The organism is Paraburkholderia sp. AV2 (assembly GCF_054968425.1).
Map to the genome: position 1 here is coordinate 1 of NZ_JBANLK010000013.1, position 56601 is coordinate 56601.

The following is a 56601-nucleotide window of genomic DNA, read 5'->3' on the forward strand; positions in this document are numbered from 1 at the left end:
CCCCCCCGCCCCCCCGCCCCGGCCCCCCCCCCCCCCCCCCCCCCCCCCCCCCCCGCGGGGGGGGGGGGGGGGCGCCCCCGGCGGGGGGGGGGGGGGGGGGCGCCCCCGGCGGGTTCAAGGTCAGGATAACTACATGGTCGAAGCCGTCTGGATCGACAGGCTCGGGCAGTAGTGCGTGGCGCTGAGATAGGACGCCTGCTGCGACCGGGTACCGCCGGCGCTCGAGGTCGGAGGATCGATGAAGATGGAGGCGTTATTCGATCCCACCGGCGCGGTGAAGGTCATGGTGATCTTCCACCAGTTCCCCGCTTTCACCGCCGACAGCGAAGTGGCCTGGCCCGCGCCCCACGTTCCGCGAACGATACTGCCCGTATTCGTGTTGAGGACCCAGGCGAACTCGGTGCCGTTCGAGTCGTCGGTCTGGATCGATCCGCCGGGAAATACCGTTGCGTTCGTCGTCGCCAGCACATAGTCGGTGAAGCTGTACGTCTGCCCGCCCTGGACCCGGATGACTTCATGAATGTTCGCCACCGCGGAGCCATTCGTGGCCGTGACCAGCGCGGCGCGCTGGCTGGTGCCGTAGATGTCGGGAGCAGGCTGCGCGGTTCCGCCGTTGCTCTGGCTCCACGCATCGGGAATCGCAAGGCTCAAGGGTGAATTGACCAGATTGCCCGCGTAGCAAGCGGCGAGTTCCTTGTCCTTCGGCGGGCCATAGAATTCGGCGATGCTGCCCTGGATGGCGTTGTCCGTCGTGTCGGTGGTCGCCTTCGTGAGGACCGCGCCTTCGAAGAACTGGATCGGCGCCGAGCTGCCGTCCCCGCCTTCGCCAAGTGAAAGGCCGCCCTGCCATTGGCCGTTGAAGGCATGGCCCGCGTCGTTACTGAAGTTGTAGGCTTCCGGCGGCGCTGCATCGTAGACGGCAGTGAGCACCCCCTGTGACGCCGCCCCACCCTTCACCGCGAATATATTGGACGCCGTGTTGGGCGAATACTTCGCGAGCACCGTGACGAACTTCTCCTTGGGAGGCTGCTGAGGTCCGTAGAGATAAACGCCCGCTTCCGCGTCGACACCGGGCCAGTTGACGTCGAGCCCGTTGCACACCGGGTCTTTCACGGTCGGCGCCTGACCCGAATCGCCGTCGCAGTAGCCGAATACCGCGGCCGCGCCGTCCGAGAACGCCAGCGCGAACATCTCCCCTTCGACTTCCCCATGCGCATAGGTGCTGGAATTCGCGCTGCTCTCCATGTTGCCGTAGGTCCCGCAACACGTCGAAGACTGGTCGTAGTGCGCGCCCGCCACCATGTATTCGGCGATATCGGTATCGCCGATCGACTGGTTCACGGTCCCGAAGCGGTTCCGGTACGCCTGCCCAGCCAGCGTCGACAACGCCGGGATCGTCCCGCCGTTGAGCGGTACCAGCGCAAGCTTCGCTGCTGAGCCCGTCAGCGCCGGCAGATCGTTGCCGACGGTCAACTGAAGGGTGGGCGATTGCGTCGTCAAGGCAACCGGCGGCTGCGACAACTGAACCGTCAGGGTTCCTGAGCTTCCGGGCAGCGTGATCGTCGCGAAGCCGTTGAGGACCGGCACCGTGACCGGGCTTTGCGAACCAGGACCGCTGCTCGGCAACGTCAGCGACTCGCCACCGTTCTGATTCAGCGTGAGCGTTGCGGGGACATTGCCGTACGCACCGCCTTTGAGCGCCGCGACACGGTCGATCTGATCGTAGAGATACGACACCGAGCACGTGGTGTTGTTGCAGAAGGCATTCACACTGCCGAGGTTGGTCGTTCCGACCAACTCACGGCGAGCACCGCCTGGAAGCGTGGCCGACGTGTAGGGATAGATATCCTTCGTGGTGTTATCCGAGGCGCGCAAGATCTGGAACAACGGCCCCGTATAGGTCTTTGTCAGCAAACGAGTCACGCTGTGGGCCGCCGAGCACGGCGTGCCCGCGGCGGCAGCGGCGTCGCACGGCAGCGGTGTCGACGTCCCGACTTCCGCGGACGCCGCCGCATTCGTCTGCGCCGCGGCGCTCGTTGGTGCAACGCTCGAATTCGCCACACCGGCGACCTGGGATCCGGACGACGAATCGCCATTACACGCCGACAGCGCGAGGGCTGCCGACAACAACAGAGAAACCAGTCCAACTGTTCTACACGCCATGATTCCCTCCAATAAGCCAGCGTTGCTTTACGCGCTTATAACGCAGGATTACTAAACGATTCACGAGTAACAGTTACCGACGACGCACGACTGATCAGCATGAATTACGCGAAAACAGGAGCGCGCGATGAGACGCCTGCAATGCGTCGATCGCGGCCCTTGGCGCAAAACTCCCCTTCGCCATCCGCGCGGGTTAGCGCCGGATTTCGGATAGGGATTTCAGGTGGGAACGGTGCGCTCTGGGTGGCGCACCTCACGGTGTCACGAAGCCGCCGCGCTAATAATATTACTCATTATTATTAAATATTGCCCTGGTAGATTCCCGTAGGTTTTGCAAACACCTTCGATATGCACATGGCATGCGAACTACGCCATGGAGGCGGCAGATATTATTACTAATATCGATCGAACATCCGGGGTCGCAGCCGCCGAAGTCAGATGGCGCGATGACGCTGCGTCCACATCGCTTCGTAGGCGGCTTCGATATCGCGCGCGAAGCGCGCGCCGTCCATCAACGGCGAACCTGTCATGCGCGCGCGCAGACAGGAACGCAGCGCCGCAAGGCGCGGCAGATCGTTCGCGAGATCGACCGCGGTTTCGGCGAAAGTCTCGTCCGAATCGGCGGCGAGCGCTTCGAGGCCCAGGTTGACAAGCTGGCTCAAGCCCGCGCGCCCCGCCACCGTCGGGCCGATACGCGTGACTACCGGCACGCCCATCCATAGCGCGTCGAGCGTCGTGGTATGTCCGTTGTACGGCAGCGAATCGAGGCCTATGTCGATCTCGTGATAGCCGCGCAGATAGGCATCGCGTGCCCTGAACGGAACGAAGCGCGCACGGACCGGATCGATTCCCGCCTGAGCCAGCCTCGCGCAGATCCGTCGTCTCGCATCGCCCTCCGGTGCCATGAGCACGAGGTGTGCTGACGGCAAGCGTGCGAACACGCGCGCCCATAGCCGCAGCGTTGCCGGCGTGAGCTTGCAGGGGTTGTTCAGGCTGCCGAACGTAACGTGTCCCGCGCTGGCGGCCGGCAACGGATTCACTTCGGGCTCCATGGCAAGCGGGTCATAGCACCAGAACGTATGCGGCAGGCGCCAGGACTGCTCGCTGTAGTGAGCATCGTGCGCGGGCGGGTCGAGATGCGGATCGGTGATCCGCCAGTCGATCGCTCCGATACCCGTGGTGCCGGGATACGCGAGCCATGCCACCTGCACCGGCGCCGGCTTGCGCGCGAACAGCAAAGGCCGGCCATTGCCCATGTGCATGGTGAGATCGATCAGGATGTCGATGCCGTCCGCGCGTATCTTCGCCGCCAGCGCCGCGTCGTCCAGCGTGCGCACGTCGTGCCAGGCCTCCACGCAGGCGGCTAGCCGCGCGGTCGTCGCATCGGGGCGCGCGACGCTCGAATAGGCGTGAATCTCGAAGCGCGTCCGGTCGTGATGCGCGAAGAGCGGCGTTGTGAATAATGCCTGGCAATGCTCACGAAAATCCGCCGATACGTAGCCAACGCGCAGGCGGCGCTCTCCGGAGGGCTCGATAGCCGCAAGCACAGGCATCGGCACGACTGGCGCGGCGTGCCGTGCGGCCCACCCGCGCGCCGCTTCGAGTATCGCGCCCGAGTCGAACGACTGGAACGACAGCGCGTAGACAAGGTTGCTGTGCGCGATCAGATTGCCCGGATCGCTTGCAATGGCCCGGCGAAAGCACGCGATACCCTCGTCGAGGTCCCCGCTGTCCTTGAACACATTGCCGAGATTGTTGAGCGCGGACGAATGCGCCGGATCGAGTTCGAGCGCGCGGCGCAATAGCGCGTGCGCGTCGTCGAGTCGGCCTAGCGTGCGCAACAGATTGGCCGCGTTGCTGTACGGGTCGACGAAATCCGGGCGCACACGCATCGCCGTTTCGAAAGCGTCCAGCGCCGCGCGATGATCGCCAAGCTCGCGGTACACGTTGCCGAGGTTGTTCGCAGCCTCGGCATGGGCCGGATCGAGCGCGAGCGCGCGAAGATACTGCGCTTGCGCATCGCGAAGGCGACCGAGAGCATGAAGCGCATTACCGTAGTTATAAGCCGCCTGCGCGAAATCCGGATCGCGTGCCACGGCGCGCGCGAGCACATCGGCTGCCTCGTCGGGGCGCCCAAGCCGGGTCAGCAGCACGCCGAGATTGACCATCGCCGTTGGCGCATCCGGCGCGGCCGCCAACGCGGCCTGCAGCAAGCCGAGCGCCTCGTCATGGCGTCCCTGCGCCTGCAGAAGCGTGCCGAGATTCGTGAGTGCGTTCGCATCGTCGGGCCGCACGGCCAACGCATGCCGATACGCCGCCTGCGCCCCATCAGCGTCACCCGACAGCCGAAGGCAGTTCCCCAGATTGTTCGAGGCGTCGGCCGACCGGGGATCGCATTGCGCCACCCTTCGCCACGCATCGGCCGCTTCGATCAAGGCGCCCTGCGCCTGCAGCGTCGTGCCGAGCGCAAACCACCATTCGGCCGAGGTGCCATCCTCTGCAAGCAGGCCGCGGAGAAGCTCGGCCGCTTGCGCGTGTTGCCCGCCCATTGCGCAGGCTTGCGCGAGCGCCTCGCGATAGCGCCGATATCCGGGTCGAAGCTCCAGCAAGCGCTGCAGCCGGACGCGTGCGGCGGACGGCTGGCTTTCCTGCAGATCCAGCACGGCCAGCCGGAACATCGCGTCGGCATGCGCGGCGTCACGCTCCAGCTGCGCCATGTACAACTTGCGCGCGGCAAGCAGATCGCCTGCGAGATGGGCCTCGCTGGCGCGCTCGAAGAGGGGATCGTTGGGCATCCGGTTTGTGCGGGTCGGGTCGCGTTCGGTAGGACTACGGGGTGCGTGGCGCCACGCGCCAGCCGCAGCGCGAGCATAGCCGCCAACCCGTTTCCTTCGTTTACCAACCCTTACCACAAATTACGGAGGACATGTAACCCGATCCGCCGATACCCTGTACCGCAGCCAATGAATCAGCCGACCTTGTAGCGCTCGAGCCAGTGCGCGTAGGGCGCGGGCAAGGTCCAGGCGGCGCGCTCGACACCGAGTTCGCGCGCAGCATGGTAAGGCCAATGCGGATTCGCGAGATGCGCACGGCCCACCATCACGAGGTCGAGCTGCTCGCTCGCCACCGAACGCTCGGCCAGCGCCGGCGTATCGATGCCCCATGCCGAAGCGACCGGCAATCCGGTGGCGCGGCGCACTTTCTGCGCGATCGGCGCGAGGAACGCGGGAGCCCATGGAATCTGCGCAGTCGGCGTGGAAAAGCCCACGCTCACGCTCAACATGTCGAGCCCTTCGCGCCGGAAACCCTTCGCGAGCTCGATCGACTCGGCCAGCGTTTCGTCGTCGCGGCCGTCGTATTCGATCACGCCGAAACGCGCGGTCAGCGGCAGGTGCTCCGGCCAGACCTTGCGCACGGCCGCCAGCGTTTCCAGAAGGAAACGGCTGCGGTTTTCGAGGCTGCCGCCGTAGGCGTCGTCACGCTGGTTCGAGTGTGTCGAGAAAAAGCTCTGGCCAAGGTAGCCATGGGCGAAGTGCAGTTCGAGCCACTCGAAGCCGGCCGCGAGCGCGCGCCTCGCCGCCGCGACGAAATCCTCGCGCACGCGGGCGATGTCGTCGAGCGTCATCGCCTTCGGCACCTTCGGTAGATGAGCGCCGAACGGAATCGCGGACGGCGCGATGGTTTGCCAGCCGCGCGCGTCGCCCTCGGGAATGTGGTCGTCGCCTTCCCAGGGACGGTTCGCGCTGGCCTTGCGGCCCGCGTGCGCGATCTGGATGCCGGGCACCGCGCCGGCAGACTTGATCGCGGCAACGGTCGGTGCAAAAGCTTGTGCCTGTGCATCGTTCCACAAGCCCGTACAGCCCGGGGTGATACGCCCTTCGGGCGATACGGCGGTGGCTTCGACGATCACGAGGCCCGCGCCGCCGCGCGCGATCTGCGCAAGATGCGCACGATGCCAGTCGTTGATCACGCCGTCGACGGCCGTGTACTGGCACATGGGCGGCACCGCGATGCGGTTGCGCAGGGATACGTCCTTGAGCTTGAACGGTTCGAACAATGCGGACATCTACTGCTCTCCAGATGGACGCAGGCCGTGGGCAGCACGGCGCCTGCGCCAGGTTGAAAGATCGGGTATTTCGTATCGGCAACGCCGCCCGGCTTTACGCGCGGCGCAACGCCTGGAGCAGCGCCTCGGCCACCGGCTCCGAGGAAGCCGGATTCTGGCCCGTGATCAGAAGCCCATCGACGGCGACATGAGGCTGCCAGTCGGCGGCCTTCGTGTAGTGGCCGCCGCTGCCCTTGAGCATGTCCTCGACGAGGAATGGCACGACCTCGGTCAGGCCCACCGCCGCCTCTTCGGTATTCGAGAAGCCGGTCACCGACTTGCCGGCCACGAGCGGCTTGCCGTCCGCGCCCTTCACGTGCCGCAGCACACCCGGCGCATGGCATACGGCGGCCACCGGCTTGCCTGCGGCAAGCGTCCTTTCGATCAAGGCGATCGAGGCGGGATCCTCCGCGAGATCCCACAGCGGACCATGCCCGCCCGGATAGAACACGGCATCGAACGCGTTCACATCCACATCCGCAAGCCGCTTCGTACTGGCAAGCTCCGCTCGGGCGGCCGCGTCGGCGTCGAAACGGCGCGTCGCCTCGGTCTGCGCGGACGGATCGCTGCTCTTCGGATCGAGCGGCGGCTGGCCACCCTTCGGCGAGGCCAGCGTCAACTGTGCGCCGGCATCGCGCAGCGCGTAGTACGGCGCCGCGAACTCCTCTAGCCAGAAGCCGGTCTTCTTGCCCGTGTTGCCGAGGTCCTCGTGCGAGGTCAAAACGATCAGTACCTTCATCGGAATTCCTTTCTCGATGGCATCCCGGCGCTCTCGCGCCGTTGTGGAAACCGGTCCGTCATCAGTCAGTCAGCAGACTATTAGACCGGTCGTCTAGTCTATCGCGGCACGTCGAATCATGCGGCGCGGGTGCCCGCCCAGGCGGCGGCGCGCCCGCTCGCCGCCGGATTATCCGGCGGGCGGCAGGCCCAGCATGCGGCGCGTCGTCACCATGGCTGCATCGAGGGGCCGCCCGTCACGCCGGATCTTTCCCAGCAGCGTCGCCCCTAGCCACAGTTCATAGAGCGATGACGCCGTCACGGCTGCGTCGCTCACGCTCGCGAGCGTCCCGTCCTCGCGTCCTGCCTCGATGCACGCGGCGAGCCGCGCCACGATCTGCTCCGTGCCGCGCTGCAGGGCAAGGCGCATGGGCTCGGACAGATCGCAGACTTCGGCGCCCAGCTTGACCGTGAGGCATTTGCCCGCCGGGTCGTCGGCGCACTGCGTTGCGCGCCAGTCGTCCCAGTAGCGCATGAGCCGCTCGGCCGCCGTGCCCGGATGGCGCTCCAGCAGTTCGTCCAGGCGTTCGACATAATCGGCGAAGTAGGACGTCAGCAAAGCGACGCCAAACGCCTCCTTCGAACCGAAGTAGTGGTAGAACGACCCTTTGGGAACGCCGGCGGCCGCGAGGATCTCGCTGAGGCCGACCGCCGAGAAGCCCTTGCCCAGCAGGATGGGCATGGCGGTATCGAGGATGTATTGCCGCATTTCGACGGCGCTCTCTGCATTCATGGTGTGGCAGTCTACCGGCCCATTAGACCGGTCGTCTAGTCATCTCGCAGAATTCGTAGTGGCATGGCAGCGCCCGACGGACGCGATACGCGCTGTCGGGATTTCGCATCGGCAACTTATCCGCAAACGAGGAAACATATGGCGACCCGCACCCTGCTCTGTTACGGCGACTCCAACACGCACGGCACCAAGCCGCTCAACCTGCCCGGCGTGCTCGAACGCTTCGGCCCCGCCGACCGCTGGCCCGGTGTGCTGCGTGCGGCGCTGGGCGACGGCTGGAATGTCGTGGAGGAAGGCCTGCCTGCGCGCACCACCGTTCACGACGATCCCATCGAGGGCCGGCACAAGAACGGCCTCGCGTACTTGCGCCCCTGCCTCGAAAGCCAGTTGCCCGTCGACGTGGTCGTGCTCATGCTCGGCACCAACGACCTCAAGGCGCGCTTCTCCGTCACGCCCGCCGACATCGCGAACTCGGTCGACGTGCTGCTGGAGACGCTCGTGGCCTGCCGGGCCGGCCCGGGCGGCGCGACGCCGCACGTATTGCTGATGGCGCCCGCGCCGATCGAGGAAGTCGGCTTTCTCGGCGAAATCTTCACGGACGGCGCGGCCAAATCGCGCCTGCTCGCTCCGCTCTACGAGCGCGTGGCCGTGAAGTACGGCTCCGCGTTCCTCGACGCCGGCGACATCGTCAAGGTCAGCCCGACCGACGGCGTGCATTACGAGGCCGAGCAGCACCACCGCCTTGGCAAGGCCGTGGCCGAACTGGTCCGCCAGCGCTTCGGCGCCTGAGCGGCATCTGCGTCGCACCCGAAAGTTTTCTCGCTTTCCGAAGCGAAACCGCGAGCGCCAATGACAAACGCCGCCGGCTTTGAAGCCCGGCGGCGTTCGTCGTTCGTGCGCGCAGCGAAGCGTTGCGCACGATCCGACAATGATGCTCAGCGCGACATCATGTTCATGGCGACGTTGTGCATGACCCACAGCGTGCCGACGATCACGATCAGCACCGTCATCACCGTGAAGCCAAATGCTGTCACGTTCCAGCGCTGGCCCGACGACGTGTTCATGTGCAGGAAGAACACGAGGTGGACCACGATCTGCACCGCGGCCAGCACGGCAAGGCCAATCAGCGCGGTCTCATGCGGGAAGCCGCCATGCAGCACGAGCCAGAACGAAGCGGCCGTGAGCACCACCGCCAGGACGAAACCGGCCAGATAGCCGCCGAAGCTGCCGTGGCTTTCTTCTTCGTGGATAGGATGAGCACTCATTTAAATCACGCTCGCAAGATAAACAAAGGAGAACACGCAGATCCAGACGATGTCCAGAAAGTGCCAGAAGAGGCTCAGGCACGTCAGGCGGCGCACCGAGCGCTCGTCCAGTTCCGGGGCCTTCATCACCTGCACCATCAGGACGATCATCCAGATCATGCCGAACGTCACGTGGATACCGTGGGTGGCAACCAGCGTGAAGAACGACGAGAGGAACGCGCTGCGGCTCGGGCCCGCGCCTTCTTCGACGAGATGCGCGAACTCATGCAGTTCGAAATACAGGAAGGTCGCGCCCAGCAGGAACGTGACGGCCAGCCAGAACAGCACCTGGCCGGCGCGCTTCTTGTGCGCGCCGATCATCGCGAAACCGTACGTGATGGACGACAGCAGCAGCACCGCCGTTTCCATCGCCACGCCCGGAATGTCGAACAGGTCCTTGCCCGTCGGGCCGCCTGCGAACTGGTTCTGCATCACCGCGAACACGCCGAACAGCGTGCCGAACAGAATGCAGTCGGTCATCAGGTACAGCCAGAAGCCGAACACCGAATGCGCGGGCGGGTGATCGTGGTGATCGTGCTCCGCGAGTGCGGCCGCACTTGTCTTCGTCAACATCAGTTGGCCTCCAGTGCTTCTTCAACCTTGCCACCGCGCTGCTTGCCTGCAAACGCCTTGACCAGTGCGCGATTGCGCTCTTCTTCGTCGGCCCGGACCTTGGCGGCCGGGATGTAGTAACCCTCGTTCTTCTGGAAGCTGTAGCCGATGATCGTCGCGAGAATGCCGACGAAGCCGACGATCATCAGCCACCAGATGTGCCAGATGCCTGCGAAGCCGAGCACCAGCGCGAAGAAGCCGCTGAAGACACCTGCGCTCGTGTTGGACGGCATGTGGATGTCGGCGTACTTCGTGTTGATGACGTCCGGCGTTTCGCGGCCCGTTTCCTTCATGTGCTGGAACTCGTCGAGCTCGCTCACATGCGGGATGACGGCGAAGTTATACGACGGCGGCGGCGATGCGATCGCCCATTCCAGCGTACGGCCACTGCCCCACGCATCGCCCGTCAGGTCGCGGTTTTCCGGCAGGTTGCGGTCGCGGATCGAAACGTACAACTGCGCGAACTGATGCACGATGCCGATCAGCACGAGCACGGCGCCGAACCAGGCGATGATCATCCACGGATGCCATGCCGGGTTGTCGTAGTGGTTCAGACGGCGGGTGGCACCCATGAAGCCGAGCACGTACAGCGGCGTGAACGCGACATAGAAGCCCGAGAGCCAGAACCAGAACGCGCGCTTGCCGAGCTTTTCGTTGAGCTTGAAGCCGAACGCCTTCGGGAACCAGAAGTTGAAGCCGGCGAGGTAGCCGAACAGCACGCCGCCGATGATCACGTTGTGGAAGTGAGCAATCAGGAACAGCGAGTTGTGCAGCACGAAGTCCGCACCCGGGATCGCCATCATCACGCCGGTCATGCCGCCGATGGTGAAGGTGACCATGAAGCCGATCGTCCAGAGCACCGGCGAGGTGAATTCCAGACGGCCGCGGTAGATCGTGAACAGCCAGTTGAAGATCTTCACGCCCGTCGGGATCGCGATGATCATCGTCATGATGCCGAAGAACGCGTTGACGTCGGCGCCCGAACCCATCGTGAAGAAGTGGTGCAGCCACACGACGAACGAGAGCACCATGATCGCGCACGTTGCGTACACCATGGTCTTGTAGCCGAACAGCGGCTTCTTCGCGAACGCCGAGACGACTTCCGAGAACACGCCGAACGCCGGCAGGATCAGGATGTACACCTCGGGGTGGCCCCAGGCCCAGATCAGGTTCAGGTACAGCATGGCGTTGCCGCCGCCGTCGTTCGAGAAGAAATGCATGCCGAGGTAGCGATCGAGGCCGAGCAGCGCGAGCGTGACGGTCAGGATCGGGAACGCGGCCATGATCAGCACGTTCGTGCAGAGCGCCGTCCACGTGAACACCGGCATCTTCATCAGCGTCATGCCCGGGGCACGCATCTTGATGATCGTGACGAAGAAGTTCACGCCGGTCAGCAGCGTGCCCACGCCCGAGATCTGCAGCGCCCACAGGTAATAGTCGACGCCGACCCCTGGACTGTATGCAAGCTCCGAAAGCGGCGGATACGCGAGCCAGCCCGTCATCGCAAACTCACCCACGACGAGCGAGATCATCAGCAGGACCGCGCCGACGGTCGTCATCCAGAACGACAGCGAGTTCAGCATCGGGAACGCCACGTCGCGTGCGCCGATCTGCAGCGGCACGACGATGTTCATCAGGCCGACCATGAAGGCCATGGCCATGAAGAAGATCATGATGACGCCGTGCGCCGTGAAGATCTGGTCGTAGTGGTGCGGCGGCAGGTAGCCCGGCGCGTTGTACGCCAGCGCGAGCTGGGTACGCATCATGATGGCGTCGGCGAAGCCGCGCACGAGCATGACGAGGGCGAGCACGATGTACATCACGCCCAGACGCTTGTGGTCGACGCTCGTCAGCCACTCGGTCCAAAGGTACTTCCATTTGCCGAAGTACGTGACCACGCCTAACACGAAGGCGCCGATGACCGCCATGCCGATCATCGTGCCGAGAATGATCGGCTCGTGATACGGAATGGCATCCAGTGTAAGTTTTCCGAACATGCCTCGTTACCCCTTCGTACCGCACGACGCGTCATTGAAATCCGTGACGTGGCCGTTGTTGTACTTCGCGATGATGTTGTTGAAGAGCTTCGGGTCGACCGTCGAGAAGTACTGAACCGGTACCTTCTCGCTCGGCTGCGCGACCTGCGCGTACTTGTCCATCGAAAGCTGCGTCGAGGACGCCTTCACCTTCTGGACCCACGCGTCGAAGTCTTGCGGGTTCGATGCGATCGTGCGGAACTTCATGTCCGAGAAGCCCTTGCCGCTGAAGTTCGCCGAGAGGCCGTCGAAGTCGCCGGCGTGGTCGGCGATCAGGTGCAGGCGCGTTTGCATGCCTGCCATCGCGTAGATCTGGGTGCCGAGCTGCGGGATGAAGAACGAGTTCATCACCGAATCCGACGTGATGTTGAAATTCACGGGCGTGCCGACCGGCAGCGCCAGTTGGTTCACCGTCGCGATGCCCAGATCCGGATAGATGAAGAGCCACTTCCAGTCGAGTGCGACCACGTCGACGGTAATCGGCTTGACGTTCGATTCGAGCGGCTTGTACGGATCGAGCTCGTGCGAGGTGTTCCACGTCAGTACGCCAAGGAACAGGATGATCAGCGTGGGAACGGTCCAAACGACCACTTCGATGGCCGTGGAGTGCGACCATTTCGGCGCATAGGTGGCGCTGCGGTTCGTCGCGCGATAGCGGTACGCGAACCAGAGCGTCAGTACGATCACGGGGATCACCACGATGAGCATGGCCCAGGTGGAAGTGGCGATCAACTGCTTCTCGGCAACCCCAACGCTACCCTTGGGATCGAGGATTCCCGCGCTGCATCCGGAAAGACACGCGGCCAATCCGGCTCCGACGGGAAGCAATAACCTTTGCAAGGTTGTTCTTTTCATCACGTTTGCCTGAATTTCATTCATTGAGTGGTTCCGGACACATCCTCTGACATCGGACAAAGGAAGCGCGCCCGCATCATACAGCCGCTTTGATTTTTAACAAGCAATGAATGTGGAAAATGATCTTTGCCGAAACGAAACTGAGACACTTTGCCGCACACGTTCGCCGCGTGCTGTCGCACCCGGAGGCGAACGTCTACGTGTTTGCCCTGCGTCGTTTCGCCGCCGATCCCGCCGCGGCTTTTTTTCGAAACGCCCTGCTATTCGAAAACCTTCTTTCACACGTACACGCGCGCCGTGGCGCATCTCACGATGCGGCACGGCGCGCGTGTACGCGGTCAAACCTGAGTGATCACGTCGGGGAACGCTGCGCGTTGACTTCCGCGCCGGCGCGCACCGCTTCGGCAGACGCAGCACCGTCCGCCGGCTGCTTCGAGCGAAGCGCCTGCGTGACGAGATTCGCCGCCGACAGCTCGATCGCATCCGTCATGGGCTTCGGATAGAGGCCCACACCCAGCACCAGCGCCGAGAGCGAAACGAAGATCAGCAATTCGCGGCCGCCGATGTCGGCCAGCTTTGCCACGGTCCTGTTCGCAACAGCGCCGAAGATCACGCGCTTGTACATCCACAGGGTGTACGCAGCGCTCAGAATGACGGTCGTCGCGGTCAGCGCGCCGATCCAGAAGTTCACGCGGATCGCGCCCATGATGACCATGAACTCGCCCACGAAGCCCGAGGTGCCGGGCAGGCCCACGTTGGCCATGGCGAACAGCATGAAGAAGGCGGCGTAACGCGGCATCGTGTTGACCACGCCGCCGTAGGCCTCGATGGAGCGCGTCTTCGTGCGGTCGAACAGCATGCCGGCCGCGAGCAGCATGCCGCCCGCGACGAAACCGTACGAGATCATCTGCACGATCGCGCCTTCGGTGCTGAGCTGGTTGAAGAGGAACAGACCCAGCGTGACGAGACCCATGTGGGAGACCGTCGAGTACGCGAGCATCTTGGCCATGTCGGTCTGCGCGAGCGCGAGCAGGCTGCCCCACACCACGGCCACGAGCGAGAGCGCAATGATGACCGGCGCCAGGAAGTGCGCGGCGTCGGGAGTGACAGGCAGCGTGAAACGCAGGAAGCCGTAGGCGCCCAGCTTGAGCATCGCGAGCATCACGGCCGCGCCCGTCGGCGCTTCGAGGTTCACGTCGGGCAGCCAGGTATGCAGCGGCCACATCGGCACCTTCACGCCGAACGCGGCGAAGAAGCCGATGAAGACGAGGAGCTGCGGGACGAGGCCGAGCTGCAGGTTGTGCCATGCGGCCATGTCGAAGGTGTGCGCCTCGCTGTAGAGATACAGCATCGACACCAGCATCAGCAGCGAGCCGCCGAACGAGAAGAAGAAGAATTTCACGGCCGCGTGGATGCGGTGCGCGTTGCCCCACACGCCGATCAGGAGGTACAGCGGGATCAACTGGGCTTCGAAGAAGACGAAGAACAGCATGCCGTCCGTCGCCGCGAAGGTGCCGACCATCAGCCCCGAAAGGATCAGGAATGCGCCGAAGAACTGGGCGACGCGCATGCTGATCGACTGCCAGGAGGCGATCACGATCACGAGCGTCGTGAATGCGGTCAATACGACCATCCACAACGAAATGCCGTCGATCCCGAGGCGCCACGCCACGCCGAACTCGGGCAGCCAGTTGCGGAACACCACGAACTGCATGCCGGTGACGGTATTGTCGAAGCCAGCGATCAACGGCAGGGTCAGCAACAGGCCGACGACGGCGCCGACGAGCGCGACCCAGCGCGCGCGCTGCGGATGACCGGAACCCACACGCAGGACGACCACGCCGAACAGGATGGGAATCCAGATCGCCAGACTCAGGAACGGGACGGATTGCATTTCACAAGAGACCTTAAAAACGCCCGGCGCACAGCGCCACGTACGCGCCACAAGGCGCGAAAGCACATTGAAAGATTGCCGCGGGTAGAAATTCGGACCGGACCGACTGTAATGTTTTTGTTAGCGCCTCGGCAAAGAACGACACACGCTCAAGGGTTAACGAGGGTAATCAATCATCGCAGATTTTGCAGCGCAACAATACAAGCCGATTCAGAATTTGATATAAGTCTCTGTTTTAAAAAGATTTTCTATCGTCACAAAAAGTAACATCTGCGTGCTTCCATCGTTTTTTTGACCAGAACTCAGGGGGGACAGGCACCCTGCGAGCGGTTCCGCGACGCGGGCGTCCATTTGTCGCGGCCCGAATAATACCTTACTTGATTATTTCGTTTCAATTACTCACGCGACGAAGCCCCCGCGCGAGCCGGTGCGTGCGAGCACGAAAAAAAGCCCCGACCGGAAAGGATCGGGGCCAAGCTCTCACTATGCGCCAGGGACTTCGCAACGCATTGTTCGCCACTCTAGCCCCTTCCGCTGCCGCCATTAAGCATCGTATGCGGAAGAGTCCTTTCTACGGAACGCGGGATCCCATCCCGGTTGCAGCACGGCAGGTCAAGGACCTTTCCTGCGATCTGGGCCGCCCATACATAAATGAGAATCATTTGCATTTACAGCGAGAATGCCTCATCATGGAGCCCGTGCCGGCGAGCCCGGCGTTTGCTGGAGCTTCCATGCACCCCATCGCCCGTTTTCACCGCAACGACACGCTGCTGGAGGACTCGTTCGCCCAGCATCCGGACAGCGCGGAGCAAACCGTCCTGCGCGCGGTTCGCACCTGGCTGCGCCCGCACTGCGACGCCTACGGCAAGGAAGAGAGCTGGCGCGGAGTCCTCGTCGAAGCGGGGCTCGGCGCAGACGGAGTGGGCCATTTCGACCTGCTGATGGGCACGCTATGCCGCGCTTCCTGCCGTCCGCTCGATACACGCTGCCGGTGCGCCTCCGAACTCGCCACCGATGAGGCCTCGCTGCTGCGCACCCTCGCGCTGCTGCAATCGACGCGCAGCGAAGCGGCGGTTCAGTTGCTCAACGACTGGCTGCCCATGCCGAGCGTCTCCGGCATGCTCAAGTCGGCCCGCTGGTTCGCGATCGCCCTGCTCGACGCGGGCCTGCGCCTCTCCGAGCGGCCGCGCCGCGTCACCTACATGCACTGAAGCCGCGCCGGCCGAAGCACGGCGCGTTCGGTTGGTCGGCCTCGTCGATTGCCGCGGCGGGACCGGATCGCCGGAGACGCAGCATTGGCTCACCGTTTCGCGCCCCGCCCTCTCACGAATCGCAGCACCGCGCGCGCGATATGCGGATACTGCTCGCCGGGCACCGCGAAGAGCACGAGCGCGCAGAGCGCCAGCAAGCCGCAGAACAGGAACGTACCGCGATAGCCCAGCGCCTGCACGAGCAGCCCCGAAAGCACGCCGGAGAGGATCGAGCCAAGCCGCGCCGCGTTGAAGAAGAGCGCGGTGGCACGGCCCGGTGAATCCGGCATGAGATCCTGCACGTAAGTCATGCCGAGACACGACGTGACGGCCACCACGAAGGCATTGAGCATCTGCATGGGAATCAGCGCGTGCACGCCGGGCGCCGACGCCATCGCGACGAAGTAGACCGCATGCACGACCGCGCACGCCGCGAGCCAGCGTGGCTTGTTGAGCACCGAGGCGCGCGCGCCGAGCGCGAGCATCATGGGGATCTCCATGAGCGCGCCGAGACCCAGCATGATCGACACGTCGATCCGTGTCCCCTGCAGCCCGTGAACGATATAGAGCGGCAGCACGATCATCGTGGCATTGGCCGCGAGGCCGATCAGCGTCAGCGCCACGACGGCGCGCATGATGTCCTTTGAGGACACCTCGGGCGTCGACACCTGACGCCTCGCCGCCATGCGCGCGCCGGCGCGCCCGAGACTATGCCCCGGCTCGACTTCGGCCTGCGTGAGCGGCTGGCCCTCGTAGGGCAAGTCGTCCCGTTCTTCCTGTTCGCCCTGCCCGGCCGGCGGCGCCGTGGGGCGCGGCATCAAATGCTGCGTGGCGTGCTCGTCCACGCGCGGCTCGCGCATGCGCCAGACGATCGTTGCGCAGGCCGCAAAACTCGCGGCCGCAAACAGAAAGAGACCATAGAACCCGGCGGCCGCAAGCACGAGCGCGCCGACCGCCGGCCCGAACACCCAGGCCGCCGAAAGGATCGTGCGCAAGGTCGCGCTGGCAAACGTCCGCTCGGCGTCGTCGGCGGCGGGCAGCGCGGCACGGCTGAACGAGAACACGAGCGACAGCGCGCAGCCGCCCGCGCCGATGAACGCAATGCCGACGGCGAGCAGCATCCGGTAGTCGCGCACGATGCACAGGCTCAGATAACCCAGCGTCGCCGCGCACAGCGAAACCAGCAGCAGCAGCCGGTGCTTGCCGGTCGCGTCGCTGTAGCGGCCCGCGGCCGTGCTGGCGATCACGCCGCTCGTGGCGATGGCCGTCATGAAAATACCGAGCCTGAGCGGCGACATGCCGGCACGTTCGACGCCGAAGAGCGACAGATAGGGGGCGGTGAAAGACATGGCCACGCCGAGCATGAGCGTGGCGCCGGCGAGCGGCAGGAATCCGGGGATACGCAGAAGACCGGCAAAGCGCGAGTAGTTGAGCACGGCGCGACAGAGAATGGCGTGGGGTGGACCGGCAACGCGCGCTGCCGCGTCAGGCGCCGTATCAGCAGCGATTATCGGGCGGAATCGCGTGAGCGCGCAACAAACGGGACAAGCGGGACAAGCGGAATCGCGCCGTCCGCTTGGGGTTGACGTGCGTTCGCGAACGCACGACGAGTTTTCCACAGAATCGGTGCAAAACCCTGGGGATAACTTCCGCCGGAAAGTTCATCGCGCTCAAGCCAGCGCGAGCGCCCCCGTAAGATCGCCCGGCGGCGTCTGCCCGCGCGAGACAAACGCGTGATCGCGCGCCGCCACGGCCTCGAGCGGCGTCAAGCCGTGAACGCGCGTGATGAAGCGCAGGATCGAGGTGGTGTCGTACATCGCGTGATCCACATAGCCTTGCCTGGCGAACGGCGCAATCACGAGCGCGGGCACGCGCGACCCCGGGCCCCAGCGGTCGCCGATGGGCGGCGCGACCGGATCCCACCAGCCGCCGTTCTCGTCGTGCGTCATCACGATCACGGTGTTCGCCCACAGCGGGCTGCGCTGCAGGTGCTCGATCACCGTCGTGACGTGCCGGTCGCCCGATTCGACATCGGCGTACCCCGCATGCATGTTGAGGTTGCCCTGCGGCTTGTAGAACGTGACGGCCGGCAGCCGTCCGGCGTCGATGTCCGCGAGCAGGCGGTTGGTCGACGGATCGTCGCCCACGCCCGCATCGCGCAGGTGCCGCGCGCGCGCCGCCGTGCCCGGGGCGAAGTTGGCAAAGTAGTTGAACGGCTGGTGGTGATACTGGAAATCGGGCACCGCGCCGGTGTCGCGATGGTCGAGCGCGTACTGCCAGGCACCGCTGTACCAGGCCCAGTCGATGCCCTTCGCCGAAAGCCGGTCGCCGATCGTGGCGTATGTCTGCGGCGTCAGCACGCGCGGGTCGGACGGGTCGGCGAGAGCCGGATTGCCGTCCCCGGCGGGCCGCGCGCTGCTCGGCTGATACGGCGGCGCCATCGTGTTCACGGCGTAGCCGTCGGGCGTGAAAAGGCCGTCGCGGACGAACTTCGGCGGCCCGGCGAGCGCCGATGCGGGGCAGTCCGGCGCCGGCTTCAGGCGCGTGCCGCGCGGATCGTCCCCCTCGACCACGGAGACGAGGTGCTTCGCCGGGCTATTCTGAATGTCAGGATAGTAAGGCGCCTGGCCCGAGATCAGAAAGACATGGTTCAGCCACGATCCGCCAAAGGCCGCCATGAAGAAGTTGTCGCACAGCGTGTATTGCTGCGCGAGGCGCCAGAGCCGCAGCGTCTGCGCGGAGTTCTCGTAATAGCCCATCACGAGGCCGCCCGAATCTCCCCATGCCGCGAACTGGTTGTTGCGGCCCGCGTTGATCTGCATCTGGTTCTGATAGAAGCGATGCACGAGATCGCGCGTGATGATTCCGTTCGGCAACGGCTGCCCCTGCGCGTCTACGATGCGAAACGGCGCGTTCGACAAGCCGGTGATGGCGTGCTCCGCGATCATGTAGCGCTTGCCGTCCAGCTCCTGCGCCTGCGGCACGAGCCCGCCCCAGATCTTCGGCAACTGCGCGAGCGGCGTCTGGCCGTCGCGGTCGAGCTGCGTGTAGCGCTCGGCGCTCACGTTCGCGAGCGGATGCTGCACGCCCGGGAAGTTGCCGTAGAGATTGACGAAGCTGCGATTCTCCGCGTAGATCACCACGATGTGGCGCACCTGGTCGCGCAGCGCCGCGTCGATACGCAGGTCGGCCGCACTGCGCGGCGCGGCCGACGCACTGTCTTCGGCCGTCTGGCAGCCGCCGAGCGCAATCCCTACACCAACCGCCGCAAGACCCGTGAGTACCCGGCGGCGCGCCGGATCGTCGGGACCGGCGGGTGCGGATTGCGCGTCCAGAGGACGCTCCTCGTTGTCGTTGCCGGGATGCGAGTCGTTTTGCTTCATCGGGCTGTCTCTCCTGATCACGCGCGCCGCTGCGCGCCATCGTTCAGGAGAGTGAGCATACCGTTTCCGTTCTTGCCGGGGCAGGCTGCATGCCGGCCGCTTCGGTGAACTTTCCGCGGCAGCTTGCTGGCCATCGCGTCAGTCCTGGCCCGGCGCGCCCCGCTGCGGCTGCGCTTGCGCGAGCGTCTGCGCCGGACGCGCCTGCGGCGCCTGCCCATCCGGCAGCGGCCGCGGCACCGCCGGCAGGCTCGCGCGCTCGCCGCGCGGCACACTCGCCGTTTCGGCCCAGAGCGGATCGGGAATCTCGCCGAAGACCTGCCGCAAGCGCGCCCCCCAGGTCGAATGGATCATCTGGAAGTACTCGTTGTCCTGGTCGAGCAACGCGTAGCGCGTGACGCGCAGCGAGTCGCGCTCGTAGACCAGCAGGTCGAGCGGCAGACCGACCGAGAGATTCGAGCGCAGCGTGGAATCCATTGAAATCAGTGCGCATTTCGCGGCCTCGCCGAGCGGTGTGTCCGGGGTCAGCACGCGGTCGATGATCGGCTTGCCGTATTTCGATTCGCCGATCTGAAAGTAGGGATTGACGCTCGACGTTTCGATGAAATTGCCCGCCGCGTAGATCTGGAACATCCGCATCGGCTGTCCGCGCAACTGCCCGCCAAGGATGAAGCTGCAATTGAAGTCGACATTGAAGCTCCTGAGCGCCTCGGCGTCGCGCCGGTGCACCTCGCGCACCGCCTCGCCGACCACGCGCGCGGCCTCGACCATCGTGGGCGCATTCCACAGCGTAGGACGCGTGCCGTCGTGCGGCTCGGTGAGCACTTGCAGCGTAGCCTGCGTAATCGCGAGATTGCCGGCCACGAGCAGCACCAGCACGCGCTCGCCCGGGTCCTCGAACACGGTCATCTTGCGCGATGTGCTGATGTGGTCGACACCCGCATTCGTGCGCGTGTCCGACAAGAACACGAGCCCCTCTTCCACCGCCATCGCCACGCAATACGTCATACCAGGCCTCCGCCCTGCCCCCGCTTGCCCTCGCAGCGGTTTCCGTTGTTATATCGAGAAAACTATTCTATTGCTGTGACGCCTCGACGTTCACCTGCACGCTCACGTCCATCGTTTCGCCCACCCCGCCCACGCGCCGTCCGCGCACCGGCGCCGCCGCCTCGTAATCGCGCCCCACCGCGATCCGGCAGTATTTTTCGCTTGCGAAACACGCGTGCGTGACGTCTACCGTCACCCAGCCGTTGTCGAGCCAAACGTCCACCCACGCGTGGCTCGCCATTTCGGGCACGTCGCCGGGATCGACGTAGCCGCTGACGTAACGCGCCGGCACCCCCCGCGCGCGACACAGCGCCAGCATCACGTGCGCGTGATCCTGACACACGCCGCGGCCGAGCGCAAACGCGTCGGCAGCCGAGTGCGTCACGTCCGTCACGCCCGCTTCGTAGCGCACGCGCTCGGCCACCCGCGCCGCCGCGTCGAGCAATGCGCCCGCGTCGCCGAGAGCCGGCAGGCTCTGAGCGAAGTCGGTCAGCGCCGCGTCGGCCTCGGTGAGCCGCGTGGGCGACGTAAAGTGCTGCATCGGAATGGGTCCCTCGCCTTCCGGCAGACGGCCCTCCGTCAGCGGCACCGTTTCGACCTGCCCGCGCACGCGCAGGCGGATTTCCCGGTGCGGACGCGTCAGCACGAGCGTCATCAGCGCGTTGCCGTACGCATCGCGCCCCGCTTCGAGCTTGCCGGGCGCGTCCACGAGCCATTGCGTGACGATCTGTGCGGGCGTGGTGAGCGGCGAAAGCCGCAGTTGCTGGATCGAATAGTGCACCGGCGCTTCGTAGCGGTAAACGGTGTCGTGGCGAATGGCGAGCTGCATGACGAAAATCCTCTGGTTCCACAATGACGGAAACGACCGGTGCCGTGCAGGCGCGTGCCTACTCTACCGGCATCATCAGATAGGTGCGCGCGACCTGGTTGCCCAGTTCGTACACACGCGCGAGGAACTGCGTGAGAAACGTATGCACGCCTACCGAAAAAATCTGCCGCAGATCGGCATAGAGCAGTTCGGCGCGCAACTTGCCTGCCGTGCGTTCGACTTCGCGCGAGGCGCCGGTGCGCAGCATGGTCAGATTCGTGCAGACGCCCTCCATGGACGCCAGCAGCGAACGCGGCATCTGCTGGTTGAGGATCAGCAGCTCGACCACGCGCGCGGGCGTCACCACGTCGCGATAGACCTTGCGATAGATTTCGAGGGCCGACACGGAACTCAGGATCGACGTCCAGTAATAGAAGTCTTCGAGCTGTCGCGCCGCCGAGCGCGAGTCGGCCTCCTGCACCTCCACGAAGCGCACGTCGAGAATGCGCGCCGTGTTGTCAGCGCGTTCGAGAAAGGTGCCCAGTTGCGTAAAGAACAGCGCATCGTCCTGCAGCGCCGTGCCGAGCGTCACGCCACGCGACAGATGCGAGCGGAACTTGACCCATTCGAACAGCGTCTCGGGGTGGACCGAGAGCTCGTCGCCGCGCAGGCGTTCGGCGAACTGCAGCCAGGATTCGTTGATCGTCTCCCACCATTCGGTCGTGAGCGTGCCGCGCACGGCGCGCGCGTTCTCGCGCGCCGCCAGCAGGCAGGAATAGATGCTCGAAGGATTCGTCGGATCGGCGACGAGAAATTGCAGCACGTTCGAGCTCGTCACCTCTTCGTGGCGCGCGTCGAACGCGGGCTCCAGTTCGGAGATGCGCAGCATCGCGCGGTGCGTGCGCGCCTCGCTGTCCGCGCTGCGAGGCAGCAGCAGCGCCTTGAGATTGATGTCCAGCATGCGCGCGGTGTTCTCGGCCCGCTCCATGTAGCGGGCCATCCAGAACAGGTGATCGGCGGTACGGCTCAGCATGGTCGGTCCTTATACGGGTCGGGGTTACGCGTGCGAACTCGTTCGCAACGTCATTCGCGAAGTGGTTCGCGACGTTACTCAAGCACCCAGGTATCTTTGGTGCCGCCGCCCTGCGAGGAATTGACGACGAGCGAACCCTCCTTGAGCGCGACGCGCGTGAGTCCCCCGGCCGCCATCTGGATCGTCTTGCCCGAGAGCACGAACGGACGCAGATCGATATGGCGCGGTGCGATGCCCGCCTCGACGAAGGTCGGGCACGCCGAGAGCGACAACGTGGGCTGCGCGATGTAGTTGCCCGGGCGCGCGAGCAGCCGCTCGCGAAACGCCTCGATTTCCGCGCGCGTCGAGGCCGGCCCCACCAGCATGCCGTAGCCCCCGGCGCCATGCACCTCCTTCACGACGAGTTCCGGCAGATGATCGAGCGTCCAGGCGAGGTCGTCCGGGCGGCGGCACTGCCACGTCGGCACGTTGTTGAGGATGGGCTTTTCGCCCAGATAGAAGGCGATCATGTCGGGGACGTAGGGGTAGATCGACTTGTCGTCGGCCACGCCCGTGCCCATCGCATTCGCCAGCACGACGCGGCCCGCGCGATACGCCGTCAGCAAACCGGGCACGCCCAGCGCCGAATCGCCGCGAAATGCGAGCGGATCGAGAAAATCGTCGTCCACGCGCCGGTAGATCACATCCACGCGCCGCGGCCCCTGGGTCGTGCGCATGAATACATAGTTATCCTCTACGAAGAGATCTTTGCCCTCCACGAGCTCGACACCCATCTGCTGCGCGAGGAACGTGTGTTCGAAGTACGCCGAGTTGTACATGCCGGGCGTGAGCAGCACGACGACGGGATCGTCCACGCCGGTGGGCGCCGAAGTGCGCAGCGTGTCGAGCAGCAGGTCCGGATAGTGCGCAACGGGCGCGATCTTGTGCTGAACGAACAGTTCGGGAAAAAGCCGCATCATCATCTTGCGGTTCTCGAGCATGTACGAGACGCCGGACGGCACGCGCAGATTGTCTTCGAGCACGTAGAACGCACCATCGCGGCCGTCGCGCACGATGTCGATGCCCGCGATATGCGCATAGATGCCGAGCGGAAGATCGATGCCCTGCATCTCGGGCCGATACTGCGCGTTCGTATAGACCTGCTCCGCCGGAATCACGCCGGCACGCACGATATTGCGTTCGTGATAGACGTCGTGGAGGAACAGGTTGAGCGCCCGCACGCGCTGGCGCAGGCCCGTTTCCAGCAGCGCCCATTCGTCGGCCGGTATGACCCGCGGTATGAGGTCGAACGGGATGAGCCGCTCGGTACCGGACAGGTCGCCGTTGACCGCGAACGTGATGCCGACCCGCCTGAACAGCAGGTCCGCCTCCGCGCGCTTGCGTGTCATCGTTTCGGCGGTCTGGCGCTCCAGCCAGCGCTGGAACCGCTCGTAGTGCGGGCGCGCCGCGCCCGCTTCGCGCATCTCGTCATAGACTTGCATCGGCTTGTTCTCGCGCGTGAATGCAGCCGCGTTTGCGCATGCCGCCGCTGGATTGCGACGTCATGCCATGCGCGCTGCGGTCCTGCCAGAAAAGCAAGTGATATGCCATGTGCGATCGCAAATTCTGCGCAGGAATGGTGCACCGTCGATGACGATGATAAGTCGAACGCGCCCGCTTCGGCGCATGCGTGGCGCACCCGCCCCAATGTGGTGCGCGCGGCCGCCGGGTATGGCGCGTGCGACGCGCGGTAGCGTCTCGCGAGAGCAGTCTTTTTCTATGGATGAACGTCGCGCGGGCTGGCTCGCGCTGTTTGTACGGAGCGCGTGCGTAGCCGTTCTGGGCGCATTCCTGAGCGCGTGCGCGGCTGTCCTGAGCGCGTGCGCGTCTGTCGATACGCCGATGCCCGCCGCCGTCGATCCCGGCCAGGCCGGTGTCGCGCACACGTTCGTTGCCGTCGTCCGGCGCGATTGGCATACCGACGTATGCCTGCGCACGCGCGACGCCGGCGCCTGGGCACTCGACCTCGCGCACGGCTTCGACGGGGCGACCGTGCTGTGCTTCGGCTTCGGGGAACGGCAGTACGTGGTCGGGCGCAGGCACGATCCGCTCACGATGCTCGGCGCACTTCTGCCGAGCCGTGCGGCGATCCTGATGACGGTGCTGCGGGCCACGCCCGAGGACGCGTTCGGCGAGAAAAACGTGGTCGAAGCGCCGGTGGGAGACGCGGGCCTCGAAGGCCTCCAGCGTTTCCTGCGCGATTAGATCGAGACGAATGGCGCAGACGAGCCGCAACGCCTCGCGGACGGCCCCTATCCCGGCAGCCTGTATTTCGCGGCGAGAGGGACTTACGACGCCCTGCACACCTGCAATACATGGACGGCGCGCGCCCTGCGCTCGGCGGGACTTGCGAGCGTGGCGGACACGCCATTCGCGGGGCATTTGATGCGCGAGACGCGCGCGGCCGCGGCACGCGCGCCCGACGAGGCCAGTCCCTGACGCCGGCGACCGGGCCGTTAGCCGCCGCTGGCAACATGAATATGCATGGCGGCGCGTGCCGGCGAAAGCAACGATACAGCGATCAACACGGTGCAGCGCAGGTCGTACCCGGAGGAGGCGGCGCAGGCACCGCCGTTGGCTGGGGCACGACCACGGTCTCGCGCGGCGGCGGATTCGGGTCGCTGCTGCTGAACGAAAGGCAGCCCGCCAGCGCAAGCGGCAAGACGAGGGCAATGAGGCTCGAGCGTTGCATGTGGACTCTCCGGGATCGGCTGAAGCCGCCACGCTCCGTTGCGTGACGGCAGCACCTTTCAGAGAGCAAGCCGGATGCCGCTCAACTCAGACGAATGCAGGACCGCGTTCCCTCGCGCCCGGAAACCCGGCACCCTCAGCGCAACGGCGCCGGCCGCTCGCCGTTGCCCGGCGAAGTGAGGCCCGTGCGTTCCTGCACGCCCCACTTGCGACGGCCCAACAGGAAATGCAGCCAGCCGAGCGCCGCCCCGATGTGTCGCATCAACTGGAACGAGAACGGCTCGAAGATCGCGGCGAGAAAGGCCATGCCGAAGCTCGAACTCGTGCGGTCGCCGCTCCACTTCCGGTACAGGTGAACCGAGTACAGGTGAAATGCGAGGTCGATCGCGATCTTGCCGACGATCACGCCCAGCACCGGCAGCACGATCGTGAAACGGCCGTCGAAGAGAAAGCCGAGCAGCAGCGCAAACGCGGTGAGCCCGTAGATGGGCTGAACCGTATCGAACGCCTTGACCGGCAGCATCAGCAGACCGAGCTTTCCGTAGCGGCGGTTGCCGGTCATGTCGCGATACCAGTACTGCGTCTGCAGGAAACCCGCGAACCAGCGGCGGCGCTGACGCAGAAAACTCGCGAGCGTGCCCGGCGCATCGGTGCGCGCGCGCGCCGCGCCGATCACGCGCACGTCCCAGCCCAGGCCCTCGTGCGCCGAATGGCGGCGCAGACGATGGATCAGCTCGTAGTCCTCGACGAGACAGTACGGATCGAAGCCGCCCACCGCCGTCACGGCGTCGCGCCGGAAACAGGCGAACGCGCCCGAGACCAGCAGCAGGCTGTCCGCGCGCATCCATGCAAAGCGCGAGATGAAATTGCGGATGTATTCGTAGGTCTGGAACCACTGGAAAAAACGGCCGGAGAGCGACGTGTTGCACACCGGCGTGAGCAGCCCCGCCGCCGCCACGAGCTCACGCTCGCGGCCGAACGCGCGGGCCATCGCCGCGCAGGCATCGGGTTCGAGGAGCGTGTCGGCGTCCACGGTCATCAGCGTGTCCGTATCCACCGCGAGGAGCGCCGCGTTCAGCGCGCGCGCCTTGCCGCCGTGCGGCAGCTTCAGCCACCGCAGGTTCGGATACTGTGCGGAAGGTGGGCTCAGGCGGCCTTCGCCCGGGTCGGCCAGGCCGTAGCGTTCGGTCAGCAGCGCCGCCGTGCCGTCGGTCGATCCGTCGTCGGCGATCACGATCTGCTGCGGCGGCAGCGTCTGCGCAAACAAGGCGTCGAGCGTGATCGGCAGCACCGCCGCCTCGTTGTGCGCCGCCACGATCACGCCGAGCGTGGGCGGCGCTCCGCCATCGGCCGCGGTTGCCATTTCAGTTGCCGCCGCATCGGCCACGGCAATATCGCTCGGCGGCCTGAGCAGCACGGCCGCCTTCCATGCCACGAACAGCAGCAGCAGCGTGTCGTACACGACATAGGCAATACCCGTTGACCACGCAACGACGCCCTGCAGAAAGAACGCGCGCGCAAACAGCACGAACCATAGCACCATGACGCCCAGGTGGATCATGATGCTCGCGAGCGGCGTGGGCGGCGGCGCAAGGCGTGGCGAAGTGCGCGCGAGCGCCTGTTCAAGCGTGTTGTTCAAGACTTTCCCTTGCGTGGCTTACGGCATCATCCGGCGCAGCACTGAATGACAATCGATCCATTGATGCTTGAGCGCGCCCGCAATGTGCAACGCGAGCACGCCGTAGAGCGCATAGCTGCAGGCGGTATGCAGCGCGCCGAACTGCGTGTGCAACTGATCCTTCGTGGCCGGGTCCAGGCTCATGATGAAGCCGATGCGCGGCCAGGGCACGAGACCATAGAGATACATGGGATGCGAGGCCGCGGCGACCCACGCGGAGTCGTGCAGCCAACCCGTGAGCGGCATTGCGAAGATCAGCACGTAGAGCGCGATATGGGCGGCATGCGCCGCCGCACGCTCCCAGCCTGGAAATTCGGCGGGCAACGGCGGGGGACGATGCGTGAGCCTCCACAGCACGCGCAGGATCGCGAGACCGAGCACGGTGATGCCGATCGATTTGTGCGTGTCGATCACGAGGCGGATGTTCGTATCGGAAAGCGTGCCGTCGGGCAACAGCGCCGCGGTCAGGCCGAGCACGACGTTGGTGAGGATCAGGAGCGCGATCAGCCAGTGCAGCAGCACAGCAACGCGCGTGTATTTCTGCGCGGCGGCAGGGACGTCGTTGAAGCCGGACTCAGCGGAAAGGGAGGTTTTCACGTGGCTAGCCTGGGCGGTTCAGTGAGGGTAACGCTCGGCGCGGGCGGTTTATTCCATGCCTTCATGCCGCGCGCCAACGAGCCGCATTATGCGCCCAGGCGGTTTCTGCTGCAGAAAGCGGTGGCGGGCCTTGGGGCCTCGGACGACGAGAGCCCGCAGTCCTCGAAAGTCGCTCACAGGCTTGACGCCACTCAAATCGGGTTCCTCCGGCCCATGCTGGCGAAATAACATATTTGTTACTATAATCGGCATGAGATACCTGATCGACTTCTACAGCGAACGGGTTGAGCGCAGTCTCTACGCCCTACCCAAAATGCTTGCAGTCCGCTTCGTTGCCCTTGCCGAGCGCATGGAAAAGTACGGGCCGAATCTCGGCGAACCCCACACCAAAGCGATGGGAGAAGGCTTGTTCGAACTACGGCTCAAGAGCCCCGAAGGTATCGCCAGAGTGTTCTACTGCGCCGTTGTTGATCGACGCATCGTGATGCTTCATGGCTTCGTGAAAAAGACGCAACAAACACCGCGCAAAGAACTGGAAATTGCCCGCAAACGACTGCAGGAGGTTAAAAGTGGGGACGTTTAAAGCAATGCGCGAACGGGTCCTCGCCGATCCCGAAGCGCGGGCCGAGTACGACCGATTGAATCGCGAAGAGTTTGCCCTGCTCGACCAGATGCTGGCCGCCCGCCATGAAGCCGGCCTTAGCCAGGCACAGGTGGCCGAGCGCATGGGCACCAAGGCACCCGCCGTGACACGCCTCGAGCGCGCGCTGGCGTCCGGCCAACACTCGCCCTCCCTCGATACGCTCCGCAGGTACGCTGCGGCATGCGGCAAGACGCTGCGGATTTCGCTGGTCTGAGTTCCCGCAGGCACAAGAAGCCGGCTGGCGAAAAGCCCTTCCGGAAACCAGGCTGACGGCCGGAACGAAGTGACCACACCGTCCCCAGGGTGCTGCCGTCAGCATCTCATGCACCACGCATTTTCCATACGAATCAATTATCTGGCGTGATGCTGCATCGCACAAATATTTCTTGACACACCATTCTGGTGCGCTATCATGGAGTCCAGATTGCTGCAACGCACCAAACCGGCGGGACGGCGATCGATTCGAACGTTTTCCCATTTTCCAAACGGAACCGCCCCGCCGGTTCGTCATCAGGAACGAAGACATGACTCTGCCGACTCCCGAACAATTCGCCGCCAGCCAGAAAGCCAGCCTCGAGACCCTTTTCGGCCTCACGAACAAGGCGTTCGACAGCGCCGTCAAGCTCGCCGAACTGAACATCCAGACCGCGCGCGACGTCTTCGCGCAAGGCCAGGAACAGGCTCAGGCAGCGTTCTCCGCGAAGGACCCGCAAGGCTTCTTCGCCGTGCAGGCCAACCTCGCGCAACCCGCCGCGGAAAAGGCGCTGGCTTATGGCCGCAGCGTGTACGACATCGTGTCGGCCGCCCAGTCGGAATTCACCCGCGCCGCCGAGTCCCACCTCGCGGAGCAGCAGCGCGCTGTCCAGTCGCTCGTCGAAAGCGCAGCGAAGAACGCACCGGCCGGCTCGGAAAGCGCCGTCGCCGCGATCAAGACGGCGTTCAACGCCGCCAACTCGGCGTATGAGTCGGTGAACAAGGCAGCGAAGCAAGCCGTCGAACTCGCCGAAAGCAACTTCCAGGCTGCCACCAAGGTTGCCGCGAAGGCATCGACTCGCGCCACGAAGCAAACGGCGTAAGCCAGAAGCCGTCGTCATCGGCGGCCGTCAGAGGCGGGCCGGTTTCGCACGAAACCGGCCCGTCGCGCCTTACTCACCTCCCCCTCAGCATCCCTCTGACGGCCGTCCCCCTGGACCGTCAGTCGACGCAACTTCCCGTATCGAACATCGTCGCCAGCGCGCACGCCGACGTGAGCATGCGTCTGCCGTCGTGGCCCACGCCCGGCACGATATCCATCGACTGATTCAGCCCCTCCGGATGCCGCCCCTGCAGGTAGCGGAAAAAACCCTGCGCACGCGCCATGCGCTGCGGCCCCTGCGCCTCGGCTTCGCAACGTTTGTCGAGTGCGGGCTGCGCCGGGTCGGTGTCGTCGCCGCCTATCAGATAGACGATGCGCCGCTTCACGTAGTCCGTCTCGATCTGCGCCGGTGTGCGGTCCTGCATGAACGCCGGGCGTCCATCCATGCCGTATTTCCACTGATCGAAACCGGGGCAGCGCGACGCATCGAATGGCGCCGGTGAGCCGCTCGCGTCGGGACGCAGTGCGTCGAAGTACGCATACGACGAGGGATTGGCCACCAGAAAACGCACGTCGATGCCGGCGGCCGCGAGCGCATCCGCCGCGTGGGACGCCTCGGCGTAACGCTGCACGAACTGGGCACCGCCGGAGTGGCCCGCCAACACCACCGACTTCAACGCGGGAAAGCGATGCCGGTCGGCGAGCCGCTCGACTATGCGGTCGAGCACCGCGTACGAACTCACCGGCACGGCGCCTGCCGCCGGGCCGCCATCCATCCAGGCGTCGCCGTGCCAGCGCAGCAGGTTGGCGGGTGAAGCGAACGCGCGGGTATCGACGCCCGCGAGGAATTGCGGCGCGATCAGCAGCAGCGTCGCGGGATCGGCGTGCGCGGCCGCGCGTGCCGCTTCGAGCGATCGGAAATAGACGTCCGCGTTGCGCAAACGCCCGTGCAGCACGATCACCACGCGTGTCACGCGCGGCTGAGGAATCGTCCAGTCCTCACTCACATAGAGCGGAAATTCGGCGTGGCCCTGCGGCGTATCGATCGGCAGGCGCGCGGAGGCGATCACCTTGACGGCATGGAGAGGCGGCGTACCCGCAGGCCCGGCAAGCACCGACCCCGTGGCCAGTGCCGCGGCCAGCGCCATGCCCTGCAGAAACGTCGAACGCAGCATCGGCGCCGCTCCTCATGAAAGGACAACCGGAAAGCCGAAAAAGAAGGGGTGCCGCGAGTCAGGAACCGAACATGCGGTTGACGGCGCGTTCAAGGTGCGCGCGCATTGCGTGCGACGCGCGTTCGGGATCGCGCGCACGCACCGCTTCGAGCACTTCGAGATGTTCCTGCTGAACCACGCGCTGGCGTTCGATCGACTTCACGAGCGAGAGGTTGCGCGACAGGTTCATGCTGAACACCATCTGCTCCTGGATGCCCGAGAGCGCGGTGATGAAAAACGGATTCTTCGACGCGCGGGCCACGGCGAGATGAAACGCGAAATCGTCCTTCGCGCCGATGCCCGAGGTTTCGATGATCGTCTGGAGGTTGTCCCACTCGCGCTGAATGGCTTCGAGGTCGGTGTCGTCGGCCTTCTGCGCGGCCAGCGCCGCCGCGCCGGCTTCGACCACGATGCGGTACTCGTAGCAGCGGCGGATGTCCGACAAACTTTCGAGCGGCGCGAAGCGGCGCACGTCCGGGTCCGGCCGCCGCATCACCGTGGTTCCCGATCCGTGGCGCGTCGCGATGATGCCGTCCGCCCGCAGTTGCGCGAGCGCCTCGCGCACCGTCGGCCGCGAGGTCGCGAAGCGCTCCGCGAGCATGTGCTCGGTCGGCAGGCGCTCCCCTTCCTTGTATTCGCCTTCGATAATGCGGTTCAGGATGTCGCTGTAAATCCGCGCCGGCATGTTCGGCGCCTTCTGCTCAGCCATGTTCGGACGCACGCTATTGAGTTGTCAGGAATGTTGTTAATTGTAAGTCATACGGCACTCAGAGCATCCCGGCGAACGAAGGCTCGGGCAATCCGCGCACGCCCGTCTCGAGCACGAACACAAGGCCGTCCCCGTCGCCCACTTCGGGAGGACAGATCGTCGTCACGAACAACTGGTCGAGCCCGGGACCACCGAACGCGCACATCGAAGGCTTCGACACCGGCACCGCCACGCGCCGATCGACCTTGCCCTGTGGCGTGAAGCGCAGCAGCAGGCCGGCGTCGTTGGCACAAATCCAGTAGCAGCCGTCGGCATCCACCGCCGCGCCGTCCGGGCGGCCCGCGTAGTCGTGCAGGTCGGCGAACACGCGGCGATTCGTGGGCACGCCCTCATCGGTGTCGTATTCGAAGGCCCAGATCAGCCGGCTCGATGGATGGGAGTCCGAAAGATACATCGTGCGGCCGTCCGGCGCCCAGGCGAGCCCGTTCTGGGTGCACAGACCCTCTACCACCGGCACGGAGAGGCCGTCCTCCGCCGTGTAGCGATAGAGCTTGCCCGCCGGCTGCGGCCCCACCGCGTCCTGCACCATCGTTCCGGCCCAGAAGCGACCTTGACGGTCGCACCGGCCGTCGTTGAAGCGCATGCGCGGCGCCTCGTGCGCGACGGTCGCGAGGCGGCGCACGTCGAGCGCGCCGTGCTGCGCCCCCTCACCCCCACTCGCCGCCTGCGGCTCGTGCAGCGTCAGCGCGAAGATGCCGGTTTCGAGCGCGGCCAGCACCTTGCCGTCGTGCGCGAAGGCGAAACAGCCGATGCGCTCCGGCAGATGCCATTCGGTGCGTCGCCCGGCAGCCAGTTCGTAGCGCACGAGCGTTTGGGCTGGAATGTCTTCCCAGTACAGCGCATGGTCCTGCGCGCACCAGACCGGGCATTCGCCCACCGACGAGCGGCGCGCATCGCGCATCTCCAGCGGCCGCACCGGCACGCGCTCCTGTTCGATCGTCATTGCCTCTTCCTCGCCGCGTTCAGCCCTGCTGGGTCTTGCGCCATTCGGCGAAGGCGGCCAGCGTTGCCTCGTTGGGCGGATAGGTGCCCGGCAGCGCGGCGCCCGCTTCGATGCGCGAGGTGATGAAGCGTTCGAGCACCTCCTGCTCCCACGCGGCCTCGGCCACTTCCTCGGCCAGATGGCGCGGCACGACCACCACGCCGTCGGCATCGCCGACGATGATGTCGCCCGGGTACACGGCCACGCCGCCGCAGCCGATCGGCACGTTCAGGTCGACGGTGTGGTGCTTCGTGAGGTTCAGCGGCGCCGAGGCGCCCGCGCAGAAGACGGGCAGCCCGAGCGCGGCGATGGTGGCGCTGTCACGCACGGGGCCGTCGGAGACCATGCCCGCCACGCCGCGCACCTTCAGGCGCGTCGCGAGGATCGAACCGACCGACGCCGCCGCGTGCTCGCCGCGGCAATCCTGCACGAGCACGGCGCCGGCCGGCACTGTTTCGACGCCCTTGCGCTGCGGATGCTCCGGATTCTGGAACGCGCTCAACTGGTCGAGATCCTCGCGCGCCGGGATGTTGCGCATCGTGAAGGCCGGGCCGACGAGATTGGGCGCGCCGGGCGCCGGCGCGACGAGCGGCTTCACCCCCTCCAGGAACACATTGCGCAGTCCGCGCTTGAAGAGCTGCGTGGTGAGCGTCGCGTTCGAGACGTGGCGCAGTTTTTCGAGAGCGGATTCGCTCACAGAGATGACGGGTGAATTCATCGTGTCTCGTCCAGAGTCGTGGGATACGGGCCGAGCGGGCCGCCGGCCCGCTCGGGTTTCCAGCAGTGTGCCTGCATTGTTGTAATACAACTGGAAAATTGTCAACCAGCGACTCTTCGACGGCCGGGCGCCATGCAAGCTAAAGCGGCGACATTTCTGCCAAGCCTCATTCTGCGGTCATCCTTTTACCGTTTTGCAGGGCTCGCCCAGCAGTGAGGCGCCTCATTTTTCAGCCGGCACCAGGGCAAATCCCGACCCACGCCAGATTTGCTTTACAACTTTACCGCAAATAGAATGATGTCTTACATGCCGGGCAGCAGGACTCCCCCAACCCGACGAGGTTTTACAAGCGACGCCAGACGAAGGAGACACGCAGTGCAACGCAAGACTATCAAGGGGCTCCGTTGGTGGATCATCGGCCTCATCATGATCGGCACCATCTTCAACTACCTTGCGCGCAGTTCGCTCTCGGTAGCGGCGCCCACGCTCACGCAGACGATGCACATGACCACGCAGCAGTATTCGTACGTGGTCACGGCGTTCCAGGCCTGCTACGCACTCGCGCAGCCCATCGCCGGCCTCGTGCTCGATTCGCTGGGCGTCAAGATCGGCTTCGCGATCTTCGCGTTCGGCTGGGCCATCTCCAACATGCTGCACGGCCTCGCCACCAGCTGGCCCTCGCTCGCGTTCTTCCGCGGCCTGCTCGGCGTGAGCGAAGCGGCGATCTTCCCCGCCGGCATGAAGGCGATCAGCCAGTGGTTCCCCGCGAAGGAACGCTCGGTCGCCACGGGCTGGCTCAACACCGGCACCTCGGTGGGCGCCATGATCGCCCCGCCGCTCGTCGTCTGGTGCATTCTCAAGTACGACTGGCAGTTCGCCTTCGTGCTGACCGGCGGCGTGGCGCTGATCTGGGTCGGCCTGTGGCTCGTGTTCTTCCGCACGCCCGCCGAGCATCCGATGCTCTCGGCCGAGGAAGCCGACTACATCCGCGCGGGCCAAACGGCCGCCCAGCATTCGCCGGCCGGCAAGCCTTCGTGGAAGGAAGTGCTCAGGCAGCGCCGCTTCTGGGGCATCGGCATTCCGCGCATGCTCGCCGAACCCGCGTGGCAGACGTTCGGCGCGTGGATTCCGCTCTACATGGTCACCGTGCGCCACATGAACCTGAAGGAGATCGCTCTCTTCGCGTGGATGCCGTTCCTTGCCGCCGACCTCGGCTGCCTCGTCGGCGGCTATCTGGCGCCGCTTTTCATGCGCTGGTTCGGCTGCTCGCTCATCACCTCGCGCAAGCTCGTCATCACGACCGGCGCGTGCCTGATGATCGGCCCGGCCTGCGTCGGCCTCGCCGCGAGCCCCTATGCCGCGATCGCGCTCTTCTGCGTCGGTACGTTCGCTCACCAGACCATCTCGGGCGCCCTGTTCACGCTGGCTTCGGATGTCTTCGGGCAGCACGAGGTGGGCACGGCCACGGGGCTTTCCGGCATGTTCGGTTATCTTGGCGCCACGGTCTTTTCGCTGATCGTCGGGGCGGTGGCCGGCACCATCGGCTACAACCCGCTGTTCGTCTGCCTGATGCTGTTCGACGTGGTCGGCGCGATCGTGGCCTGGCGGCTGGTCTCCGACCAGCAGAAAGCCGACGCCGCGCTTGCCAGAGTCGACGGCACACAAAGCGTGAAGGCCTGAGTTTTCGGCCGGTGCCCCTCGGGGCGCCGGCTTTTGCCGTTTTTCTGCGAGGTAACTCCACCGTGAAGAAAGTTGCATTGACCGGCGCGGCCGGCCAGCTTGGCACCGTGCTGCGCCGCGCGCTCCTTGCGCGCGGCGTGAACCTGCGCTCCGCAGCCGGCTCGAAGCCGCTCGAACCGATCGTTGCCGGCGAAGACGTCATGCATGGCGACCTGCGCGAGCGCGAGGTGGTCGATCGCCTGCTCGACGGCGTCGATGTGCTGATCCACATGGCCGGCACGAGCGTCGAGCGCCCGCTGCCCGAGATCATCGAAAACAACCTGCGCGGGCTCGTCGAGGTCTACGAAGGGGCGCGCCGCCACGGCGTGAAGCGCATTCTGTTCGCGAGCTCGAATCACGCGATCGGCATGTATCCGGTGGAAGAGAAGCTCACGCTCGATTGCGCGTTCCGGCCCGACGGCTTCTACGGCCTCTCCAAGGCCTGGGGCGAATCGCTCGCACGGCTCTACTGGGACAAGCACGGCATCGAGACGGTCTGCGTGCGCATCGGTAGCTGCGTCGAGAAGCCCACCGAATTCCGCCATCTGAGCACGTGGCTGGGCCACGACGATCTGCTGCAGCTCATCGATCGCGTCATCAACGTGCCGGAGATCGGCTTCGCGGTGGTGTGGGGGGTATCGAACAACACGCGCAGCTATTGGGTACAGAGCGGCGCGGACAACGATGCCGAGCGGCTTGGCTATCGCCCGCAGCAGAATGCCGAAGACTATGCGGAAGAGATCCTGAAGAAGCCGAATCCGCTCGACGCCGTGGCGCAGCGCTATCAGGGCGGCGGATTCGCCAGCATCGATTTCACCCCGTTCGAGGCGCGCGGCAAGCGCGGGGACTGAACGTCCGGCGGCGGCGTTTGCGCCGCCATTCCCCTACTCTGTGCGCTCGAACCCGTAATCGCGCTCGACGCGGCAGATCCGGGTCTGGTAGCTCGCATACCACTGCTCGCGGCCCTGGCGCTGGGCGATCTGATGCTCGGCGTTTTTCTTCCACGCCGCAATCGATTCGAGACTCTCCCAATACGAAACCGTGATGCCCAGGTCCTCGCGCGCCGACTCCACGCCGAGAAAGCCCGGCTGTGTGCCGGCGAGTTCGACCATGGCATCGGACATGCTGGCGTAACCGTTGTCGCCCTCCGTGCGCAGCGACGTGAAGATAACGGCGTAGTACGGCGGGGTGGGCGTTCGGGCGATCGACATCGTTCATTCTCCGCAGTGCAGGGAACCGGTGGGCGCTATCTTACTGCGAAGTCCCGGCGTACATCGCAAGCAACCGGCGTGAAACGACCCCGTTCGGCGCTATAGAATGGAAGTCCGGAACCGACTGGGATTCCACTTGCCATGACCCTGACCGCCTTCAGTCATTACAACCTGCGTGCCGACCGCGCGACGCTGGACACGCTGCGCGACTTCTACGTGAACGTCGTGGGCCTGCGGCTCGGCGAGCGCCCGCCTTTCTCCAGCTTCGGCTACTGGCTCTACGCGGGGTCCAAGGACGTTCTCCATCTTTCCGTAGCGGGGCCGGGAGAAGAACGCGACACAACGGCGAGAAACACGTTCGATCACGCCGCCTTCGCCTGCACCGATCTGCAGGGGACGATGGCCCAACTGCAGCGGTTCAAGGTGCCTTTCACCTGCGCCGACGTGCCGCTAACCGGCCAGCGGCAGATATTTTTCTCCGATCCGGCCGGCAATGGTGTCGAGCTGAACTTCGCGCGCGAAGACGTGTGAGCTTCGCGGGCGTTTCCGATCCGGCAAAAAAACGGCGGCCGCCTCGCGGCGCCGCCGTCAACCTGACAACTCCTACTACGTGATTGTGTTCAGACCTGCCTAGTGAATCTCGGGCTCGCCGCCGCTGCCCTCGCAAGCACCGCCCGCGCCGTCACGCTGCAGGAAGTCGAAATCGCAGCCCTTGTCCGCCTGCATCACGTGCATCTGATGCATCGCGCCGTAGCCGCGCGTGAAGCGCGGCTCGGGCTCGACCCACGCGGCCTTGCGGCGCGCGAGTTCCTCATCGGAAATCAGTATGTTCAGGCGGCGCCCGGGCACGTTCAGCTCGATCATGTCGCCGTCCTTCACGAGCGCGAGCGGCCCGCCGATGAACGATTCCGGTGCGACGTGCAGCACGCACGCGCCATAGCTCGTGCCGCTCATGCGCGCATCGGAAATGCGCAGCATGTCGCGCACGCCCTTCTTGAGGATCTTCTGCGGAATCGGCAACTGGCCCCACTCGGGCATGCCGGGCGCGCCAATCGGGCCGGCGTGCTGCAGCACGATCACGCAGGTCTCGTCGATGTCGAGGTCTTCGCTGTCGATGCGCGCGGCCATGTCGTTATAGTCCTTGAACACGACAGCCCGGCCCGTATGCACGTGCAGATGCTCTTCGGCCGCGCCCGGCTTGATCACGGCGCCGTCCGGCGCGAGATTGCCGCGCAGCACGGCGAGGCCCGTGTCCGGCATCAGCGGCGCGCTGCGGCGGCGGATCACCTCGTCGTTGAAAATCTGCGCTTCGGCGATGTTCTCGCCGAGCGTCTTGCCGTTCACGGTCATCTGCGTACCGTCGATGAGGTCGCCCAGTTCCTTGAGCATCGCCATCAGGCCGCCGGCGTAGTAGAAGTCCTCCATGAGGTACTTGCCGGTGGGGCGCACGTTTGCGAGCACGGGCGTGTGGCGCGCGATGTCGTCGTATTGCGCGAGCGTGAGATTCACGCCGGCGCGGCGCGCCAGCGCGATCATGTGCACGATCGCGTTGGTCGAGCCCGAAAGTGCGAGGCACGTCGTCACCGCGTTGTCGACCGACTTGCGCGTGAGGATGTCCGAGGGCTTGAGGTCTTCCCACACCATATCGACAATGCGCATGCCTGTCTTCGCCGCGTACTGCGCGTGGCGCGAGTCCGCCGCGGGAATCGACGCGAAACCCGGCAGCGTGAAACCCAGCGCCTCGGCCGCGCTCGTCATCGTCGAGGCGGTGCCCATCGTCATGCAGTGGCCCGGCGAACGCGCGATGCCGCCTTCCACGCCCTTCCAGTCCTGCTCCGTGATCTTGCCCGCGCGCAGGTCGGCCCAGTACTTCCAGGTGTCCGAGCCGGAGCCGAGCGTCACGCCGTTCCAGTTGCCGTTGAGCATCGGGCCCGCCGGCAGGAAGATCGCGGGCAGGTCCGTCGAGATCGCGCCCATCAGCAGCGCCGGCGTGGTCTTGTCGCAACCGCCCATCAGCACGACGCCGTCGGCCGGATACGAGCGCAGCGTCTCCTCCACTTCCATCGCGAGGAAGTTGCGATAGAGCATGGTCGTGGGTTTCTGGAACGGCTCGGAGAGCGTCTGCACCGGCAGCTCGACCGGAAAGCCGCCCGCCTGCCAGATGCCGCGCTTGACCTCTTCCACGCGCTGCTTGAAGTGCGTATGGCACGGATTGATCTCGCTCCACGTATTGAGGATCGCGATCACCGGCTTGCCCGCATATTCCTCGCGGCTGTAGCCCATCTGCGCCGTGCGCGAACGATGGCCGAACGAACGCAGGTCGTTCACGCCATACCAGCGATGGCTGCGCAGTTCTTCGGGGGTTTTACGCTTGTTGCTCATGTTGCCTTGCTCCAGGGTCTGCCAGGTCGTTCCTGTGGGGTGAGCCGCCGTCGCCGGTCAGCGCTGCTCCTTCACGCGCGACACGAGCTGTGCCGGGCTCACGAACTGCAGCGCCACCAGCACCCACGCGAGCGTGATCGCCATATAGATCATCGCCATGGCGTCGATCGACTGCGGCGCGCGAACGCCCGTCGAGAACACCGCGTAATACAGCGCGACAACGAGCGTCTGCGTGTCGGGTCCGGCGGTAAAAAAAGTGAGTTCGAACATGCCGATCGTGCGCACCAGCACGAGCAGCCCCGCCGCCAGCATGCCCGGCACGAGCAGCGGCAGCAGCACGTAGCGGAAATAGCGCAGCGTGTTCGCGCCGAAAATGCGCGCGGCGGATTCGAGATTGGGATCGATCTGCTCGATGAACGGCGTCATCACGAGGATCACGAACGGCAGCGCGGGCACGAGGTTCGCGAGGATCACACCGGGCAGCGTGCCCGCAAGGCCGAAGCGATACATCGCGGTCGCCATCGGAATGCCGTACGTGACGGGCGGCACCATCAGCGGCAGCAGGAACACGAGCATGGCGAGGCGCTTGCCCGGAAACTGCGCGCGAGCGAGCGCGTAGGCGGCGGGCACGCCGAGCACGATGGACAGCAGCACGACGGCGCCCACCACTTCGAACGTCACCCACAGCACGCTCGAAAGCTGGAAGTCGCGCCATGCCTGCGCGTACCAGTGCAGCGTAAAGCCCTGCGGCAGCGGCGTACCGAACCAGCGCGTGGCGATGGAGTTCACGCCGACGGTGGCGATCAGCAGCAGCACGTTCAGGAGGAAGAACGCCACGCCGCCCCAGACGAGGCATTTCCACAGCCGGTCAGCGAGGCGTGCGGGCGGCTTCGAGGCTACGACGGTAGACGACACGGCCGGAACATCGCCCGAGAGCGGCGCACCGGCAGAGAGACCGGCGGCGTTGCGGTGATGTGCGCTCATCAGCCCTTACCCCCGCTCACCGGACCCGCATAGAACATACGCCGCGCCGCCAGCATCGCCGCCACGACCACGAGCTGCACGAAGCCCATCACGATCGCGATGGTCGAGGCCAGCGAATAGTCGTAGCTCTCGAACGCGGCTTCCGCGGCGGCAATCGAGATCACGCGCGTGGGGCCTGCCGGCGCGCCGAGCAGCACCGCGGACGGGAACACCGAATAGGCCTGCACGAACGAGAGGCAGGCGGCCATCGTGAGGCCCGGCACGAGCAGCGGCAGATAGATCAGCCGGAACTGCTGCCACGGTCCCGCGCCGAGCGTGGCCGCGGCGCGCGCGAGCGTCGGGTCGATGCCGGTGACGTACGAAAGCGTGAGCAGAAAGGCGAACGGAAAACCCGAGACGATCAGCGAGATCAGCACGCCCCAGTAGTTGTGCGTGAGACGGATTTCTTCGCTGGTGTAGAGATGCACCGCGTGCAGCGCCTGCGGAAACCAGCCGTTCGGGCCGAAGTAGCTGAGCATGCCGTCGGCGATCAGCACCGTGCCGAGCGTCACCGGGATCACGAGCAGCGTCGTCGCGAACTTCTGCCAGGGCGAATTGCGGCGCAGCGCGAACGCCACCGGCACCGAAAGCCCGACGTTGATCGCCGTCGCCGGCACCGCGAGCTTCAGCGTGACGAACACGGTCGGCCACAGCGAAAGGTCGGTGAAAAACTGCACGTAATTGGCCAGCATGCCGCCGCCGTTCATCGGCTTGAACGAGAGCACGAGGCCGTACGCGAACGGATAAAGGAACAGCGCGGCGATGAAGCCGAGCGCCGGCGTGACGAGCCAGCCACGTGCATCGCGCGGCTGGCGGGCGAGCGTGGAAACCAGCGTGCTCATGCGGCACGCTCCGCGTAAGCGAGCACGCGCGACGGCGCGACCCGCAAGGTGGCGCGCTCGCCCGCCGCGAATTCGCCGGCCACGCGCGCCCACAGCTTGCCGAACGGCGCATTGGCGAGCAGCAGCGAATCGCGGCCACCGTATTCGACCAGCTCCACTTCCACGTCGAAGGCGTTCGCGTCGCCGGCTGTGGCGCGCTCGAAGTCTTCGGGACGCATCGCCACCGACATGCCGCCCGCGTCGACCTCGTCCATCGCCACGCCGGTCAGCGTGACGCCGGCAGCCGTCAATGCGACGTGATCGCCGCGCTCGCCCGAGATCGAGAACGGCAGCACGTTGCGATAGCCCATGAAGCGCGCAACGTGCAGGTTCGCGGGACGCCCGTAGATCTCCTTCGGCGTGGCCACCTGCTGCACGACGCCCTCCTTCATCACGACGATGCGGTCGGCCATCGAAAGCGCCTCGTCCTGGTCGTGCGTCACGTAGATCGTCGCGCGTTCGAGCTGGCCGTGAATGCGGCGGATTTCGGCGCGCATCTCGATGCGCAGTTTCGTGTCGAGGTTCGAAAGCGGCTCGTCCATCAGCACGAGCGGCGGTTCGATCACGATCGCGCGCGCAATCGCCACGCGCTGCTGCTGGCCGCCCGAAAGCTGGCCCGGCAGCTTGTTTTCATGACCGACGAGCTGCACGAGCTGCAGCGCTTCGCGCACCCGGCGCTTCGCCTCGTCGCGCGGCACGCCTTGCATCTTCAGGCCGAAGCCCACGTTTTCCAGCACGCTCATGTGCGGAAAGAGCGCGTAGTTCTGGAACACCATGCCGAAGCCGCGCTTCTCGGGCGGCAGGACGTCGATACGCGTCTCGTCGAGCCAGATGCTGCCGCTCGTAAGCGGCATCAGGCCCGCGATGCAGTTGAGCGCCGTCGATTTGCCGCAGCCCGACGGCCCGAGCAAGGCGATGAACTCGCCGCGGCGTATCTCGAGATCGAGGCCGCGCAGCGCGGCCAACTGTGCGCCCTCGGCGCTCGTGAAGCTGCGGCACACCGAGTCCAGACGCAGACGATCGAAAGAATGCTTCATGTCACGTTCCTGATCTGCCTTGACTGCGTTGAGGGGGCTGCACGGCGGGCATGACCGACCCCGCCGCCGTACTCGCCCGCTTGCGTTACTGGGACTTGGCCGCGCCGACTTCGCGGTCCCACTTCTGGAAAGCCGCCACCATTGCCTGCGCCGAAAGCGGCACGACGTGCGGATAGGCCGCGAGCCACTTCGCGTACTCGGGGCGCCCGTACTTCGCGATCACATCCTGGCTGTCCTTCGGCGCCATGTTCAGCGTGACGCCCGCCACGGCCGGGCCCGGATAGAAGTAGCCGTCGTCATAGGTCATGGCCTGCTGCTGCGGCTCGAGCATGAAGTTCATGAGCTTGATCAGCACCGCGAGTTTCTCTTTGGAAACGCCCTTCGGAATCACCATGTACTGGGCGTCGTTCACCCAGGTCATGTTGTCGAAGGCCTGCACCTTGAAGTCGGCCGGCACGATGCCGAGCGCGCGCGGGTTGATGTCCCAGCCCGTCACCGTCACCGTCATGTCGCGCGTCCCTTCGCCCAGCTCCTTCATCACCGCCGAGGTGCCGCCCGGGTAGTACGGCACGCACGCGTTCAGTTCCTTGAGAAAGGCCCAGGTCTTGTCCCAGCCGTTGACCGGGTCTTGCGGATTCTTGTCGCCGAGCAGATACGGCAGGCCCATCAGGAAGGTGCGGCCCGGACCCGAATTAGCCGGGCGCGCGTAGATAAGCTTGCCCGGGTTGGCCTTGCACCAGGCCAGCAGTTGCTCGGGCGTATGGGGCGGATTCGGCACCTTCGCCGGGTTGTATTCGAGCAGCGGACCGGCGGGCATGTAGGCCACTTCGAGGCCGTAGCCCTGCGCGAGGTCCTGCATCTTGCGCGGCCCCGGCGCGTAGTGGTCGAGGACGCCGGGCAGCGCGGCCGCGTTGTCGGGCAGCAGCTTGACCCAGAGGTTCTGTTCGATGCCGGCCGAAAGCGCGTCCGTGCCGGTCAGCACGAGGTCGATGTCGGAGCGGCCCGCGGCCTGCATCGCCTTGATCTTGCCCGGTAGTTGCGGCGCGGGCGCGTTGGTGTAGGTGATATTGGAGACGAGGTTCGGATACTTCGCCTTGAAGGCTTCGAAGGCTTTCTGCGTGAGCTGCAGATCGCCGGCCACGTCGACTATGTTCAGGGAAACCGGATCGGCCTGCGCCGCGCCCGTACCGAGCGTCATCACAGCAGCGGCCGATACACACAGGGCCAGGCGTCTGGCCGACAAGCGTCCTTCGAACATCGCATCTCCTCACATCTGATTATGGGATTTATTCTCTGCGGCCCGTTCGCGACTTGCGCTCAGCGCGGGCTCGCAGCACAGGATGCAGAACCACGCCGCAAGTTGTCAAGCAACATCGGGCTTTATGTCACGAATATCATCGCCTTGTCGGCAACGGTGCGGCGGCTGCCCGATTACCAGGCTGGCGGCCCCACTGCCAGCCTCCGCCTGTGGGTTCAGGCGCGCACCAGTTCGCCGTCGCGCAAGCGCCAGAGCGCGAGCGGATTGTCGTTCTGAAGCGCGGGCGGCAGCAGGTCGGCCGGCAAATCCTGGTAGCAGACCGGGCGCAGAAAACGCTCGATCGCCATCGCGCCCACCGAAGTCGTGCGCGCGTCCGAGGTGGCCGGGAACGGTCCGCCGTGCACCATCGCGTACGACACCTCCACTCCCGTCGGGAAGCTGTTGGCGAGAATGCGGCCCGCCTTGCGTTCGAGCACCGGCAAGAGGCGCCGCGCCTGGGCGTAGTCGCCGCTGTCAATATGCAGCGTCGCGGTCAACTGGCCTTCCAGATGTTCGGCCACGCGCAGCAGTTCCGCCTCGTCGCGGCAGGCCACGACCAGCGACACCGGCCCGAAGATCTCGTCCGCCAGCGCGTGCTGCACGAGGAATTGTCCGGCCGTCGTCTTGAACAGCATTGGCAGAGCGGCGCAGTGCGCGTCCGACTGCGTGCCCTCGGCCACGCGCTCCACGCCCGGCTGCTGCGCGCGCGCTTCCACGGCCTTGCGGTAGCTCGCGGCGATGCCGGCCGTCAGCATGGTCTGTGCGGTCTTCTGCCCGAGCGCTGCTGCGGCTTGCGCCACGAAGCGGTCGAGGTCGGGGCCGTCGAAACCGAGTACGAGACCCGGATTCGTGCAGAACTGCCCGACGCCCAGCGTCAGCGACTCGACGAAGCCCTTCGCCAGCGCCTCGCCGCGCGCGGCCAGCGCCGCCGGCAGAACGAACATCGGATTGATGCTGCTCATCTCAGCATAGACGGGAATTGGCTCGGCACGCTCTCCGGCAATGCGCGCGAGCGCGAGACCGCCGCCGCGCGAACCCGTAAAGCCCACCGCCTTGATCGCCGGATGCGCGACCAGCGCTTCGCCGAGCGCATTGCCGCCGCCGAACAGCAGCGAGAACACGCCCGCGGGCAAGCCCACGTCGGCGACGGCCTGCTGGATCGCGCGGGCCACGAGTTCCGAGGTGCCCGCATGAGCGGGATGCGCCTTCACCACGACGGGACAGCCCGCCGCGAGCGCCGAAGCGGTATCGCCGCCCGCCACCGAAAACGCGAGCGGGAAGTTGCTGGCGCCGAATACGGCCACGGGGCCGAGGCCGATGCGCTGCGCGCGCAGATCGGAGCGCGGCAGCGGCTTGCGCTCGGGCAGTGCCGAGTCGAGCACGGCGCCGCACCAGCGGCCGTCGCGCACGAGCGACGCGAAAAGGCGCAACTGACCGACCGTGCGGCCACGCTCGCCTTCGAGGCGGGCCTTCGGCAGCGCGGATTCGAGATGCGCGCGCTCGATCAGCGCGTCTCCGATCCCCAGAATGCGTTCGGCGATCGCTTCAAGCAAACGCGCGCGCGTTTCGAGCGGCGCGGCGCGCAAAGGGTCGAAGGCCTGCGCGGCCAGCGTACAGGCCCGCTCGACTTCGGCGCTACCGCCAAGGCCGAACGAAGGCTCGATCTCCGCGCCCAGTGCGGGCGCGAAGGCGCGCATTTCGCCCTGGGTACCGCGCACGGCGTCGGCACCCAGGAGCATGTTTCCGGATATCTGCATGGTCGCTCCGTGAATTCCTTTCGCGCACACGCGCGCTTTACGCGCACGCCGCCTGCACGAGCGAGTTTTCGAACGCGAGCAGCGCCTTGGCCGCCTGTTCGATGGCGGGCAGCGCCGACTCGGGCGAACCGCTCAGGAGCGGCAGGATCGGACCCATGTTGCCGATGCCGGAAAGCGTCACGGCGTCGTGCAGCACGCGGATGAGCGAGATGTCGTCGCGCAGCGTTTCGAGCGGCATGAAGTGGCTGTAGAGGCGCTGCGCCTCTTCCGCGCGGCCTTCTTTCGCGGCGGCGAGAAGCGCCATCACGGCGCGCGGCGCGATGCAGCCCGAGCCCGTGGTCCAGGCGGCGAGGCCGAAGTCGCGCACGTGGACGAGCGCCGGACGCTCGCCCATGCCCGAGACGACCTTCGACGCCGGCACCCGCTCGAGCAGGTGGCGCAGGTAAGGATCGTTCGTGGGATCCTGGCGCACGATCGCGTATTTCACGGCGGCCAGCGTGCCGCTCTCGACGAGGCGCGCGAGCGTATCCACGTCCACGTAATCTTCGCTCTTGACATAGAGCGTGAGCGGGATGCCCGCGGTGTCGCTGATGCGCTTCAGGCCCGCCTCGACGCCGGCCGGCGTGGTGAAGCCGCCGAGCGGCAGCACCATCGCGGTCTGGTACGAGGTCTGCGCGAGAATGCGCGCCTGGTCGAGCATCTTGCCGAAGTCCGGACCGATGGCGGGAATCACGCGCGTTTGCGGCCCGGTCAGGTCGGCGAGCATGTCAAGCAACTCGCGGTATTCGCTGACGGCGACGTGGTAGAGATTGGCATTGCCGCCATAGAGCAGCGTGCGGATGCCGCCCGCCTCCATGTGACGGATCAGCCGGCGGTTTTCTTCGACGTCGAGCGTCAGGTCGGAGCGGCGTGCCAGCGGCGGCACGGCCATCACGGTCGAGGCGAATTCGCTCTCGGCAATCGGGGACACGTTCATGAGGCCTCGTGCGGATTAGTGGGTTGTCGATAGATCGCACAGTAGCAGCCGCCCCTATTGTTGTCAAACAACTTTGGTATTTGTTAGGGTTTGTAGGGTGGCGCGAATGACAACCCCTGCCGAAGATCCGGCGCTTCGTCATTGGGGCAGGCTTGCGATCCCGCCGGCGCAACCGGAAAGTAATTTTTCGACACACATCGTTGCGGATAAAAACGGGCCGATAGCAGAAAATGAAATGGTCGGAGAAACATCATGATCAAACTCTTCCTGGCACTGGCATTGATCGCGGAACTCGCGGGATGTGTGGTGGCCCCGCCTTACGCCTACGCGCCCGCACCGGCGTACGGCTATTACCCCGGCTACTACGCGGCGCCGAGCGTCAACGTCGGCATCGGCTACAGCGGTGGCTGGGGCGGTGGATGGCACCACTAAGCAATTCCGCGCCGCTCAATTTTCATCTTCTTTACAGCACCTTTCAAAGAACGGAGGGCGCGCGTTGGGGGATTGCCCGACCTATCTGATCGGATAGCTATGCAGCCCGAAACAGATAGCTACAGTGGCGTTAAAGCTGGATATATAAGATCGAACTTGCATCGCGGGGAATTCATGAGACTCATCGACCAGGAAATCGCGCATATCACGCGCATCATGATTCCGTCACTGGAAACGGCCAGTGGCGTTCCAATCCTGACCCCGGATTACTGGCACCGGCGCCTCTCGAATCTGCTCGACACCGCTCAGCTTTCGCACGCCCAATTTCGCACGATCGACGCACTGATGAACCAGATCGAACGCATTCTGACCGTCGCACGCAATGAGGTCTGCAGCGCGGCCTGAGTGCAAGTGGCATGCATGGGACGTCCTGCATGCCTGCCCGTTTCCCGCCATGTCACCCGAGCATGGATCGGCCCGCCATCAGGCGGGCCTTCTTTTTTACAGGCTCGCGCCAGACGAGCGGAAACTGCCGCAAGCGCACTGCGGGAGTAACATGGTCCCGTTGGATGGGGTGGAGAATGAGACTACCCACTGGAGGTGCGCCATGTCATCCGTTCGAGGCTTGAAGCTTGGGGCCGCCCTCGGCATTTGCGCCGCCATCGCCGCTTGCGCACCGGTGGAAGGATCCGGACCGCAACCCTCTCAGACCGCCGTCGTCAAACCGGCCGGCTCCTGCCAAACTCCGGATGGCAGCCTGGTGGCGGACAGCACTATCGTGCACCGGTGCGCCATACCGGGCCAGACGGTTACCGGATGTCCGCAGTACCTCTGCCAACGATGCAACGACGGAATCTGGAGTAACGAGTACTCCTGTGCATTGCAATGAGACGCCCGCGCCCCGGGATTAGAGTTCAGGCAGAGCCTCCGCATTGCGCAAGGCAAGATGCGTCCATGCCGTCACCCCGTTGCTGTCGACCGTGCCAGGCTGTAGCCGCGCCTTGATCTCAATTCACCGCTGCCCTCGCCTCGAAGTGCGCGCCCGGCACACGGCACCGCCGCACGAGCCACGCCATCGCGGCCCGATCGAGCGCCGTGCACATCACGAGATAAAGCGCGGCGACGAACAGGAAGACGGGTATCGGATACACCATGAGCCGGTTGTTGACCTGCGTGGCGACGAACGACAGTTCCCCCACGCCGACAATGTACGCGAGCGAGGTGTCCTTCACGAGCGAGACCCACTGATTGACGAACGAGGGCGCCATGATGCGGATCGCCTGAGGCAAGACTACGTGGCGCAACGCCGCGAAGCGTGTGAGCCCCAGCGAAAGCCCTGCCTGCCACTGCGCCTCGCCCACGGCGACGATGCCGGCATGCACGGAATGCGCGAGATACGCGCCGCCGATCAGCGAGAGCGCCCATACGACGGCCACAAGGCCCGGCACATCCATATGAAACAGCACGGGCAGCAGGAAGTAGGTCCAGAAAATCAGCATGAGCACGGGAATCGCGCGAAAAAAGCCGATGACGACCAGCAGCGCGGTACGCGTAATGCGCCCCGCCATCGCCAGGGCAATACCGAGGCCGAGGACCGCGGAGACCAGCGCGGAAGCCGCAGCCAGCACGAGCGTCAGCGCGGCGCCGCCGAGCGGTCCTTGCGGAAACGCTCCGACCAGCAGATACGGCAGGTTCGCGACGAATACGCTCCAGGGCATCATCGGCGTACCCCCGTCGCATGCGTGCGCGCGTGCAGCAAACCCTGCAGCGCGGCTTCTATCACCGCGATCGCGACGATATAAAGCACCGTGGCGATGCCGAACGACGCGAAAGTCTGGAACGTTTCCGTCTCCACCTGGCACGCCCGCGCCATCATTGCCGGATCGTCGCGTCCCGAACCTGCGCGGCGGTGAACTGCGCCGCCGCCTTCTGCAGCGCCAGCGTCTGCAACTGCTGCTTCACCGTATCCTTCGCCTGGTCGAAGGCCGGAATCTGCGTCGGCCGCTTCGCATCCAGCTTCACGATCGCCCAGGCCGTACCCACCTGAACCGGCTGCGGCGTGATCCCGCCCACCGGCAGTTGCACAATCGCCTGCGCCAGCGGCAGCGGTACGCCCTGCGTGTTGCCTTCCGTCAGCGGTGTCCTGAAGCTCACCCACGGCATGGCGCCACCGTTCGCCCTGCTCGGCGCCACGCTGTATTCCTTCGCCAGCGCATCGAAGGGCTGCCCCGCCTTCACCTTGCCCAGCACCGTCTTCGCCGTCGCTGCATCGGGCACGACGATCATCTGCGACTGGAACTCCTCCTTGCCCAGCGACGCCACGATCTGGTCGTAGCGCGCCTTCACCTGGTCGTCCGTCACCGCGTCCGGATGGATGTTGTCCTTCAGGTACAGCTGGATCTCGGTACCCACCTTCGCGTCCGCTGCCGCCTGCTGGACTTCCGGCTTCTGGTCGTAGTGCGCCTTCACCGCGTTCTGGCGGAACACCTCACGCACGATCAGTTCATTTTTCAGCACCTGGCGCAGTTGCGGCGTATCGGGTGCGCCCGTTTTCGTGGTCACCGCGCGCACGGCATCGTCGAGCTGGCTCTGCGGCACAGCCACACCGTTGACAACGGCCATCGCCCCTCCCGGCAATCCTGCGGCAGGGGTATCGATCGCGTAAGCGAAAGACGGACCGAGCGAGCCGGCCATCAGCGAAGCGAAGGCCGCAACGCGGGCCGTATGGACGATACGGTTAAGACGGAACATCACTTGAACTCCTGTTCTTCAGGTTGGTTGCCTGACCCCGGCGGCGGGAGCCTCCGGGGTCGTACCGACGACAACGAAGATGCCACCCGGTCGGGTGTCGATCGCTATGCAGTTGCCCTGTATTGACATGCCAGAGCCACTGCGGTGATGCAGGTACGAGAACACGCCCCCTCCGGCAAAATGCAGCGTGTGGGAAGTCGTGTCCTGCGTACACGCAATTTCATGGCGGAGGACCGTCGCGAGATTCTGGATCTCCACACGCTCAATTTTCGGAATGTGCGCGTTGACGGCCCCCGTTTCGGAAACGATGATTTTCTCGCCGTCCCTGCCTTCAATCAGATAGCTGCCATCCGGGAAGTCTGTCCGCGTACTGCCGGGAAGCCTGACAGACGTTGGCCGATTGCCCATGCTGAACTCCTGGTGATCGTGTAGCCTCAGAATGACCAGTTGAACGTCCCCAGCGCAAGCGTCGCGCGTGGGCCAATTGATGCAGGTCGGCAAAGCTGCCGCCCCACCAGCCCCTCACCCGAGAACTGCTGGCTGCGCCACTGCCATTGCACGCGCAGGCCGGCGCCCACGCCCACCAGCGTGGGGAAGCCCGGCGTGGCGATCAGGTTCGCCTTGCCCGCATCGAGAAACACATAGGGCTCGACACGCCCGTCGTGCCAGACCGGTACATTCACCCACGCCAGTTCGTTGCGCGAGTAAAAGCCGCGGTCACCTGCGAGATCGCCCGAGCGAAAGCCCCGGATCGTGTCCATGCCCCCCAGGTACAACTGCTCGGTGCCGTAGAGGGCGACATTCGTGAACTGGCCGCCCACGGTGCCGCGATAGACAAGCGCCGCATGGCCCAGCTTCGGCAGCGGAATGGCAAACGTGCCCGTGGCGTCGAGCTTGGTAAACTGGCTGTGGGCATAGTCGCTGGGGATATCCGGCGCGTCGTGATCGGCCTCGAACCACGGCAGCCCCTGCGAGATGCCCGCGTCGAGCGTCACGTTGCCCGGCGCATCGTTGAGCACAAACCGGTGCAGCCAGTTGCCGCCCAGGCGCAGCACCGCGATGTGCTGCGGATCCAGGTCGATATCGTTGATCTCGCGGTCGGTGCGCCGCCAGGACAGCGTCGCATCGAGCGCAGTGAGGTCCGACGAGGTACGGCCAAGCTGGTAGTTCCACTCGAAGATATGGCTGAGCGTGCGGCCATACTCCAGCCCGCTGGTCCCGATGACCTGCTGGTACTCGGAATCGGACAGTGTGTAGCTGAACGTGTGACGCCCCCACGGAATCGCGAACGACCCGACGAGCGCGTTGCTCTCGATGCTGTCGATGTAGTTCAGGCTCAGCATTTCCTGCAGGCCGATGAGATTGTCCAGCTCGAGGCCGGCGCGGTAGCGCGTCACGCCCGTCGATTCGGCGCCATAGTTGTCGACGCCGAGCGTGCCGTACACGCTGTCGCCCGGCTGGTTCCGGACATCGACGACGGAGTCGCCCACCGACTGGCCGGGCAGGATCTGCACCCGTGCCTGGTTGCGCTGCAGGCGGTTGATCTGCGCCACGCCCTGGTCGATATCGGACAGGCGCAGCGGATCGCCCGGACTGGACGGGAAAGCGGACTGGTAGCCCTCGTCCGTAAGCCAGCCGCCACCGGCAGACGGCTCGTTGGTCGCGAGGCGGTGAACGGGTTTGCCGTTGACCGTGAAGGCCTCGATCCGTCCCACCAGGACCGTCACGGCCAGCGTGCCCGAACCGATATTCTGCGGCGAAAACATCGCGCGCGTAGTCGCATAGCCGGCCGAAACATAGGCGTCGGTGAGGCGGCGCAGCAGGACATTGATCCGGCGCGTGCCCATCTGCTGGCCGGTAAACGGCGCGATCAGCGCATCGAGCGTTGCCTCCGGCACGGCGGTCTTTGCAAGCGGCGTGCCGTTCGGCCCGACCAGCACGATGTGCGTCACCCTGAACGTCGGGCCCGGTTCGGCGATCTGGTCGACGGGCGTGTCCAGTGGGATGTTGAGCGTGCTGTCGCCACCCTGCGGCGCGACGCTGACCTGCGCCGGGGGCAGCGCCAGCTGCCGCTGCCGGTCCGCCTCGCGCTGCTGGTCGATCAGCTGCTGGGCGGGATCCTGCACCGGGCGCGGCGCGACGGGCGGTGGAGTCTGGGCGTAAGCGTTCACGACCATCGCGGTCGCCGCGGGCAATGCGGCGAGCCGCCATTTCTTCTTCTGCATCGGTCAGTACCACCACCACGTCGTGAGGCCAAGGTGCTGGCCGATCACTACGGGCGTCGTCGTCGGCGCGCGAACGGTCGTGATGCCGCCCGTCGCGCTTGTGCCCTTCCCGCCCGAAATGTAGCCCCCGTTGACGACCGCGTCGCCCGTGAGCGTCACGAGACCGTCGGCGGTGAATCCGCCACCGACGTCGGTCGCGAGGATCTGCGCCCACGTGCTGCCGAAGAACGCCTTGAAACCACGATCCTGGTTGATGGCCGAATAGCCCGTGACGCCGGTTGCGTACGTGAGCGGTGCGCTCACGTCGAGATTGCCCTGCGCGTACACGTTGCTACCGGCGTCCGTCGCGCTCGTGCCGGCCGTGATCGAGACGTTCTGGCCGGACTGGATCGTGCCGCCATAAGGCGTCACGTTGCTCGACGCGCTGCCGTGGCAGAAGATGAAGCAGCTCTGCGAGTAACTGGCCTGACCGGCAAACACGGCCGCGTTGGTGAACACATCCTGCGCGCGGATCGTGATGTCACCATCGTTGGACTGGATGATTCCACCCGAATTCGTGACGTTGCGCCCCGAGATCGAGACCGGGCCGGCCGTCGAGGCGATCAGGGCGAGCTGGTCCGGCTGCGTGACGCTGCCGTAATCGACATTGAACCCGCTCGACGTATGCACGAAGAACAGGAAGCGGCCGCCTTCGTAGGAGTACGCCACGGGCGCTCCACCATTCACGCCGCCCGTGTGGTCGATGACGTTGTTCACGTCGCCCTGGGCCGCGAGCGTCACCGCACCGTTGGATTCGATACGGGCGTTGTCGTTGGTGATGTCGCCCTGTGCGTTTAGCTGCGCATCGGCCGCCGCGGCAAACAGGATGCCCAGGTTCGTGGCATCCGAGCGGTTCGTGATGCTGCCGCCGGCGTTCAGGACGAGGTCGCCACCGCTCAGGGTGCCGTCGGCCGCGATCAGTCCGGCCTGCAGCTGGCTACCCGTGTTGCTGATGTCGCCGGTCGCGGTCAGCGTGAGGGCATTGTCAGCCGTGACCTTCGAAGGACCGGACGCGTCGTCGGTGACGGCTATGCTCGCGGCGTCGAGCGTCGTGTTGTTCGACGCACCGATCTGCACGCCCTGCATCGACAGGGCGCCGGTGGCACTCAGGGCGACGTCGTGCCCGGCCAGGATCTGCTGGTCGGTGAGCGACAGCGCACCGCCTGCGTCGATCGTCGCATCGTTGCCGGCCTGGAGCCCTGCGCCCTGCAGCGAGACATTGCCGCTGGCCGTCAGCACAACGCCACCATTGGCATGGACGGGCGTGCCCTGCATCGTGAGCGCACCTGCAGCCGTCAGCGAGGCATCGTTCGCTGCGGTGATCGAGCCGCCTGCGGTCGTGATGTCACCGTTGGCCTGGACGACGGCGTCGCCCGCGGTGGCGTTGAGCGTGCCGGCACTGCGCACGCCCGCGCCCTGGTCCGTGACGATCAGTTGCACGCGGCCCGCGGTCAGTCCCCCGGCTGCCGTGATATCGACGGCCCAGGCTGGCCCCTGCACACCGGGTGACGTCAGGCCGACGAGCCAGTCGTGGCCGTTATCGCCCGGGGAGAACGCGGTATCCCAGGTGGTCGTGCTGCTGCCGGTGATCGCACGGATGCCACCGGTCGAGCTCGTATAGCCGTTAGTTACCGGCCCGTTCACAGCCAGTTGCTTCGAAACGAGGTCGAGGTTGACAAGCGTGCCCGAAAGACCGCCGGGACCGACAGTGATCGTGCCGCCGTTCGTCGTGAGCACGACGTTGCGCTGGATCTGGCCCGGCGCGGGGGTGGTGTCGCTGAAGCTGACCTGTCCGGTAGAGAGCACGACGTGGCCGGCGTTCACGAAGGAACCGCCATCGACCGTGATGCCGTTCGGGTTCGCCAGAATGACGTTCGCACGCGGGCCCAGCACGTTGATCGCCCCCTGGATCAGCGAGGGATTCGTGCTGGTGACCTGGTTGACGATCGTGTTCGCGTTGATGCCCGCGTTGTTCAGGTCCGCGCCCGCTGCGCCCACGTTGAACGAGCGGTAGGTGTTGTTCGAGACGCCGCCCACGGCAGGTGCGATGCTGACGGTCTGGTGACCGTTTGCTGCCGTCGAGACGCTTGTCGCGGTGTTGCCGTCCGTCACGATGCCCACAGCAAATGCGTTTGCAGCGGTGCCCCCTAGCAGGGCAACAGCAGCCAAAGCGCCACACCCCATCTTGCAGTTTTGGCTAACTAACCACTTCTTCATATACATACGCAGTACGAAATGTTAAATTTTCTGCAATGACCTTTGTGATACTGCAGTCTGCCGCTACGGATCCAGGCCGATCCCGCGCGTTCCAAAATGAACACTGGCAGCGCCCAGTAGAAGACCTGCCAGCGTGGCTCCAAACGCCAACCAGAAATACGCGTCGAACGTAAACATCTGGAAAGCCCTCTTCAGGCTGAAGATTCCAAACGCGAAGAAGAGATTGCCTGTGTTGATCAACACAACGCTCAACACTCTGGAATAAACTCTGGACGTCACGATGCTGGCCTGTCTGTTCTGTGCCTCAATACCAATGACCGATCCATCTGCCCGTTCATACCACGTCCCGGCATATCCGGGTGGCGTCGTGGTCGGAGTAGCACCGTTCAACAACTGCTGTCCCTGCTCCTGTCGATTAGGGAGATGGTGGCGTAATTACTAAGCTCGCGTCGATACCACCGCGCCGCGCCTTCTCAACACATCGAAGCCAGTCCCTCCAAGCAGCAGGATCAGCCGTCGTCCCATCAGGAAGTAAACTTAGGTCACCCAACAACGAACCAAGTTCATCGGATTGCGTTCGCTGGTAAAGCTCGACGATGAACTCGAACATCGCAAGATATGCTTCTTGCAAGCTAAGGTTCTCAGCATTCGTAGTCATTTCGCTCTCGATTCCGTCCAAGCTGCAATCGTCACAAGCCCCGGCCGAAGCCCGGTCTGTCGTTTCGCGATCGATGCGCGCAATTGGTGCCTGCTAGCCGATCCTGCAACGATCATTTTTTTAGTTTTTCACTCCAAGGTCGGAATTTCCTCTCAAGGCGAAACTGAACCGCAGCCACGCAGATCAAGCACAACCCTTTTGCGACCTTCAGATAATTCCCATCCGTGTTCATGTAGCGCTCGGCGCGCGAGATCTTCGCCCACAGATTGCCCAGCTTTGCTGCTCGCAACAACAGTTCGTCGGTCTTGGCGTCATCCTTTTCAACACCGAGACCATTGGCATACAGATGCGCCAATCGCAACATGGAGGGCGCATATTCTCTTTGAGTTCCGATAGAAAATATCTCGCAAGCCTTAACGTAGTCCTTTCTTCGAAAATAAAAATAACCAACGGGAAGAGTTGCAACCGCCGATCCAGACTCTATAGATTTCCGATACCAATACTCCGCCTGCTCGAAATCCGGTCCACCATCGTTTTTGGACCGGAATTCATATCGACTCGCCAAGTTCACCATGCTCAACACGGACCCTCTGCTAATGAGAATCCTGTACGCTGCCGCAGCCGCAACGAAATCGTGGACTCCTGCAGTGCGCTCCAGAGTCACCGCATCTGGCTCCATGTTCCACTCTTGTTTTTCTCTAGAAAGGGCATTTTTCTTCATAACGCTCACTTACCAGGCGGATTCTGCTTAAATGGATCGGGAATAACAGGTTGAATGTCGTCTTCCTTTATCAGCTCAAGAGCATCTTTCGGGTCCATTGGACCACTCCCAGCATCCGACTGACTGCCGATAGTCTGAGGCGGACTCCAGCACAGCAGGCAAACCAAAGCCTGCACCCAATGCTTGGTACCGTTATTCAGCGCTTCATTCTCCGCCGCGGTGGTACCTGCCGTCGCATTCTGCCCTGCGAGGTCCGCAAGTCCACCACCAGCCAGCATAGACAGCGCCGTAACTGTCGCAATCTGCGCGTTCGTCAGCGGCGCGCCTGTCGGATCGATGGCGCTCATTACCGCTGGCGAAAGCAGGGCACTCGTGGCCCCGCCAATCGCCCCGCCCCCACAGCCCGCACCCGTCGCCGCACCCGCTGCACAGCCGAGGGCTGCATGCGCCGCGATGTATTCCGCCTCGTTAAGACTGCCCTGTGCGTCACCGATATCGAACGCCCCGGCCGCGGCCACGTCGCCCACCGCTGCATTGCGCAGCGCGTCCAGGAAGCTGCCGCCCTCGATGCCTGCCTGGGCACCCGCCTGGATCAGCGCTTCGCCCGCAATCCCGAGCGCCTGTCCCGGCAGGTTCGCCAGCGTGCCTGTGGCCTGCGGCACGAGCGAGCCGTTCGAGGGCTGTACCCCGGCAAGATTCGCCAGGCTGTCGGAAGATCCACCCATCGAGAAGCCGAAGCCCGAGTCCCCGGAATACGTGATCCCGCTCGCCAGCCCCGCCGAGATACCCGCAACCAGCGCAGTCTCGAACGCGCTGCCCAGGTTCAGCGAACCGGTGCTGACCAGTTGGCTCGCCGCACTGGCTGCAAATCCCGTCGTCGCAGCCGCCAGCCCGGTCGCCAGCACGCCCGCGCCCATCGCGCTTTCATAGGCGGCAAGCACCTCCGGACCGGCGTAGATCGAGATCACCGCCGCGGCCACCATGCCGATGATCGACATGAACCCCATGCCGCCGTCGCTGTAAGCCATCGACGTGGTCAGGTCATTGCTGACCGTGGACTGCGTAAAGTTGCCGCCGAGCTGGTCCTTCAGGCTCGCGAGCAGTTGCGCCGTCGCTGCGTTGTTCGCGCTGCCGTCTGCGTTCACCTGCTGCAGGGTGCCGCTGATCTGGTTGATCGTGTCGGCCGTCAGGCTGTAGTTCGCGGCCGACATGAAGCCGCCCTGCTGCACCACCGTGCCGGTGGTGGCCGCCACGCCGTCGCTCACTTCCTGGTAGATCGTGCCGACGTTGGTCGAGCGCTGCTCGTTGGTGAGCGTGCCCGTGTTGACCGTCAGGTTCTGCGCGCTGATGCTGCCGGTGTTGAGGATGCTGTTCGCGTAATTGAGCGTCACGTTCGTGCCGCTGATCTCGCCATCGGCGCTCACGCTCGCGTAGTTCTGCGGCAGCAGCACCTCGGGCATGAGCGCCTGCACGGTCGGGCACGCACCGTTGCCGGTGGCCGTGCAGCCCGGCTCGGGTACCGTCTGTTCGACGTACCAGAGCATCGGCGCATTGATCTGCGCGAGCTGCGCCTGACTCAGCTGCGTGCCCAGCGCGACATTGTTCTGTTCGGCGTACTGGAGCGCTGCGCCGTACAACGCAGCCGTATCCTGGTTGTTGATCGAGGTCTGGCTCTGGCTGTCCGTCTGCGACGGCATCGCGTAGAAGCTCGACTGGCCCGTTGCCTGCAGGGCTGCCTGCTCGACCTGCTGCGCCTGCGTGTACGGATCGTAGTAGAACTGCGTCGTACCCGGCTGCAGGTTCGAGGGCAGCGCTGCGATGAGCGCCGCCGGCGAGAGATCGTTCGTCACGGCCGAGGCCGGGCTGTTGAACAGGTATGTCACGTTGACGCTCTGGCCGCCGACGGTCTGGACCGTGGTGCCGCCCGCCGGGCCGACCGTGTTCGCCACCGGCGGCGCCACCGGCTTGCCGACCGTCTGCGTACCGATCGGCGTGTTCGACGGCAGACCGGCTCCGCCGGTCACCGACGTTGGCTGCCCGCTGAGCGTCGTCACCTGCCCCGCGCTGTTCACGGTGGTCGTGGCGCCCGCCGGCACCGACGGCGGGCCAAGCGGAATCACCTGGCCGGCGATGGCCGGCGGCGGTGTATAGACGTTCGGGTTCGTGATGCCGTTCACCAGCGTCGAGCCGGTGAGGTTCACCGTCTGACCAATCACGTTGCCGGTGTTGGTCAGCGTCGGCGAGTTGACGGCCAGCGTGTTCCCCGCCTGGATCGTGCCCGCCACGAAGTCGGGCAGACCCACCGCATCCGGCAGCCCGGCCGGATCCTGCGCCTGCCCGCTCTGGTACGCGCTGCCGTAGAGCTGCGCGCACAGTGCCGCATTGCCCGCGCAACCCCATGCGGGGAAGCTGGCGTCGTAACTGGTCACGTTCGCGTGCCAGTACGCATTGAGGTACTGGTTGTCGCTGCTCGCACTGGTGGTCGCGTTGATCGTGACGTTGTTCAGTCCCGTGATCAGGCTGCCCGTATTCGCGAACGTGTTCGCATTCAGGTTGACGTTGTGGTTCGCCGTGATCGTCGAAGGCGCCGCCGACTGCACGTCAACGTAAGCTTCGCAGTTTGACGAGCAGCCGGCGAACGGCGTCGCGCCACCGTAGTTCTGGTGGATCTGCACAGGTGCCGCAATGGTGTTCACCAGGCTCGCGGCATTGATGTCGACGTCATTGCCGGCCGCGATGGCGCCCGAGGTATTCGTCACGCCTGCGGCCTGCGTGACACTGGCCGGCGTGGCCGGGCCGTCGCCCGCCACGGTCCCCGCCCCGCCAATCACCACGTTGCGGCCGGCGACCAGGTTCCCGTAAGTATTGCTGA

The 56601-nt window shown here is 65.2% G+C and carries 54 protein-coding genes (1 of these 54 only partly in view); 13 read left to right on the forward strand and 41 right to left on the reverse strand.

Going from position 1 to position 56601, the window contains the following annotated elements; translation table 11 throughout:
• Positions 1 to 129: 129 nt before the first annotated feature.
• The 5 genes from V8683_RS11820 to V8683_RS11840 form a co-directional block, all read right to left on the reverse strand.
• A complete protein-coding gene (locus V8683_RS11820; protein ID WP_411191173.1) occupies positions 130 to 2163 on the reverse strand; it encodes an arabinofuranosidase catalytic domain-containing protein in 2034 nt (677 codons plus the stop codon).
• 434 nt (positions 2164 to 2597) lie between these two features.
• Positions 2598 to 4958, reverse strand: coding sequence for a tetratricopeptide repeat protein (locus V8683_RS11825; RefSeq protein WP_411191175.1), 2361 nt, complete (start codon positions 4956 to 4958; stop codon positions 2598 to 2600).
• A gap of 173 nt (positions 4959 to 5131) precedes the next feature.
• Positions 5132 to 6229: an NADH:flavin oxidoreductase/NADH oxidase gene (locus V8683_RS11830; RefSeq protein ID WP_411191176.1), complete on the reverse strand. Its 1098-nt coding sequence runs from the start codon at positions 6227 to 6229 to the stop codon at positions 5132 to 5134.
• 94 nt (positions 6230 to 6323) lie between these two features.
• Positions 6324 to 7007, reverse strand: a complete 684-nt coding sequence (locus V8683_RS11835) for a type 1 glutamine amidotransferase domain-containing protein (RefSeq protein ID WP_411191177.1) — start codon at positions 7005 to 7007, stop codon at positions 6324 to 6326.
• Positions 7008 to 7175: 168 nt separating this feature from the next.
• Positions 7176 to 7778: a TetR/AcrR family transcriptional regulator gene (locus V8683_RS11840; RefSeq protein ID WP_411191178.1), complete on the reverse strand. Its 603-nt coding sequence runs from the start codon at positions 7776 to 7778 to the stop codon at positions 7176 to 7178.
• A 138-nt stretch (positions 7779 to 7916) separates the two neighbouring features.
• On the opposite strand from V8683_RS11840, the gene V8683_RS11845 reads away from it, so the two are divergent.
• Positions 7917 to 8567, forward strand: a complete 651-nt coding sequence (locus tag V8683_RS11845; RefSeq protein ID WP_411191179.1) for an SGNH/GDSL hydrolase family protein — start codon at positions 7917 to 7919, stop codon at positions 8565 to 8567.
• 146 nt (positions 8568 to 8713) lie between these two features.
• Here the strand turns inward: V8683_RS11845 and cyoD are convergent, their stop codons facing one another.
• The 5 genes from cyoD to V8683_RS11870 form a co-directional block, all read right to left on the reverse strand.
• A complete protein-coding gene (gene cyoD / locus V8683_RS11850; RefSeq protein ID WP_411191180.1) occupies positions 8714 to 9043 on the reverse strand; it encodes a cytochrome o ubiquinol oxidase subunit IV in 330 nt (109 codons plus the stop codon).
• Positions 9044 to 9655 carry a cytochrome o ubiquinol oxidase subunit III gene (cyoC, locus tag V8683_RS11855; RefSeq protein WP_411191181.1) on the reverse strand — a complete coding sequence of 204 codons (612 nt, stop codon included), beginning with the start codon at positions 9653 to 9655 and terminating at the stop codon, positions 9044 to 9046. It abuts the gene before it with no gap.
• Positions 9655 to 11691, reverse strand: a complete 2037-nt coding sequence (gene cyoB / locus V8683_RS11860; RefSeq protein WP_411191183.1) for a cytochrome o ubiquinol oxidase subunit I — start codon at positions 11689 to 11691, stop codon at positions 9655 to 9657. Before cyoB ends, cyoC begins: the two co-directional genes overlap by 1 nt.
• Positions 11692 to 11697: 6 nt before the next feature.
• On the reverse strand, positions 11698 to 12585 hold the full coding sequence (cyoA, locus tag V8683_RS11865) for a ubiquinol oxidase subunit II (protein ID WP_411191184.1): 888 nt from the start codon (positions 12583 to 12585) through the stop codon (positions 11698 to 11700).
• 352 nt (positions 12586 to 12937) lie between these two features.
• The gene (locus V8683_RS11870; protein ID WP_411191185.1) at positions 12938 to 14479 is read right to left on the reverse strand and encodes an NADH-quinone oxidoreductase subunit M; all 1542 of its coding nucleotides are present in this window, start codon (positions 14477 to 14479) and stop codon (positions 12938 to 12940) included.
• 731 nt (positions 14480 to 15210) lie between these two features.
• Between V8683_RS11870 and V8683_RS11875 the strand changes: the two genes are divergently transcribed.
• On the forward strand, positions 15211 to 15690 hold the full coding sequence (locus V8683_RS11875) for a hypothetical protein (protein ID WP_411191186.1): 480 nt from the start codon (positions 15211 to 15213) through the stop codon (positions 15688 to 15690).
• An 89-nt stretch (positions 15691 to 15779) separates the two neighbouring features.
• Here V8683_RS11875 and V8683_RS11880 read toward each other — a convergent pair whose 3' ends face one another.
• The 6 genes from V8683_RS11880 to V8683_RS11905 form a co-directional block, all read right to left on the reverse strand.
• A complete protein-coding gene (locus tag V8683_RS11880) occupies positions 15780 to 17165 on the reverse strand; it encodes a sugar efflux transporter (RefSeq protein WP_411191187.1) in 1386 nt (461 codons plus the stop codon).
• A 234-nt stretch (positions 17166 to 17399) separates the two neighbouring features.
• Complete coding sequence (locus tag V8683_RS11885; protein ID WP_411191189.1) at positions 17400 to 19112, reverse strand: acid phosphatase; 1713 nt, start codon at positions 19110 to 19112, stop codon at positions 17400 to 17402.
• Between the two features lie 138 nt (positions 19113 to 19250).
• The gene (locus V8683_RS11890) at positions 19251 to 20117 is read right to left on the reverse strand and encodes a peptidase (protein ID WP_411191191.1); all 867 of its coding nucleotides are present in this window, start codon (positions 20115 to 20117) and stop codon (positions 19251 to 19253) included.
• Positions 20118 to 20184: 67 nt separating this feature from the next.
• Complete coding sequence (locus tag V8683_RS11895; RefSeq protein WP_411191192.1) at positions 20185 to 20985, reverse strand: transglutaminase family protein; 801 nt, start codon at positions 20983 to 20985, stop codon at positions 20185 to 20187.
• Between the two features lie 58 nt (positions 20986 to 21043).
• Complete coding sequence (locus V8683_RS11900; protein ID WP_411191193.1) at positions 21044 to 21997, reverse strand: alpha-E domain-containing protein; 954 nt, start codon at positions 21995 to 21997, stop codon at positions 21044 to 21046.
• A gap of 74 nt (positions 21998 to 22071) precedes the next feature.
• Positions 22072 to 23478, reverse strand: coding sequence for a circularly permuted type 2 ATP-grasp protein (locus V8683_RS11905; RefSeq protein WP_411191194.1), 1407 nt, complete (start codon positions 23476 to 23478; stop codon positions 22072 to 22074).
• 277 nt (positions 23479 to 23755) lie between these two features.
• Here V8683_RS11905 and V8683_RS11910 point away from each other — a divergent pair, with 277 nt between their 5' ends.
• On the forward strand, positions 23756 to 24241 hold the full coding sequence (locus V8683_RS11910) for a hypothetical protein (protein ID WP_411191195.1): 486 nt from the start codon (positions 23756 to 23758) through the stop codon (positions 24239 to 24241).
• Entirely contained in the window at positions 24242 to 24475 is a 234-nt protein-coding gene (locus V8683_RS11915) for a DUF2459 domain-containing protein (RefSeq protein WP_411192502.1), read from the forward strand.
• Between the two features lie 82 nt (positions 24476 to 24557).
• Here the strand turns inward: V8683_RS11915 and V8683_RS11920 are convergent, their stop codons facing one another.
• The 3 genes from V8683_RS11920 to V8683_RS11930 form a co-directional block, all read right to left on the reverse strand.
• A complete protein-coding gene (locus V8683_RS11920; protein ID WP_411191196.1) occupies positions 24558 to 24728 on the reverse strand; it encodes a hypothetical protein in 171 nt (56 codons plus the stop codon).
• A gap of 135 nt (positions 24729 to 24863) precedes the next feature.
• Positions 24864 to 26366: a glycosyltransferase family 2 protein gene (locus V8683_RS11925; protein WP_411191197.1), complete on the reverse strand. Its 1503-nt coding sequence runs from the start codon at positions 26364 to 26366 to the stop codon at positions 24864 to 24866.
• An 18-nt stretch (positions 26367 to 26384) separates the two neighbouring features.
• On the reverse strand, positions 26385 to 27002 hold the full coding sequence (locus V8683_RS11930) for a cytochrome b (RefSeq protein WP_411191198.1): 618 nt from the start codon (positions 27000 to 27002) through the stop codon (positions 26385 to 26387).
• Positions 27003 to 27252: 250 nt separating this feature from the next.
• On the opposite strand from V8683_RS11930, the gene V8683_RS11935 reads away from it, so the two are divergent.
• The 3 genes from V8683_RS11935 (at position 27253) to phaP (ending at position 28721) form a co-directional block, all read left to right on the forward strand.
• Positions 27253 to 27585, forward strand: coding sequence for a type II toxin-antitoxin system RelE/ParE family toxin (locus V8683_RS11935; protein ID WP_411191199.1), 333 nt, complete (start codon positions 27253 to 27255; stop codon positions 27583 to 27585).
• Between the two features lie 4 nt (positions 27586 to 27589).
• Entirely contained in the window at positions 27590 to 27859 is a 270-nt protein-coding gene (locus V8683_RS11940; RefSeq protein ID WP_411192503.1) for a helix-turn-helix domain-containing protein, read from the forward strand.
• 310 nt (positions 27860 to 28169) lie between these two features.
• Positions 28170 to 28721 (forward strand): TIGR01841 family phasin, encoded by a 552-nt coding sequence (gene phaP, locus V8683_RS11945; RefSeq protein WP_411191200.1) that lies wholly within the window; start codon positions 28170 to 28172, stop codon positions 28719 to 28721.
• Between the two features lie 118 nt (positions 28722 to 28839).
• Here phaP and V8683_RS11950 read toward each other — a convergent pair whose 3' ends face one another.
• The 4 genes from V8683_RS11950 to V8683_RS11965 are packed head-to-tail and all read right to left on the reverse strand — an operon-like array spanning position 28840 to position 32403.
• On the reverse strand, positions 28840 to 29895 hold the full coding sequence (locus V8683_RS11950) for an alpha/beta hydrolase (protein WP_411191201.1): 1056 nt from the start codon (positions 29893 to 29895) through the stop codon (positions 28840 to 28842).
• Positions 29896 to 29953: 58 nt separating this feature from the next.
• Complete coding sequence (locus V8683_RS11955; protein WP_411191202.1) at positions 29954 to 30643, reverse strand: FadR/GntR family transcriptional regulator; 690 nt, start codon at positions 30641 to 30643, stop codon at positions 29954 to 29956.
• A 58-nt stretch (positions 30644 to 30701) separates the two neighbouring features.
• A complete protein-coding gene (locus tag V8683_RS11960) occupies positions 30702 to 31646 on the reverse strand; it encodes an SMP-30/gluconolactonase/LRE family protein (protein WP_411191203.1) in 945 nt (314 codons plus the stop codon).
• A 19-nt stretch (positions 31647 to 31665) separates the two neighbouring features.
• Positions 31666 to 32403 carry a ribonuclease activity regulator RraA gene (locus V8683_RS11965; RefSeq protein WP_411191204.1) on the reverse strand — a complete coding sequence of 246 codons (738 nt, stop codon included), beginning with the start codon at positions 32401 to 32403 and terminating at the stop codon, positions 31666 to 31668.
• A 375-nt stretch (positions 32404 to 32778) separates the two neighbouring features.
• Between V8683_RS11965 and V8683_RS11970 the strand changes: the two genes are divergently transcribed.
• Together V8683_RS11970 and V8683_RS11975 are read left to right on the forward strand one after the other, a co-directional pair.
• Positions 32779 to 34083: an MFS transporter gene (locus V8683_RS11970; protein WP_411191206.1), complete on the forward strand. Its 1305-nt coding sequence runs from the start codon at positions 32779 to 32781 to the stop codon at positions 34081 to 34083.
• A gap of 62 nt (positions 34084 to 34145) precedes the next feature.
• Positions 34146 to 34973, forward strand: coding sequence for an NAD-dependent epimerase/dehydratase family protein (locus V8683_RS11975; protein WP_411191207.1), 828 nt, complete (start codon positions 34146 to 34148; stop codon positions 34971 to 34973).
• 33 nt (positions 34974 to 35006) lie between these two features.
• Here the strand turns inward: V8683_RS11975 and V8683_RS11980 are convergent, their stop codons facing one another.
• Positions 35007 to 35333, reverse strand: coding sequence for an antibiotic biosynthesis monooxygenase family protein (locus tag V8683_RS11980; protein ID WP_411191208.1), 327 nt, complete (start codon positions 35331 to 35333; stop codon positions 35007 to 35009).
• A gap of 141 nt (positions 35334 to 35474) precedes the next feature.
• Here V8683_RS11980 and V8683_RS11985 point away from each other — a divergent pair, with 141 nt between their 5' ends.
• Positions 35475 to 35864, forward strand: coding sequence for a VOC family protein (locus V8683_RS11985; RefSeq protein WP_411191209.1), 390 nt, complete (start codon positions 35475 to 35477; stop codon positions 35862 to 35864).
• Between the two features lie 99 nt (positions 35865 to 35963).
• Here V8683_RS11985 and araD read toward each other — a convergent pair whose 3' ends face one another.
• The 7 genes from araD to V8683_RS12020 all read right to left on the reverse strand — a co-directional run bounded on the left by araD (position 35964) and on the right by V8683_RS12020 (position 44686).
• Positions 35964 to 37715, reverse strand: coding sequence for an L-arabinonate dehydratase (gene araD / locus V8683_RS11990; protein ID WP_411191210.1), 1752 nt, complete (start codon positions 37713 to 37715; stop codon positions 35964 to 35966).
• 57 nt (positions 37716 to 37772) lie between these two features.
• Positions 37773 to 38699, reverse strand: coding sequence for an ABC transporter permease (locus tag V8683_RS11995; RefSeq protein ID WP_411191211.1), 927 nt, complete (start codon positions 38697 to 38699; stop codon positions 37773 to 37775).
• A complete protein-coding gene (locus V8683_RS12000) occupies positions 38699 to 39580 on the reverse strand; it encodes an ABC transporter permease (RefSeq protein WP_411191212.1) in 882 nt (293 codons plus the stop codon). Before V8683_RS12000 ends, V8683_RS11995 begins: the two co-directional genes overlap by 1 nt.
• A complete protein-coding gene (locus V8683_RS12005; RefSeq protein WP_411191213.1) occupies positions 39577 to 40656 on the reverse strand; it encodes an ABC transporter ATP-binding protein in 1080 nt (359 codons plus the stop codon). Before V8683_RS12005 ends, V8683_RS12000 begins: the two co-directional genes overlap by 4 nt.
• 85 nt (positions 40657 to 40741) lie before the next feature.
• Positions 40742 to 41854: an extracellular solute-binding protein gene (locus tag V8683_RS12010; RefSeq protein WP_411192504.1), complete on the reverse strand. Its 1113-nt coding sequence runs from the start codon at positions 41852 to 41854 to the stop codon at positions 40742 to 40744.
• A gap of 275 nt (positions 41855 to 42129) precedes the next feature.
• Positions 42130 to 43710: an aldehyde dehydrogenase (NADP(+)) gene (locus V8683_RS12015; RefSeq protein WP_411191215.1), complete on the reverse strand. Its 1581-nt coding sequence runs from the start codon at positions 43708 to 43710 to the stop codon at positions 42130 to 42132.
• Positions 43711 to 43747: 37 nt separating this feature from the next.
• Positions 43748 to 44686, reverse strand: coding sequence for a dihydrodipicolinate synthase family protein (locus V8683_RS12020; RefSeq protein WP_411191216.1), 939 nt, complete (start codon positions 44684 to 44686; stop codon positions 43748 to 43750).
• Between the two features lie 106 nt (positions 44687 to 44792).
• On the opposite strand from V8683_RS12020, the gene V8683_RS12025 reads away from it, so the two are divergent.
• From V8683_RS12025 to V8683_RS12035, 3 genes are all read left to right on the forward strand, one after another.
• Positions 44793 to 44942 carry a hypothetical protein gene (locus V8683_RS12025; RefSeq protein ID WP_411191217.1) on the forward strand — a complete coding sequence of 50 codons (150 nt, stop codon included), beginning with the start codon at positions 44793 to 44795 and terminating at the stop codon, positions 44940 to 44942.
• Positions 44939 to 45118: a hypothetical protein gene (locus V8683_RS12030; protein WP_411191218.1), complete on the forward strand. Its 180-nt coding sequence runs from the start codon at positions 44939 to 44941 to the stop codon at positions 45116 to 45118. The genes V8683_RS12025 and V8683_RS12030 overlap by 4 nt, the downstream gene beginning before the upstream one ends.
• A 174-nt stretch (positions 45119 to 45292) precedes the next feature.
• Positions 45293 to 45523, forward strand: a complete 231-nt coding sequence (locus tag V8683_RS12035) for a hypothetical protein (RefSeq protein ID WP_411191219.1) — start codon at positions 45293 to 45295, stop codon at positions 45521 to 45523.
• 602 nt (positions 45524 to 46125) lie between these two features.
• Here V8683_RS12035 and V8683_RS12040 read toward each other — a convergent pair.
• The 10 genes from V8683_RS12040 to V8683_RS12085 all read right to left on the reverse strand — a co-directional run.
• Positions 46126 to 46836, reverse strand: a complete 711-nt coding sequence (locus tag V8683_RS12040; protein ID WP_411192505.1) for an amino acid ABC transporter permease — start codon at positions 46834 to 46836, stop codon at positions 46126 to 46128.
• Positions 46836 to 46994, reverse strand: coding sequence for a hypothetical protein (locus V8683_RS12045; RefSeq protein WP_411191220.1), 159 nt, complete (start codon positions 46992 to 46994; stop codon positions 46836 to 46838). Before V8683_RS12045 ends, V8683_RS12040 begins: the two co-directional genes overlap by 1 nt.
• Positions 46991 to 47869 (reverse strand): peptidylprolyl isomerase, encoded by an 879-nt coding sequence (locus V8683_RS12050; protein ID WP_411191221.1) that lies wholly within the window; start codon positions 47867 to 47869, stop codon positions 46991 to 46993. The genes V8683_RS12045 and V8683_RS12050 overlap by 4 nt, the downstream gene beginning before the upstream one ends.
• Before the next feature lie 18 nt (positions 47870 to 47887).
• Entirely contained in the window at positions 47888 to 48277 is a 390-nt protein-coding gene (locus tag V8683_RS12055) for a hypothetical protein (protein ID WP_411191222.1), read from the reverse strand.
• 26 nt (positions 48278 to 48303) lie between these two features.
• Positions 48304 to 50094 (reverse strand): ShlB/FhaC/HecB family hemolysin secretion/activation protein, encoded by a 1791-nt coding sequence (locus V8683_RS12060; RefSeq protein WP_411191223.1) that lies wholly within the window; start codon positions 50092 to 50094, stop codon positions 48304 to 48306.
• A gap of 3 nt (positions 50095 to 50097) precedes the next feature.
• Positions 50098 to 52317 (reverse strand): two-partner secretion domain-containing protein, encoded by a 2220-nt coding sequence (locus V8683_RS12065; RefSeq protein ID WP_411192506.1) that lies wholly within the window; start codon positions 52315 to 52317, stop codon positions 50098 to 50100.
• A 96-nt stretch (positions 52318 to 52413) separates the two neighbouring features.
• The gene (locus V8683_RS12070; protein WP_411191224.1) at positions 52414 to 52743 is read right to left on the reverse strand and encodes a hypothetical protein; all 330 of its coding nucleotides are present in this window, start codon (positions 52741 to 52743) and stop codon (positions 52414 to 52416) included.
• Between the two features lie 22 nt (positions 52744 to 52765).
• Positions 52766 to 53008, reverse strand: a complete 243-nt coding sequence (locus V8683_RS12075; protein WP_411191225.1) for a hypothetical protein — start codon at positions 53006 to 53008, stop codon at positions 52766 to 52768.
• Between the two features lie 112 nt (positions 53009 to 53120).
• Entirely contained in the window at positions 53121 to 53729 is a 609-nt protein-coding gene (locus V8683_RS12080; protein ID WP_411191226.1) for a tetratricopeptide repeat protein, read from the reverse strand.
• Between the two features lie 5 nt (positions 53730 to 53734).
• Positions 53735 to 56601, reverse strand: the 3' portion of a protein-coding gene (locus V8683_RS12085) for a two-partner secretion domain-containing protein (RefSeq protein WP_462880634.1). It continues 4909 nt past the right edge of the window; 2867 of the gene's 7776 nt are visible here — the last part of the coding sequence; the start codon falls outside the window, past its right edge; it ends in the stop codon at positions 53735 to 53737.

Bases quoted from the DNA above. Each gene is read 5' to 3' on its own strand.
- V8683_RS11820 (WP_411191173.1), bottom strand. From the start codon at position 2,163: ATGGCGTGTAGAACAGTTGGACTGGTTTCTCTGTTGTTGTCGGCAGCC.
- V8683_RS11825 (WP_411191175.1), bottom strand. From the start codon at position 4,958: ATGCCCAACGATCCCCTCTTCGAGCGCGCCAGCGAGGCCCATCTCGCA.
- V8683_RS11830 (WP_411191176.1), bottom strand. From the start codon at position 6,229: ATGTCCGCATTGTTCGAACCGTTCAAGCTCAAGGACGTATCCCTGCGC.
- V8683_RS11835 (WP_411191177.1), bottom strand. From the start codon at position 7,007: ATGAAGGTACTGATCGTTTTGACCTCGCACGAGGACCTCGGCAACACG.
- V8683_RS11840 (WP_411191178.1), bottom strand. From the start codon at position 7,778: ATGAATGCAGAGAGCGCCGTCGAAATGCGGCAATACATCCTCGATACC.
- V8683_RS11845 (WP_411191179.1), top strand. From the start codon at position 7,917: ATGGCGACCCGCACCCTGCTCTGTTACGGCGACTCCAACACGCACGGC.
- cyoD (WP_411191180.1), bottom strand. From the start codon at position 9,043: ATGAGTGCTCATCCTATCCACGAAGAAGAAAGCCACGGCAGCTTCGGC.
- cyoC (WP_411191181.1), bottom strand. From the start codon at position 9,655: ATGTTGACGAAGACAAGTGCGGCCGCACTCGCGGAGCACGATCACCAC.
- cyoB (WP_411191183.1), bottom strand. From the start codon at position 11,691: ATGTTCGGAAAACTTACACTGGATGCCATTCCGTATCACGAGCCGATC.
- cyoA (WP_411191184.1), bottom strand. From the start codon at position 12,585: ATGAAAAGAACAACCTTGCAAAGGTTATTGCTTCCCGTCGGAGCCGGA.
- V8683_RS11870 (WP_411191185.1), bottom strand. From the start codon at position 14,479: ATGCAATCCGTCCCGTTCCTGAGTCTGGCGATCTGGATTCCCATCCTG.
- V8683_RS11875 (WP_411191186.1), top strand. From the start codon at position 15,211: ATGCACCCCATCGCCCGTTTTCACCGCAACGACACGCTGCTGGAGGAC.
- V8683_RS11885 (WP_411191189.1), bottom strand. From the start codon at position 19,112: ATGAAGCAAAACGACTCGCATCCCGGCAACGACAACGAGGAGCGTCCT.
- V8683_RS11890 (WP_411191191.1), bottom strand. From the start codon at position 20,117: ATGACGTATTGCGTGGCGATGGCGGTGGAAGAGGGGCTCGTGTTCTTG.
- V8683_RS11895 (WP_411191192.1), bottom strand. From the start codon at position 20,985: ATGCAGCTCGCCATTCGCCACGACACCGTTTACCGCTACGAAGCGCCG.
- V8683_RS11900 (WP_411191193.1), bottom strand. From the start codon at position 21,997: ATGCTGAGCCGTACCGCCGATCACCTGTTCTGGATGGCCCGCTACATG.
- V8683_RS11905 (WP_411191194.1), bottom strand. From the start codon at position 23,478: ATGCAAGTCTATGACGAGATGCGCGAAGCGGGCGCGGCGCGCCCGCAC.
- V8683_RS11910 (WP_411191195.1), top strand. From the start codon at position 23,756: ATGGATGAACGTCGCGCGGGCTGGCTCGCGCTGTTTGTACGGAGCGCG.
- V8683_RS11920 (WP_411191196.1), bottom strand. From the start codon at position 24,728: ATGCAACGCTCGAGCCTCATTGCCCTCGTCTTGCCGCTTGCGCTGGCG.
- V8683_RS11935 (WP_411191199.1), top strand. From the start codon at position 27,253: ATGAGATACCTGATCGACTTCTACAGCGAACGGGTTGAGCGCAGTCTC.
- V8683_RS11940 (WP_411192503.1), top strand. From the start codon at position 27,590: ATGCGCGAACGGGTCCTCGCCGATCCCGAAGCGCGGGCCGAGTACGAC.
- phaP (WP_411191200.1), top strand. From the start codon at position 28,170: ATGACTCTGCCGACTCCCGAACAATTCGCCGCCAGCCAGAAAGCCAGC.
- V8683_RS11950 (WP_411191201.1), bottom strand. From the start codon at position 29,895: ATGCTGCGTTCGACGTTTCTGCAGGGCATGGCGCTGGCCGCGGCACTG.
- V8683_RS11955 (WP_411191202.1), bottom strand. From the start codon at position 30,643: ATGGCTGAGCAGAAGGCGCCGAACATGCCGGCGCGGATTTACAGCGAC.
- V8683_RS11960 (WP_411191203.1), bottom strand. From the start codon at position 31,646: ATGACGATCGAACAGGAGCGCGTGCCGGTGCGGCCGCTGGAGATGCGC.
- V8683_RS11965 (WP_411191204.1), bottom strand. From the start codon at position 32,403: ATGAATTCACCCGTCATCTCTGTGAGCGAATCCGCTCTCGAAAAACTG.
- V8683_RS11980 (WP_411191208.1), bottom strand. From the start codon at position 35,333: ATGTCGATCGCCCGAACGCCCACCCCGCCGTACTACGCCGTTATCTTC.
- V8683_RS11985 (WP_411191209.1), top strand. From the start codon at position 35,475: ATGACCCTGACCGCCTTCAGTCATTACAACCTGCGTGCCGACCGCGCG.
- araD (WP_411191210.1), bottom strand. From the start codon at position 37,715: ATGAGCAACAAGCGTAAAACCCCCGAAGAACTGCGCAGCCATCGCTGG.
- V8683_RS11995 (WP_411191211.1), bottom strand. From the start codon at position 38,699: ATGAGCGCACATCACCGCAACGCCGCCGGTCTCTCTGCCGGTGCGCCG.
- V8683_RS12000 (WP_411191212.1), bottom strand. From the start codon at position 39,580: ATGAGCACGCTGGTTTCCACGCTCGCCCGCCAGCCGCGCGATGCACGT.
- V8683_RS12005 (WP_411191213.1), bottom strand. From the start codon at position 40,656: ATGAAGCATTCTTTCGATCGTCTGCGTCTGGACTCGGTGTGCCGCAGC.
- V8683_RS12010 (WP_411192504.1), bottom strand. From the start codon at position 41,854: ATGACGCTCGGTACGGGCGCGGCGCAGGCCGATCCGGTTTCCCTGAAC.
- V8683_RS12015 (WP_411191215.1), bottom strand. From the start codon at position 43,710: ATGCAGATATCCGGAAACATGCTCCTGGGTGCCGACGCCGTGCGCGGT.
- V8683_RS12020 (WP_411191216.1), bottom strand. From the start codon at position 44,686: ATGAACGTGTCCCCGATTGCCGAGAGCGAATTCGCCTCGACCGTGATG.
- V8683_RS12025 (WP_411191217.1), top strand. From the start codon at position 44,793: ATGACAACCCCTGCCGAAGATCCGGCGCTTCGTCATTGGGGCAGGCTT.
- V8683_RS12030 (WP_411191218.1), top strand. From the start codon at position 44,939: ATGATCAAACTCTTCCTGGCACTGGCATTGATCGCGGAACTCGCGGGA.
- V8683_RS12035 (WP_411191219.1), top strand. From the start codon at position 45,293: ATGAGACTCATCGACCAGGAAATCGCGCATATCACGCGCATCATGATT.
- V8683_RS12040 (WP_411192505.1), bottom strand. From the start codon at position 46,836: ATGCCCTGGAGCGTATTCGTCGCGAACCTGCCGTATCTGCTGGTCGGA.
- V8683_RS12045 (WP_411191220.1), bottom strand. From the start codon at position 46,994: ATGATGGCGCGGGCGTGCCAGGTGGAGACGGAAACGTTCCAGACTTTC.
- V8683_RS12050 (WP_411191221.1), bottom strand. From the start codon at position 47,869: ATGTTCCGTCTTAACCGTATCGTCCATACGGCCCGCGTTGCGGCCTTC.
- V8683_RS12055 (WP_411191222.1), bottom strand. From the start codon at position 48,277: ATGGGCAATCGGCCAACGTCTGTCAGGCTTCCCGGCAGTACGCGGACA.
- V8683_RS12060 (WP_411191223.1), bottom strand. From the start codon at position 50,094: ATGCAGAAGAAGAAATGGCGGCTCGCCGCATTGCCCGCGGCGACCGCG.
- V8683_RS12065 (WP_411192506.1), bottom strand. From the start codon at position 52,317: ATGGGGTGTGGCGCTTTGGCTGCTGTTGCCCTGCTAGGGGGCACCGCT.
- V8683_RS12075 (WP_411191225.1), bottom strand. From the start codon at position 53,008: ATGACTACGAATGCTGAGAACCTTAGCTTGCAAGAAGCATATCTTGCG.
- V8683_RS12080 (WP_411191226.1), bottom strand. From the start codon at position 53,729: ATGAAGAAAAATGCCCTTTCTAGAGAAAAACAAGAGTGGAACATGGAG.